Source organism: Liquorilactobacillus sp. (genome assembly GCF_047719775.1).
Classification (GTDB): Bacteria; Bacillota; Bacilli; order Lactobacillales; family Lactobacillaceae; genus Liquorilactobacillus.
In genome coordinates this window covers 1-41330 of the sequence record NZ_JBDNTS010000019.1, presented here as the reverse complement: position 1 = coordinate 41330, position 41330 = coordinate 1, and the positions used below count along the sequence as shown (strand labels likewise).

Sequence of the window (41330 nt, the reverse complement as noted above, 5' to 3'; positions counted from 1 at the left end):
TGATATTAACTGATTTTCACCAATTAATACCAGAACTAATCTTAGATTGTTTATTTATTCCGTATAAACGTGCGCCATAAGTCAAAATCCTCCGTCTAACTTCGATTTCCCGTATGGCACACTCCCCGCTTATTCATAACAAAACTATTATATACAATGTTTCAAATCTAATTTTTACTTAAAAACCAAGAACTACTGAATGGCTCATTTATTTTCATTCAAAAACTCTAAAGCAGCTTGGTAATCCGGCTCATTTGACTGTTCAACAATCAACTCGCGGTATGCTACTTCACCATTAGGATTGAGAATCCAGATACTACGGGCATCAATCTTTCCATCCTCTACGAAAATTCCTACTTTTTTCCCAAGAGAACCTTCTGAGTCCGAGAGTAATTTCATCTTTGCAACACCTTCAGCAGCACACCAATTTTGTTGTTGTTCACTAGTGTTAGTTGAAATAGTCAAAAAGTTAATATTTGGAAAATTATCTATATCTCCATTGAATTTTTTTGTCGAAAGACTGCACACACGGGTATTAATATCTGGAACAACACTGATTAGCGTATAGTTTCCGCTGAGATCTGCTTTTGTAACAGTCTCACCTTGTGTACTTCTTAATTCGAATTCTGGAAAACTACTTGCAATGCTTGTTGGTTCTCCATTAGTAGTTGCTGGTTTTTCATGTCTGGTTATCTTCATTTTGACCATTCCTTCCATAACTTAATTGTCTCAATTGTATGCTAGAAACTCCCTGATAGGCAAAATATTTGTTCTGCTAAAAATTACATTTATACAAAAAAATATCTCTACCCATCTTGTCTTATAAAACCGTTATATTTATACTTAGATTGCACTAAATAATTATCTTCTGAAGGGAGTCATTACTCATAAAAACAACTCGCAAATTATTTTATATCACTTTGGGTTCATTATTATATGCAATTTCAATAAATTATTTTCTTATTCCCACAAGATTGGGTGAGGGTGGAGTTACTGGCCTGACAACCATTGCTTTTTATACATTACAAATTCCTGCATACATAACGAATCTTGTTCTTAACAGCATCTTATTATTGATTGGATTGAAATATCTCAAGCGAAAAACAATTTTATTATCACTTTGGGCAATTATTTGGCTTTCTATTTTTCTAAAGCTTCCCGTTATCTATATTTATCATACACAACAAACTATTATTCCAACTATTGTCGGTGGTGCTTTAACCGGAATTTCTATGGGACTGATTTTAAACTCAGAAGGATCTATTGCAGGTAGTACTATTTTGGGAAGAATTCTTAATCAATATCTTGGAATACCTATAGGTTCAGCCACACTTTTCTTTGACTTGATTGTTGCGATTCCATCCGTATTCATTATCGGATTTGAAAATATGTTGCTAACAGTTCTTGAGCTATACATCTCTGCCAAAATAACAAACCTTGCTCTAGAAAGATTTGGTTCAAAAAAAGTAATTCAGATTATTTCATCTCACAACAATAGTATTGCCCAAGCTATCTCCGATTCACTAGGGCAAGGTGTCACTTTATTGCAAGCTACTGGCTTTTACAGTCAATCAGAAAAACCCATTATATATTTTATCTGTACTTCTAAAAGTCTTGTAAGAATTATCCCTCTCATAGCAGCCACTGACCCCTCTGCCCTAATCATCACTGAAAATGTTCGCAGTGTGCGTGCAGTTGACATATATCGTCTACTTTAGTTGTAATCTTATTGTAATAGTTTATCTTAGTAATTATAGTTCATATTATAATGTTCTTTTGCTATACTGTAATTATTCTTATATGTCAATATTGAAATTAAATTTTAAAAAAGAATTTATTTAAGGGGGGAATTTTTTGAAAAAACGTAGGGAACGAATTGCTCATCAAAAATATTTACAGCAAATCAAGCATATCAAAGGCATCAGCCGAACTGCTTCATACGTTGGAACGGGGTTTTTGCTTGGCTCAGCCGCTCTGCCAATTTTTAAAGTAAAAGCCAACACTACAACTTCTCAAAATGCTGTCACTTCTGCTGCTGGATCCATAAACACTGATGCATCAAGCAGCACTCTGACTTCGAATACAAGTTCTGCCAGTTCAACTAATTCAGTCGCTTCAAGCACTGAAAGTACATCTAGTTCTGCAGCAGAAAGCACTGCTAATTCAAGTAGTAGTGCTCAGAAGTCTTCCGTTGTATCTTCTAGCAGCTCAAGTTCGCAAGATTCTGCGGCCTCATCTTCTAGCAGTTCAGCTAATACGGCGATTTCATCTGCAAGTGCCATTACTTTAAATACGTCCTCTTTGACATCTGCTCCCGTAAAAGTATCTGCTTTTATCAATAGTATTGCTAGTGCGGCACAACAGGTTGCACAGCAGTATAATCTCTATGCATCTCTAATGATTGCGCAAGCTGCAACTGAAAGTGCTTGGGGTACTAGTTCTTTATCTACCAGAGCTCATAATCTCTTTGGTATTAAGTATTCTGGATCTGGCAGTTATATCACTATGAATACATCGGAATATTATAGTGGTACCTACCATACGGTTTCTGCCAAGTTTCAGTCATATAGCAGTTACAGTGACTCGTTAGTTGCATATGCAAAGCTAATATCTAATAATTTCAGCAATTCGACCAAAGCTAATGCAGCTTCAGTTTCAATTGCCGCATCTAACCTTGCCAAGGGTAAGTATGGTACATATGCAACTGACCCTACTTATGCTACGAAACTTTTGTCTATTATTAGCCAGTACAACTTAACAAAATACGATACTACTAATTCGAACAGTTCTAATACTAGTTCTTCTAATTCTTCATCAAGTTCTAGTAGCTCCAATGATAATAGCAGTTCCGGTTCCTCTACTTCAGACAGTTCGACCACCTCATATATCGTTAAGTCTGGTGATTCTCTCTGGGCTATTGCTAACAAGTACGGGATTTCTGTTGCTAACTTGAAAAGTTGGAATAGTCTTTCTTCAGACACTATCTACATTGGACAAGCTTTGAAAGTTTCAGCTTCTTCACAATCAAGCAGTAGCAGTTCTAGTTCAAGCAGTTCTAATTCAGATAATTCAAGTAGCTCTGCATCCTCTACTGCATCTACTTATACTGTTAAGTCTGGTGACTCGCTCTGGGCTATTGCTAACAAATATGGTGTTTCTGTTGCTAACTTGAAGAGCTGGAATAGTCTTTCGTCAAGCATCATCTATATTGGACAAGCTTTGAAAGTCTCTAATTCTTCACAGTCCAACAATAGCAGCTCTAGTTCAAGCAGTTCTAGCACGAATAATTCAAGTAATTCTACATCTTCTTCTACGTCTAATTATACTGTTAAGTCTGGTGACTCACTTTGGGCCATCGCTAACAAATATGGGATTTCTGTTGCTAACTTGAAGAGCTGGAATAGCCTTTCTTCAGACACTATCTACATCGGACAAGCTTTGAAGGTTTCAGCTCCTTCACAATCCAGCAGTAGTAGTTCTAGTTCAGGTACTTCGAATTCAGGAAATTCCTCGGCCTCCACAACAGCTAGTTACACTGTTAAGTCCGGCGACTCGCTCTGGGCTATCGCTAACAAATATGGTGTTTCTGTTGCTAACTTGAAGAGCTGGAATAGTCTTTCTTCAGACATTGTCTATATTGGACAAGCCTTAAAAGTTTCAAATACTGCTTCACAGTCCAGCAGTAACAGTTCTAGTTCGAACAACTCAAATAATTCAAATAAGTCGAGCTCAGAAACTTCCGCTACTTCGTCAACTTCTGCTTATACTGTTAAGTCTGGTGACTCACTCTGGGCTATCGCTAATAAGTATGGGCTCACAGTAACTAAGTTAAAAGAATTAAATTCTCTGAACACTAACACTATTTATATTGGACAAGCCTTAAAAGTCTCAAATACAGCCGCAACAACTAATAGCAGTTCTAGTTCATCTACTTCTGCAATGGAAAAAACTTATACAGTTAAATCTGGCGATTCCTTATGGCAGTTGGCTGTTAAATACAACACAACTGTTACACAAATCAAGTCCACGAATCACTTGAGTTCCGATACTATTTACGTTGGGCAATCATTAACAATAAAGTAACTGCTAAATACATGCGGGGCTGGGTCAAAGTTAAATTTAAACTTTGACCCAGCCCCGTTATTGATTTTCCATATAAACAAACATGTGCTATAAAATTGGTAAAATTTAATAATCTCTAACTCGTAACCTCCGCTTTCTTGAAGGCCTGCCTAATTTCAATCTGTTTTTCAACTTCAGCCAACATCTTACCCTTTGTTTCATCTGACCAGTTGTAGTAATTAGCCATTTCATCAATTATTCCTTTATAAACCAACTTCATGTGTTCAAATCCAAATAGCATTTGACTACTTCTACGTAAAAGATAATCAATTGGATGAACTACCATTTCATCTTCTAACCCATAATGCAGTTGAGCATAATCAAGCGGATCCAATTCTGTAGCTGCTTCCTTAGCTTCTGCTAAAAACTTGTAGACCTCATCAACATTTAGACCATAGCGATGAACTAGAGCTTCTGCTTGTGCTTCCTCTAAACCGTCATCAATACCTCGTTCAACTGCTTCTGGTAAGAACTCTTTAAATCCCTTACTTCCCTTATTATCTGCCCCTGACAATGGTAAGTTTTCTGTTTGTGTCTCTACATAGTGATAGTCGCCATATTCTTGTACAAAATCTTTAGCCAATTTATCAATAATCTTCTCTGCCATCTTGCGATATCCGGTTAACTTGCCCCCTGCAATTGAATATAGACCCGAATCCGAATGAAAAATTTCATCTTTACGCGAAATTTCGGAAGGACTCTTGCCTTCTTCTTGAATTAATGGTCTAACACCTGACCAAGCAGACTCAACATCTGCGAAAACCAGTGGCTCAATTGCAAACATCTGATTAACAGCACTCAAAATATAATGTACATCTTTACTTGTAATTGATGGCTCACTTGCATCTTTATCCCAACTAGTATCAGTTGTACCAAAATATGTCTTGCCTTCACGTGGAATGACAAACATCATCCTTTTATCATTGAACGGTGTATCAAAGAAAATCGCATTTTTAACTGGGAATTTTGCATTATCAACAACTAAATGAACACCCTTAGTAAGATGCAAATGCTTGCCTACATCGGAACCATCCATTTGTCTAATATTATCTACCCATGGTCCCGCTGCGTTAACAACACGTTTTGCATAAATTGTCCCTGTTTCACCGGAGACTTGGTCAACATATCTTGCCCCATTCACTTTTCCTTGGCCATTGTATGTCAGGTCGGTAACTTTTGTATAATTTGCCAACAAAACTCCTTGTTCATTTGCCTTTTTAGCTACCTCTAAAACAAGCCGTGCGTCATCTGTTCGATACTCAACATATACTCCGGTTCCTTTTAATCCATCAGCCTTTAGATATGGCTCGCGCTTAAGAGAGTCACTAGGATCAAGCATGAATTTTCGCTCACTTTTTTTCACTTTTGCTAAATAATCGTAAACGTCTAGAGCAAGTGCTGTTGTGAACTTACCAAAAGTTCCACCTGCATAAAATGGAAGCATCATCTTCACCGGTGTTGTCACATGTGGTGCGTTCTCGTAGACAATTGCCCGCTCAGATCCAACCTCTGCCACTTCATGAATCGCAAGTTGTTTAAGATAGCGCAACCCACCATGAACAAGTTTAGTTGATCTGCTGGAAGTTCCAGAAGCAAAGTCCCGCATTTCTATTAGACCAGTCTTCAATCCTCTCGTCTCAGCATCTAGGGCAATTCCGGCACCCGTTATCCCACCACCGATTACTAGCACATCAAGTTCTTCATCTTGCATTTTCTGTAAATTATTTTCTCTTGTCTGCATATTAAAAGTCGTCATCAATACCCCTCCTTATCATTGATGCTTGTTATACTTGAACTCCATCGTTGCTTTAACCGCATGCTTCCATCCTGTATATAAATCATTCCGTCTTTCTTCATCCATATTCGGTTCAAATTTCTTTCCCACAGCAAAGATTTTCTTCAAATCGTCAACACTATCCCAGAATCCAACTGCCAAGCCTGCCAAAAAAGCAGCTCCCATTGCTGTTGTTTCAACATTTGCAGCTCTTTCAATCGGAATATTCAAAATATCAGATTGAAATTGCATTAAGTAATTATTATTTGATGCCCCACCATCTACTCTTAAAACTGGTATTTTGATTTTTGTATCTTCATACATTGTGTCAACCACATCTTTTGATTGATATGCTAATGACTGTAGAACAGCCTTAATAAAGTCCTTGCGTGTCGTCCCACGGGTAATACCAAAAACTGCTCCACGAGCATCAGAATCCCAATATGGTGCGCCTAATCCTGTAAATGCTGGAACAACATAAACTTCATCCTGGCTTTCAGACTCGAGTGCAGCCTTTTCCGAATCTGGAGCACTGTCAACTAACTGCATTGAATCTCTTAACCACTGGATAGCTGAACCTGAAACGAAAACCGACCCTTCTAAAGCATAATTAACCTTGCCGTCAATTCCATATGCAATTGTTGTCAATAAATTATTTGCTGACATTATTGGCTCGGTTCCCGTATTCATCACAATAAATGATCCAGTACCATAAGTATTTTTAACCATCCCTGATTCTAGAGCTAGCTGCCCAAATAATGCACTTTGTTGGTCACCTGCCATTCCAGCAATTGGAACTGCACTCCCATAAAAATGATAGTTAGCAGTTGTTCCATACACCTCTGAATTACTTTTAACCTCTGGCAATATTGCTTCTGGAATATTTAATAATTGCAATATATCCTTGTCCCATTTAAGATCATGAATATTAAACAACATAGTACGGCTAGCATTGCTATAGTCTGTAACATGAATTTTCCCACCCGATAGTTTCCACGCAATCCATGTATCAATAGTTCCAAAAAGAAGCTCACCGTTTTCTGCCCTTTCTTGTGACCCTTCAACATGATCGAGTATCCAACGGACTTTTGTAGCAGAAAAGTACGGATCAATTACCAATCCAGTTTTCTCATGAATCATCTTTGCATATTTTTTCTTTTTTAAGTCCTGTGCAATCTCATTTGTCTGCCTAGATTGCCACACAATCGCGTTATAAATTGGTAACCCTGTCTCTTTATCCCAGATGACAGTCGTTTCACGCTGATTTGTAATTCCAACAGCCTTAATTTGTTTTGGCTGTATTCCTGAATTGATAAATGCATTCGCTATTGTTGAAAGAACCGCATTCCAAATCTCATTGGCATTATGTTCAACCCACCCAGGATGCGGAAAATATTGCGGAAATTCACGTTGAGCATCGGATACAATCTTACCTTTATGGTCAATAATCAAAGCTCTTGTGCTTGTTGTGCCTTCATCAATTGTTAAAATATAATTCTCTGTCATTTTATTCAGCCTCCATCTTTTGGCAGCGCTTTCTATAAAATTAGCATATACCATTTATATAAAATTGCAAGAAATTGAGCTTTTACTTTCTTAGTGAATAGCCTTTCCCCAGCTGCTCATCTTATCACAAAAATATCGTGTAAAATATCTTATTACACATTTCACAATCTTTTTAGATATACCAATTGTTTTTTCTATCTCCAAATATTAGTTGTATAATATCATTAATTAATCAATTTCCGAGAAAGGGGATTTTTATGAAAAAAATAGGTTTGATTGGCGGTATGGGACCAGTCTCAACCGTTGACTATTATCAACAACTGGTAACTAAATTCCAGCAAAGCCATCCCAATGCTTGTCCACCAATTGTGATCGACAGTCTAGATGTTTTCAAGCTTCTGACATTAGAGGAAATGAGAGATAGACACAGTCTTATACAGATATTATTAGCTAGTCTCAATAATCTGAAAAAAGCGGGGGCCAGTTTCGCCGCCTTAACTGCAAACACACCTCATATGGTTTTCGATGAATTAACTACTGTTTCTCCCTTGCCTCTGATAAGCATTATTGACTCAACACTTGCAGCTATCAAAAAAAATAGACAAAGAAATATTGGTCTCCTTGGTACAAAAATGACGATGGAACTTGGATTTTACCAAAAAAAATTACAATCTGCCGGCATAAATCTTGTAACTCCTTCTGCAGAACAAATCGATACTATTCACCAAATAATATCTGAAGAGTTAGAAGTTGGAATTGTAACTGCCCAAAGCAAACAAAAATTACTTGAAATAATTAAAAAAATGAGCTCAAAAAGCAATCTAGAGGGAATAATTCTAGGTTGCACTGAGCTTCCTTTAATACTAGGTCAAAAAGATATCTCTATAACTGTATACGATACTGTTTCAATTCATGTAAATGATATTCTCAACACTGCACTACAGGACTAAGTTAATACTTTATTCCAAATAAAATCATCCGAAAAAGGGACATTACCGTTTCTTTGAAGTTCAGTCTGTTTTCTTCAAGATAGTTTTCTCCTAGCAGGTGTACGAGCGTTTGTTGTATGAGCATTTGTAAAACTTTTTTCTCGGTATTAGTTAACTCCTTGATATTCTCATTCTCAACTAAAACCTTATATATTAATTCACTTAACTCATCTAGATTCGCTTGTAATTTGTTCCATTGTTCTGGATAATCAGTCCTTATTTTTACCGCAAACTTAATAAGCTTGTCTATATCATATGTATCCGGAAAAATATTCCATTGGCACTTCAATAACTCTGAGGGCGATATCCTCCTTCCCAGTGCCGCTTGCCAGCTATCTCTGAATTCGTAAAAAAAGAAATCAATTGTTTCATTTATAATAGCAACTTTGCTTGGGAAGAGTGTATACAAGGTTCTTTTACTAATCTTAAGTTCACTAGCAAGTTCCGCTGTAGTAAATTTTGTACCTTTTTTCTCCATTAGACCTATAATTTTTTCATATATTTCCCTTTTTTTATCCATAAACTTTTGCTCCTAAATCTTACTGAATAATATGTCATCCTCAATAGTAATTTTTTCACAAAGCTTGCAAAAAGTAGATAATTATTTTTTTCTCAAGATATTTACCTACCTTTTTACATTTTTTCTCTCCATAGTGTACAATCAGTATTGTGCTTTAAAACAAATATACCATGGGAGTGATTCGTTTGACTGTCGACTATACCAAAAAAACCACCATTGTAAATATTAGAGATATCGGTGGTATCCCTGTTACACATGGTCAATTAAAAGAAAAAACTTTTTTCAGAAGTGGTGAACTATGCAACATTTCTACCTATGATATCTCTTTTCTTGAAGATAAACTACATCTTAAAAAAATATATGATTTTAGACGACCAGAAGAAATAGAAAATCGCCCAGATTCTCTATTTGAAAAAATTAAATACGAAAACATCAATTTGATGTCCACCGCTGGTCAAGCCAATCCCAGCCTAAAAAATATGACTATTTCTGATAACATCGAGTCACACATGCTTGATGCATATACAGAACTTGTCTTGGGCAACTCCGCCCAAACCGGCTATCATACTTTTCTTATGGAGTTGGTTAAAACACCCCAGCCCGTAATCTTTCACTGCTTTGCTGGCAAAGATCGGACTGGTTTTGCTGCAGCTTTGATTCTAAAAATTGCAGGTGCTACTTCAAATGAAATCTATAAAGATTACTTGCAGACAAATGAAGCCCGTAAGAATGCTAACAAAGAAATTTTAGCCACTTTCTCCAATAGACTGTCTCCTAAAAAATTGGCAGGACTAGAGGTATCATTAAATGTCAAAAGTGACTACTTAGCACATGCATTTGATTTAATAGACCACCATTTTGGAAACTTTAACAGCTACCTTCTTGATGGACTTGGTCTTCCAGAAAATTATACTTCAGCTTTCCAAAAAATTTATGTTGACTAGTACTATAGACATAAATCGGTATTATTCAAAGTTAGATGAAAAATTTTGACTTATGAAACATGTCTATCCTGAATGCATAGTAAAATCAAATTAAAAAACTGTAATCTTTTTTTTAGATTGCAAAGAGGCTAGTGAAAATTATTTAAAAATTTTCACTAGCCTCTTTCTGTTAATTATCTTGTTCATCTGCAAGATTATCCATCTTTTACAAATAACTGACTTCTTAAAATAAAAATTAGTCTCCGATTACAAGGACACGTTCTTCATCATCCATGTAAACTTTTTCTTCACGTGTTGCTTCGATTGATCCAAATGGCATCTCTGCACGTAAAACCCAACCTTCAGGAACATTGAATGCTTCTTTGAAAGCATCATCTATAAGTGGGTTATAGTGTTGTAAACTTGCTCCCAGTTTATTTTCTGCAAAGGCAACCCAAACATTCTGCTGAGCTCCACCAAGACCTTGTTCTGACCAATCTTGGAAGTTATCAGCATACAAAGTAAACTGTGCTTTATTATCATCAATTGTTGTTTGATTTGTAAAGAACAAGACCGTTCCAAACCCAGCTTTGAATGAATTTATTTTTTCTTTTGTCTTAGCATATGCTTCCTCTGTTGGTACTTCAGACTTCAATCTTTCAATTACCAAGTCCCAAGCCTTATCCGATGCATCTCCAAAAAGGACGATTGCACGGGTTGATTGGTTATTAAAAGCTGTGGGTGACTCTTTGATAGCATTTTTTACTAATTTAACAATTTCCTCTTTTGATTCAGTAACATTTTTACCTAAAGCATAAATTGAGCGTCTATTTTTTAATAATTCGATTAGTTTTTGTTCCATTAAAAATTCTCCTGACATGAATTTATTTGTTATCTTTTATATAACAACTATAATTGTAGTGACTTTTTTATCATTTGTCAACACTTACTTTTTAAAAGCTTATCTTTTATTGCATGTCTTATCACAATTTGCTACTATTTATGAATACTACCTTGAAAGTTGGTACATTCATGAATACATATAGTTTATTAAAAAATAAAATGCCACCATCCATCAAGAAGGCTTGGATCATAAAAGATTTGATAACTTTTTTTGTTTCAATTATTGTCATTGAAGCAGTTGGCTTTCTTGCTAATCATTTTTGGCATTCTACCTGGATAAATCAATCCGTAATAATACTTATAAGCATTGCAACATTGATAACTCTGTTTTCTTTAATTTCAATTCCATACAGATATTTTTTTCATCGTTATGAAATCAATCAAACAGAGGTTGCAATTCAAACTGGTTTTTTCTTCCGAAAAACAACATATATCCCGCTTATTCGGATACAGCACATTGAAACTTCTCAAGGCCCAATTCTTCGTTTTGTACATCTGACTGAGCTATCTATTCATACCGCTGCCAATACACATTCCTTGAGTGGATTGGATATTAAAATAGCTGCTGACTTGCGGACACAAATATTAGAGTTAGTTGAGGTGATTCGTGAAGATGTCTAATTATCAGCGACTTCATCCACTTGTAATATTGAAGAAAAGCATTTCGTGGGCATTTTCTTTCGTACTCATACTCATATTTGATACTTTACGTAATACTAGCAACAAATCTGATTGGGTTTTTAGTATCACAATTTTTGGGGGATTAATTGTGCTGGCAGTCATCTTCAATACTTACCGCTGGTTTACCTTTAAGTACGCAATCAATCCTACAACCTTATCAATTAAATCTGGTATTTTTTTTAAACATGAACAAACTATTCCTTTTTCGAGAATCCAGTCAGTTCATCAAGAATCATGGCTTTTATTTCGACCTTTTAGAGTCGTTAAACTTACTATTGAAACTGCTAGCTCAAGCAGCAAAGTCGAAAGTACCATATTAGAAGTCGTGTCCCAATCAACGTACGCTTTGCTTGAGAAGTTACGGCTTGGAAAGAATGTTCCCGCTGATATAGAGCTCAAGCCAATTAATAAACAACATTACAAGTCGCAATACTCGGTCTCAATGAATGATATCATTGTCTTTTCATTAGTTGATTTCAATATTATTTCCGGAATCTTAGGATTAACCGCAGTATTTTATCATTTTAGCGACTTTGCAGATAAATATCTAAATCCATTTTTGAATAAGATAGTTGCTAGTGGATTATTGCTGCTGACTTCTTTTGTAATCATAATTGTTATACTCGATATTTTAGGATCTATTACAAAAAATATTTTCAAATATTACAAGTTTAACGCACAGAGGGAACTCAACCATATAATTATAGAACGAGGTTTCTTTACACGTTCAACTCTAAGTATTCCAATTGAACGAATTCAAGCTATTCGCATAAAAGGTTCTTTATTGCAAATACTCCTGCACATTAAGACAGTTGAGCTTTTACTAGCATCAGGTAAAGAAAGCGAAGACAAAGAAAATGCTGAAGACACTACTTTCTTTCTTTTTCCCATCATAAATAGCCGCTTATTGTCTGAAAAACTTGCACAAATTCTGCCTGAATTTACTGAAACGATTGCCCCAAAAACCTCCCAATCATTCCCATGTCTGCCACACTATTTTTTGTTCAGTCGTTTCCAGTTTTTAGGCCTCTTATTACTGGTTCCATTATTTTTTTGGAATAACAACTGGAGCTTCTTACTTGGCATAGCGATACTTCTTTTTACCTTATTGTTTGTTATTAATTCTCTTTGGAAAACTAAAAGTCAATCTAGCACATACTACGAAAAACAGTTGCTCATAATTAGAACCGTTCATTTTTTCACACTGACTGAATATCTCTGCCCTTTGAATAAGATTCAGTCAATTTCAATATCCACCACACCTTTTCTCTATCAGCAGCAGCTCGGACATACGACTTTCTCACTTAAAACAGGAGAAACTGCTCTAGAGATAAAATTAAAATATCTATCATGGTCAATCTGTAAGGATATCAAAGAAGCTTGTAGTCCTAAAATCAGAAAATATACTTTTAAAAAAACAAAGAAGTATATACCATAATGATGATAAAAACTTGTGTGATAACACGAACTGTAATTATAATTTATCCTTTATTATAAATAACTTACGATTAAACCAAAACTTTGGATTACAAAGTCAAGAGCTTGACTAACCGTAAAAAATGGGGCAGGGTCAAAAGTTAAATTTTGACCCTGCCCTCATACTTATTACTAATAAGCGTATTTCATAAGTCAAAATTTTCCGCCTAATTTCACAGCAGGATTACCAGCCTTTTTCGCCGCTACTCCTCTCTTTGTTGTCTCAAAAGAGAGTAATCTTTCTTTTAATTCATTATATTTTAAGTTTGCACCAAACACTGGGCTTCCAGGTTCCATCCGAATTCCTTGCATAAGACTGCCCTCATCCAGAGGATCAAATCCAAAATCATCGACTATGACAGCAACTTTTTGAACTGCTTTCTTATCATTACCAACTATTGCAATTGCCTTTCGACTACTTTGTCCTTTAGGCTTAGCTTCATCATACAAATCATGATATCCCATGTGATTGAAAGCCTTTATAATAACACTTTTTTTTAGATAGTTCTGAACTAGTTCACTTGATGAACTACTGACATCAGTTAGTTCTGGACGCTGACCATCTACTTCCCACCAATAATTCATCGCATCTATTACAAGCTTTCCGGCTAGTTGCTCAACTGAAAGTGACTTATACTTTCCTAATGGAAGGGCTAAAATAACAGTATCTGTTTTTGCCAGAACTTCTTTTGCAGTGAGCGCTTGGGCTTCTGGTAACAATATTTCAGTTGTTAATGCAATTTTTTCAGCACTGCCTGAACCAGCAATATATACTTGGTATCCAGCCTTTAGCGCAAGTTGTCCCAATACTGTTCCTAACTTCCCAGCTCCTAAGATTCCAATTTTTTTTGCCATTTTTATTCCTCTCTTAATAACTCACGTACTCTTGGAATCACCTTGGTAGCATACAGCTCAATTGTTCGTTCCCGAGCACTTGCCGAAAGCTCGCCAGCACCATACACTAGTTCAAATCTTCCTGCATCCAAAGTCTTAAGCATTCTAGCAATTCTTTTTGCTACAGTTTCAGGCGCCCCGACATAGAATGAACCATTTCGGACCTCACTTTCATACTGTTCTCGAGACATCGGCGTCCAACCACGATCTTGTCCAATTCTCACGAAACTTGCCCTGATATGATTCCATCCTAATTCAATTGCTTCTTCATCTGTATCAGCAATCACCCCGTGTGAATGAACTGCAACAGGATATGCCTTCTGTCCATATTTCACCGTGGCTTTTTTATATAATTCAATATATGCTTTGAACCTCTCAGGTGAACCTCCAATAATGGCCAGTGTCAATGGAAAGCCATATTTTGCCGTCCTCACAACCGATTCAGGCGAACCTCCAACTGCAATTCTTGTTGCTATCTTACCATTATCTGTTTTTGGAAAAACATCGGCATCTTTTAATGCAGCCCTAGTTGATCCCTTCCATGTCACTGGCCTCTCTTCTAATAACTTAGAATACAGGTCGAGCTTCTCTTCAAAGAGAACATCATAATCTTGTAAATCATATCCAAACAATGGGAATGATTCCGTAAATGAACCTCTGCCTAACACAGCTTCTGCACGCCCATTCGAGATTGCTTCAAGTGTTGCAAAGCGCTCATATACTCTTACCGGATCATCCGAACTCAACACTGTAACTCCAGTGGCTAACGTAATTTTCTTCGTAATAGATGCTATGGCAGCTAAAACTGTATCTGGACTTGAAATAGCGTAATCCGCGCGATGATGTTCACCCAGTGCTATGACATTAATTCCCAACTCATCAGCCATTTTTGCTTCCTTGATTACTTGCCTGATAGCCTCTGCCTGTGTGAAGACTTTATCCGCATTTTCACGCGGAATATCTCCAAATGAATCAAGACCAAATATTATTTTTCCTGGGTTTATCATTTCATTACCGCCTTTTTTTAAATTATATTCTTATTTTTTGTAAGCATATTAAAATACTAGTATGCCTTGCCTTGAGTGTCAAGAAAAATAACTATTATCTCAAATCCTTCTTTATCTTAATATTAGCTTAACAAAAAGCACTATTATTCATTAACTATTATTCATAGTTTTTTCAAAATTTCACCCTATACTATGAATATAGTCTTGATACAAAAACATCCCGCTCCCCCAAAACGAGATGCTACAGACTACTAAAATTCGTTTTTTCTCTACTCCCTTTCTCCGTGGTTAACCCCAAGACCACGGAGTTTTTTTATACACTAAATAACTTATGATATCAGTTTTGTTGGCAAAGTAACTAGCATTCATAGAGGCTGTACTTACTAATTTTCAAAATAATATTTTATCATCGAATTTTCTTTACTTATCATGTTAAATTTATGCTTATAAATAATCTCTCAAATATTATTATCTTGATTTAAATTAAAAGTTGTTGCTTTTTTTATTACAGGTTGTTATAGTTAGCTTGTTAACAACATTATAAAAATTAAGGAGTGGTTTTTAATGACAAAAAAAGTTGGTTTAATCGTTGGCAGTTTAAGAAAGGGTTCTTTCACTCAGGCTGTCGCTGAACAAATGGCCGCACAATTACCTAGCGGATTTGAAATTAAGAATATTGATATTAGTAATCTTGATTTATACAATCAAGATTTGGACGATGAGGATAGGGTTCCTGCCAGCTGGACTAAATTCCGTGAAGAAATGGAAACTGTTGATGCAGTAATTTTCGCAACACCCGAATTTAATCGTTCGGTTCCTGGAGCATTAAAAAATGCACTTGATGTTGGGTCACGTCCCTATGGAGCAAGTATTTGGGATAAGAAGCCTGCAATTATCTTGAGTGTATCGCCAGGTGCAATTAGTGGATTTGGTGCTAATCATCACCTTCGTCAATCATTAGTATTCCTCAACATGCCTACTATTCAACAACCTGAATTATATATTGGAAATGTTACAGAATTACTTAATGAAGATTTGAAGATTACTAATGAAGGTACGCTTAAGTTTCTCGGTAATGCAATGACTATTTTTGCCGATTTTATCAATCGCCTAGCTTAAGGGCTTCTAATTAATTTTATTTAAATAATCAAAAAGTCATCTTAATTCATAGCTATCGCCTTTTTGAAAGTTATTTTCTTGATACTCACAATTATTTTCAAGGAATAGTTTTATTAATTTAAAAAAAGGTGGAGACCATCTTTTTTAATACAGTAATGCTCTTTCCTTGATTGTGAATAACGTTCAATATAGAATTAAGTTGTGTTAAAATTAATGAAAGGCGGTAAATCAAGAATGACTAAAACTATTGCTTCTTCCAAAACACAGTTGCAGTTAAACCAACTACTAGCTGATTTAACTCAACTGCAAAATAATATCCAACAAACTCACTGGTATATGCGTGGTAAGAACTTCTTCCATCTGCATCCTCTGATGGATGAGTACAAGGATCAATTAGGTGAACAACTTGATGAGTTAGCGGAACGACTTATTGCATTAGGCGGAAGCCCCTATGCTACGGTTAAAGAGTTCATTTCTAACACTGGATTACCTGACGAAAAAATAGAGTTTGATCAGTTTACCTTACCAGAATTAATGGACAGATTACTAACCGAATTTAAATATCTACGTGATCAATATCAGATTGGGATAGAAGTTACTGATGAAGAGAAAGATTTCCCAACTCAGGATATTTTGAATGGCTACAAAAGTGATACTGAAAAAACAATTTGGATGATCAGTGCGTATTTAGATGAAAGTCCAACTGACTAATATTGGCGAACAGAATTTTGAAACAATCTATAGTGCCCCAAAAAATTGGATTAAAAGCTAATTTTTAGGAGTGCTATTTTTATGACAAAATACAATAATAACCGTTATGATGAACTTAATTCCCTAAGTTGAAAGAAAAATGGCTCAACAGCATTTACAGTACAGTTTCCAAATAAACATTTATAACTTTAAGCATAATTTTGATAATACGATGATAGACATCTCTTTATAGTTTTAAAATATTTGGTCTCTAGTTACACCTTAGGCCTAATAAGCAATTCAAACCACTTTCTTATTTTTCACATGCAATACCTTAGGAGTAGATTCTGATTGTTCAGAATGATAGTATTAATTAATAATATTAATTTTTGGTGGAGGCTGTCAGAGTGGAGTTTTGTTATGTCTTTTATTGGAACACTTGCCGTTATCTTGGTAGCTACTACAGTTTTTGGTCATTTATCTGTTAGATTGGGAATGCCCGCCGTCATTGGTCAATTAATTAGTGGCATCATTATTGGCCCAGCCATTTTGGGAATTATCCAACCTGGTGAGTTGGTTGCTAACTTTGCAGAAATCGGTATTATCTTATTGATGTTTATCGCTGGAATAGAGAGTGATCTGCAGCAGCTTCGTAAGTTTTTAAAACCCGCTCTTTTAGTTGCAACTTGTGGAGTAATATTTCCTATCTTTGTAATGGGGACTTTTAGCCTTTTTTTTAGCTATCATTTTCAAGAAGCTCTCTTTATTGGCGCTGTTTTCTCTGCAACATCAGTGAGTATTTCAATTGTTGGCTTGCGCGAATTTAGATCACTCAATACCAAGGAAGGAACAACGATTTTAGGGGCAGCCGTTGCAGATGACATTATGGGTGTCATCATTCTCAGTCTCTTAATCTCATTAGAAAACAGTTCTGCTGTAGATATTAATAATCTAATTATTCAACTAACATTCCAATGTGTGTTTTTTATCGGTGTATTCTTCCTTGTTCGCTGGATAGCCCCAATACTAATGCATTTCAGTGAGAAGTTATTAATTCCTACCAACCGAACTATCTCTGCTATGATTATCTGTTTATTAATGGCATATATTGCCGAAACGGTTGGTTTATCAGGGGCGATTGGTGCTTTCTTTGCTGGAATTGCTGTTGGTCAAACAAATAGCAAAAAAGTTGTTGTTATGTATATTGAACCAATCGGCAATGCCATCTTTATTCCTGTTTTTTTCGTGAATATTGGACTTGGTATCTCATTTAGTAATTCTCTCACCTCACTAATATTTATTATTACAATGACACTTCTTGCAATCTTAACTAAATGGTTTGGCGGCTACTTGGGTTCAATACTATCTGGATTCACTAAACAAAGTAGTAACATTGTAGGTGCAGGTATGGTTGCACGTGGCGAAATGGCCTTGATTACTGCACAAATAGGATATAATGCTCACTTTATTCAAAAAGAGCTTTATATCGATCTTATTTTTATCATTGTACTTGCTACAATTATTGCTCCCTTATTACTACGCTGGAGTTTACGACAAAAAGTTGATTAAACAATAAACATGCTGGATTTAAAAATATTTTCTCTACTGCAAACTAATTTAACTTTGAATTCACATGTATATTTGGTCATAAAAAAGTGCTCTATAATAATTAGACTTTTGTCTAACTATTATAGAGCACTTCAGTTTGGCGTAACCTCCCTATTTATTCCGGATAAACGTGTTTCATAAGTCAAAATTCTCCGTCCAACTTGTGTAACACTGCCTTGACTCCAATTTGTCTACCTATTACGAGGCACTTTAGTCCCTTATTTAACTAATATTCACCCAAGAATTAAGAACCAAATTTTTTGAAGCTTTAATATCACTGCTTATCAATTATTTTTAACCAACTACTACATGTTTCTTGTACTTATCAACCAAATGAACTTCATTCAAAATCCCCCTAGCCTCTTGTGTTCCTTCATAGATTCGACGAGCACGCTTGGAGTCTCCAATATTCAACAATGTTATTCCTTCATTTTGTGCAAATTGTTGTAAATCGTTAAAATCTGGAATATAACTTCTCATCCCTAAGCATACAAAAGCTTTATCGAATTGTAATGTTCTCTCTTCGTCCGCACAGCTCACAACTGCTGCTGTATTTGAAATTGATAACAACTTAGTACCGACAAACTGTTCAACATTATATTTATTTAATAACTCTTTCATACCAAGTTTAGTAATTATATCCAAGTCTTTGCCTATTTCAGGTAACATCTCTACCATTGCTACTTTAGAATTCTGATGTTCCGTAAAGTATTCCATTACGTCTAGCCCAACAGCACCTCCACCAATGACTAAGATCTTTTCTTCTTTTTGATTAAAGTTCTCTAAGTCATTTAATAAATCAAAAATATCAAACACATGAGAATCATTCTCCATACGTGCTTCTTGTAATCCTTCGATTGGTGGTAAAAACGGATGAGCACCAGTTGCATTAATAATGATATCTGGTTTCTGCTTCTTAATTATATCCAAGTCTGCATATTCATTTAGATGGATCTCAAGATTACTCAACTTTTCTGCTCTTACTCGCAAATAATTTACATAATCATCTATTCTTCGCTTGTCAGGTAAACGTGCAATCTCATGGGCCAATCCACCTAAATAACTTTTTTTCTCATAAAGGCATACTTCCGCGCCTATTTCTGCAGCAGAACAAGCTGCTTCAAGGGCTGTTGTCCCTCCACCAATTACAACTATTTTAATTTTGTTTTTTAATTTATCCAGTTTAAAATCATCTTCACCAATTACGTCAGGATTTACTGTGCAACGGATTGGAAGCCCCTTCCCGATTCGATGATCTGCACACCCAATATTACATGAAATACATTTTCTCAGCAGCTCTTCATTTCCGAATTTCACCTTATTGACCCAATTAGGCTCTGCAATCAAACCTCGGCCCATTGCAATCAGATCTGCTTGCCCTGATTCCAATACTCTTTCAGTTACTTGAGGGGATCTAAAATTCCCAGAAGTAACAGTAATCTTATTAAATTTATTTTTTACTTTCTGTGCCATGAACGAACGCCAACCATCTGGTAGATTCATCTTATCAATCTGATATTGTAAATTATCATTGATTCCGGCAGAAACATTCAGAATATCAGCTTCTTTACTGAAGTAACTTAATAATTCTAGAACGTCATCAATCGTATTTCCATCCTTAACAAATTCGTCAGCACTAACTCTTACAGAAATTGGGAAACGCGGCCCGACAGCTTTTCGAACAGCTCCCAAAACCTCATTTGCAAATCTTGCTCGGTTTTTCGCAGAACCACCATATTGATCAGTCCTATGATTATAATGTGGTGAAAGAAATTGATCAAGTAAGTAGCTATGACCAGCATGAATTTCAATACAATCAAACCCTGCTCTTTTTGCACGATCTGCGGCAATTGCATACTTACTGACTATCATCCTTATCTCCTCGATTGTTAAAGGCCGAGGGGAATTCATTCCTTTTTTAGAAGCAACATCTGATGCAGATACTGGCTGAAGACCATTTAACCTCAATGTAGTTGCAGATGCTCCAGCATGGTTAATCTGAACAGAAGTACATGCACCATAGGCATGCATCCTTTCGTTAAACTTCCAAAGACCTGGTAAAAATTGATCATTATCCATCCTTAATTGAGTCGTTCCATTAGTCCCCATTGGATAATCAAAACATACATTTTCCAAAGTAATTAAGGCTGTGCCACCTTTTGCCCTTTGTTCATAGTATTTAATATGATCATCATTAATTGTACCATCATAGTTAGCAAAATTAGATCCCATTGGTGGCATAACAATCCTGTTCTTTAATGTCATCCCGTTAATTGTAATAGGCTCAAAAATATACGGATATCTATTCATTATCATTATTCTCCTTCTTAAAAATTTTATTTCATCTTCTGTAAAACTTTAATTGAGGTTGGGTCAAAAGTTAAATTTTGACTCATTCTCTATTTATTACAAATAAACGAACTTCATAAGCCAAAACTTTCCGTCTAACTTCGAATTACTCATAGCAGAGTTTTCACTATGTTCGTAATTTCTAGTTGTTACTCAAATTTCCTCGAATTATGGCACACTCCCAAAGTTTTCTCGTTGCTTGTGATATCAAAATCAATCTTTAAAATGCTAATATATTTTACAACTCAGCAAATTTTTTTTTGAATCACTAAAAAGTCTGTTAAATTAGTAATCCAAGCTCAAAAAAGCCAAAACTTATACTATCTAAAATAGAATAAAGGTATATCCTATTCTCATTCTTTATTTTTTGTTACCTTATTCACATATTATAATCAAAAAATTCAATATAATAAATAAATAAAATTTCAATAATTCATAAAGAAAATCTATTGAATTGTCTTTATGAAACTTATTTCATACTTAAACAAGTTATAAAAAGCTGTAACTAACTCTCTCGATTCGAACTAATTCGAGAAAGCCAGTTACAGCTGTTCTTTATTTAATATTATTTTTATATCTGATGCTCGTAGTCAACTGCTGCTTTTCCTGCCGCAAAGCCAGAAGAAAAACTCCAACTATTCATCATACTTGGCATTGAATCACGTCCGTTCGCTCCACCAATAATTTCCCCTGTACCAAATAAATTCTTAACTGGGCGATTCGTGCTATTAAGCAAGTTCATTTTTTCGTCAACCATATATCCACCTAAAGTAGTGGCAAATCTATCTCTTTGTTCTATTGCATAGAACGTATTTCCTTCGAATAAATGCATACAATCATTAGTTCTACCAAATTCAAGATCTTCTCCATTCACTACATATTCGCGATATTTCTTCAGTGTTGTAATTAGCTCATTCCCGTCTATCTTTGCTTTAGTAGCAATTTCTTCAAGTGAACCCTTTACAAAAATTGGATTCTTACTTCCATCATTTTTCAAATATTCCTTTATTTCATTTTCAGAGAAATCATGTAACAACAACAGTTTGTAAAACTCCTTCCATGTCCGTTCATCCATAATTAAATATGCAACTCTCCCTGATTGTTTCAAAATTGCATCTCGGAATTTTGTGTAGACCTCGGATTCATTAACTATTCTTTTACCTTCCTTATTTACATAGATAGCTCCCATATCCGTTGCTAACTTAGAGGCATAGGTCGTTAACTTAGCAATTCCTGGCTCTACTTCAACACCATGTGGATAAATTTTGAGCCAATCCGAATCATGAACTTTCAATGATAATGCATGCGTAAATTGATACGAATCTCCAGTAGAAGTCATAGGTCCGTAGTAATCGATGCCCTTCCCATTTCCTTCCTTTAATACCTTAGCTCCATATCCGCCAGCGGCTAATATTATGCTCTTAGCTTCAATGTAGTAAGAAGCATGTTTACTTTCTGCAATGACCCCTTTGACCATATTTCCTTCAACCACAATATCTTCAACTCGGACATCTAGCAGTATCTCTCCGCCTTTTTTTTGAAATGATTCAGACATCTTACTAATAAACTCGTAACTACTTGAACTAGGTAATTCAATCTGGCGCTCCACACTATGTTCAGGTGTCTGCGTTTGTGCCTTCTTATAATCCAAATTTGCAAACTCGCTAACAAAATCAATTGCATCCCCAATATTATCTACCATAATTCTTGTTAAGTTAGTATAATTTGTTTGTCTTGATTCTTTAAAAACATCATTAGCAAGAAGCTCAGGAGAGTCCTTGTAATCTGACCCAAATATCTTCTTACTTGTTTTTGAACCCGTACCTACAATATTTGATCCATTTAAAATGGTTGCTCCACCCATATACCCATTCTTCTCTAATAGAATAACTTTAGATCCTAAAGACAATGCCTTACTAGCTGCTACTAAACCTGCGCCCCCTCCGCCTACAACAAGAGTGTCTGTAATTATTTGTTTTCTTGCCTGGCTTTGTTCATCCTCAATTTTTCTACCATTTAACTCTATTTTACTGTCAACCATGGCCTCCTTTGCTGTATCTAAAATTGCTTTAGTCATTATTGTTGCACCACTAACTGTATCAACATCAAAGCTTTGATTAGAGAGTACATCACCCTTCAGCTTACTAAAAACCTGATTGAATATTCCTGGTGTTTCCGTGTGCTTGATGACTTTTAAATCTTTAATTTCATTTTTATCAATATTAATTTCAAATTCTATTTTTCCATTACGACCTTGAGCCTTTAAATTTATTTTTTCCATAATTCATTTCTCCTCTAAAATCTTCAAAAAATATTATTAATTTAACCGCTGTAATATATTCATTACACTTGCGCCCTTTTTCGTTGCTTTACTATTCAAAAATCTAATTTTTACATTTCTTCCAGTCATTAGCCAGTTACATTTACCTATTATTTCAGCATTATTATTTAACATTCTTATTTGCACTGGAAATTTCTCTCCAGACAGCTCCACTTCTCCATCATATATTCCATCAGCTGGACGAACTTGAAATTCATTTTTCTGAACAAATTTATCAAAACTTTGTTTACCTTTCCTCACGATAATACTGCCTTCAATTTCATAAATATGCCCCAATAATTCATTTGCAGAATTTATTTCACCTAATTTAATTAATTGTCGAATTAAAGTTGATCCTATCTTTTCACCTTGGTATGTTTCTTCAGGTATCATAATGACATCGAATCGTCCTTCACTATACACTTGCATTTTTTTCATGTTTGCAATCCCATACTTCCCAAATGTATAGTCAAATCCTGCTACCACAGTATCGCTATTTAATTTAATAATAAAACTCTCAACAAATTCATATGGCGATAAAGATGCAAACTCCATTGTAAACTCTACAACATATAAAATATCCACTCCAATGTCTTCTAAAAGTCGTTCTTTTTGAGATAAATTGCATAGGTATCTTATTTTAAAAGGTGCCTTCGGGCCACTAAACACCTCTGAAGCATGTTTATCAAATGTCATAACAGCAAGAGGTAATCCCTTTCTTAATGCTATTTTTTTAGCCTCACTAATAACTTTTTGATGTCCTAAATGAACACCATCAAAAAAGCCTAAAGCAAGTACAATCTTATGCGGGTCAACAAGCTTTTTTAAATTATATGGATATTTCAAATCAATGATTTTCATATTAGCACCTCTTTTAGTTGCCCCTTAAAAATATACGAAAAAACTGTGAATGACCTAAGACTGCCACACACAGTAAGTTTTTTACCTTGCTACTTTAAATACGTCAATTCAGATTCGTCAATTGCCTTATTCAATTCTTCAGTTCTTATAGAAAGTTCTTCCGTATCCCACTCTAAATAATTAGCCATATTTTTAAGTACTGCTTTTTTTACCTCATTCAAAGTATTCGCCTTAAATAACATATGATATGTTCTGCGCAATAAGTAATCTACTGGATCAAGAACCAATTCTTCATCAAGAGAGTATCTGAGTGTTGCTGCTTCAGCTTTTGAAAGTCCTTCAATATTCTCAACACTATTTAATAAATTAAATATTTTAGTAGCATTAGATCCAAACATCTTTGCGATTGAAAGTGCTTCTTCGTGATTGAGCCCCTTATCTTCACCAATCTTTGCAAATTCAGCTAATACTTCTTCCACATTCTCTGAATCAAAATTGCCACCTGAAACTATGGTTTCCTTAGAATCAGCTAATATAAATTCTTTATTGAAATCATTTTCTAATTTTTTTACAATCATTTCGAGAGCTGCCTGTGCCATTAAACGATAATCTGTCAATTTTCCTCCAGCCAGAGTGATTAATCCATCTTCACCAACAGCTAAAGAGCTCCCCCTCGAAACTGTTGATGGAGCTTTAGAATTGCTTACAGATTGACTAGCTCCTGAAACCACATCCGTCGTGTTGTCTTTTATAATTAATGGTCGTAGTCCAGCCCAACTAGACTCAATATCATCTATTGTTAAATTAGCTGTTGGATATTTTCTATTGATTATCTTAAGCAGATAATCTACATCCTCCATATCTACTGTTGGATTTTCAAAGTCACCATGATAATCAGTATCAGTCGTTCCAAAATACGTCTTACCTTCCCGAGGTATTGTAAAAATCATGCGGCCGTCATCTGTACCAGAACCAAAATAAGTTGGCTGTGGTACTTGCAATTTTGAGCTATCTACAACGAGATGTATTCCCTTTGTAGGCCGCATTTGTGGTCTATCCGTATTTGTATTATCAATTGACTTCACTAAATCTGACCATGGACCGCCTGCATTAATGATAACTTTTGCTTTAATTTCAAATTTCTCACCTGTCAGCATATCCTTAACTGTGCATCCTACAGCCCGATTGTTTACATCATGTAATATTTCAACCGCTTTTATACGATTCAACATAATTCCGCCGTCATCGTGAGCCTTTTTCACTGCTTCAATTACCAATCGTGAATCATTATTTTGATAGTCCAAGTATACCCCGGCCCCAACTAATTTATCTGGATTTAATTGTGGTTCTCTTTTTAGAACCTCTTCTTTAGTCAGCGTATAGTTTGCATATTTCCTAAGCTGCTTAGATTTGTTGATTTCTGCTAAATGATCATATAAGTCCATTGCAACTTTGACAGAAAACATTGTAAATGTAGTTCCCGGTTCATCATAAATAGGTAAAATCATCGGATCAGGATAAACTAAATGTGGAGCAATATGTTGTACAACAGCTCGTTCTTTAACTGTGTCAGAGACAACCTGTACATCAAAAGTTTTTAAATATCTAATTCCACCATGAACTAATCTTGTAGATCTTGATGATGTTCCACCGCCAAAGTCTTGCATATCGATCAGAGCCATCTTTATTCCTGAAGCTGCTGCTTGTAAGGCAACTCCTGCACCTGTAATACCTCCACCAATGACTAATAAATCAACTTCTTCACCATTTTTTAATAACTCAATTTCTTTTTGTCTTGTTTTTTTTGAAAAACCCATTATAATTCCTCCTTTGATCTCAACCTCATTCGCAAAAAGGTAACGCTTTCAAAACGTAAAAAAATAACAACTTACGGGGGTGGGCCAAAAGTTAAATTTTGATTCAGTTCCTCTACTTATGGCACACTCCCGATATCCTACTATATTATTCATTGCAGAACCGAATCTGCTTCAAGAAAATAATCCTGATTAGTTATTTTAAAACTTTCAGCAATATTTCTCGTAATATACACCTTTTTACTCTTTGTAGTAAAAATCATTCCAATATCGTCTTTCCTATTAAATAGATTCATCGTTCCTCTGATTCCATTATAGAACCCTATACTAGCCCAGATTTCACCATCAATCGATTTTTTGGTGATAACAGTTACACTCGCTAAGTCATTAGCTACAGGATAGCCAGTCTTGGGATTAAAAATATGATGATATTCTTTCCCATCTATTTTTAAAAAGCGTTCATATATCCCTGATGTAACAACAGAGTAGTCTCCCGTTTTCAGAATACCTAACGGCTCATTACGTTGGCTGAAAGGAGATTGGATACCCACATTCCATAAACGACTTTCTCGCGCTGGGTCTCCTACTAATAAAACATTACCACCTAAATTTATTATTCCTCTTTCTATATGCTGTTTAATCCAATAATCTTTTATGGCATCAGCAATATATCCCTTCGCAATCCCTCCTAAATCAAGTTCCATTCCTTTTTTTTGTAAAAAGACTGTTCTTTTTTTGTCATTCAAAACTACACTAAATGGATTAGTTAACGCTAACCTTTGCGCAACTTCCATAGTTTGCGGCACCTCTGCATCTGCAAAACCTATATGCCATAGCTTAACAACTGGTCCAATTAAAGCATTAAAACCTAATTCTTTTTGACTAATCTCAATAGCCCTTTTAACAATCTTGTAGCTTATCTCAGAAACAGAAACTTCATCCCTTCCAGAAGCATGATTGATATTCATTATTTCTGAAGAAGTTCTATTCACTGTTAACTTATCTTCATATTCTTTTATTAATTCATATGCTTCATCTAATAGTTTTTCATCCACTGAATTATAGACTGTTAAGTCTATAATGGTTCCAAGTGCTCGATACTTTTTATTTATTACCATAACAATTAACACTTACCTTCTTGGTTTACTTTAGGATAAATTATAATCCTCTTGTTATAATACCACCTAAGATATCCTGCAAGAAGAAAGCTAGGTATCTACTCAACTTACTAACCTTTATTGTTACTGAAAGTCAGGGTTGCTTCTACCGCTTTTTTCCACCCATAATATAAATAGGAGCGCTCGTCATCTTCCATTTCAGGATTAAATTTCGTTCCTTCTTGCACCATCGACTTTAATTCATCCAAGTCTTTCCAATATCCGACTTTTAATCCTGCAAGAAAGGCTGCACCTAACGCTGTTGTTTCTAAATTTGCGGCTCTAATAATGGGTGTATTCAAAATGTCCGCTTGAAATTGCATCAACATATTATTTCTGGCTGCACCGCCGTCAACTTTCAATGTTGGTATGTCTATTCCGGAATCTTTTTTCATTGTTTCTATAAGATCTTTAGTCTGATATGCTAACGACTGCAAAGTTGCTTTAACAAAGTCTGACTTTGTAGTCCCTCTTGTCAGTCCAAAAACTGAACCTCTGGCATTAGAGTCCCAGTATGGAGCACCTAAACCTGTGAATGCAGGTACAACATAAATCTCATTACTGCTTTTAGACTCATTTGCTAAATCTTCTGTTTCTGATGCAGACTTAATCATATTCAATCCATCCCGTAACCATTGAATTGCTGAACCAGCAACAAAAATTGATCCTTCCAACGCATAATATACTTTACCATCTATTCCATATGCCACACTGGTCAACAAATTGTTATGTGATAATTTAAGCTTCTCACCAATATTCATTAGCACAAAAGCACCAGTCCCATAGGTATTCTTTACCATTCCAGGTTCAAATGCCAATTGTCCGAATAACGCAGCTTGTTGATCTCCTGCCATACCAGCAATCGGAACTCTTGATCCATAAAAATGATATTCTTTGGTACTTCCAAAGATTTCTGAATTCGAACATATTTTGGGAAGCATTATTTCAGGAATATTCAATAATTCAAGAATATTCTTTTCCCATGATAAAGTATGAATATTAAAAAGCATTGTTCTGCTTGCATTGGTATAGTCAGTCACATGCGATTCACCACCAGTTAATTTCCACACTAACCAAGTATCAATAGTCCCAAAAAGTAATTCTCCTTTTTCAGCTCTTTCTTGAGCACCTTCCACATGGTCCAGAATCCAGCGAATTTTGGTCGCAGAAAAGTAAGGATCTACTAGTAATCCTGTTCTTTCATGAATCATTTTTCCATTACCATCTTTAATGAGCATATTAGATATATCTTCTGTCTGTCTTGATTGCCACACAATTGCATGATATATCGGTAATCCGGTCTGCTTATCCCAAACCACTGTCGTTTCTCTTTGATTAGTTATACCTATACCCACTATTTGCCTCGGTTTGATTTCTGACTCAATAAATGCATTAGCAATTGTCGATAGAACCGCGTTCCATATTTCATTTGCATCATGTTCTACCCACCCTGGCTGCGGAAAATATTGCCTAAACTCTTTTTGTGCATCAGCAACTTTGTTTCCATTCTTGTCAAAAATAATTGTTCTTGTACTTGTAGTTCCTTCATCAATAGATAAAATATATTTCTTTTCTTCCAAGACCTCATCTCCTAATCTATTTAATAGGGATTGCTATTCTTTTTAAATAATAGCGCTTGCATTAAACAGATTAAACCTCTTTTTATTTCTTAATTAATAGAATATTTCTATCTTTAAAAACGTTTTAAATATATCTGTGTTCGTTCATGAAATACCTATCACAATAATTAATAGCAAATGATTTAAACTTTGCTGTGGATGGTGGCAAAAAATGGTCTGCTTTAGAAATTAAATAAATTGTATTAAATGCTTCGGGTTCTTTTATGTGAGCAATATGGACTAAATCTGGATTTAATTGTGATAAATGAGGGATTAAAGCAATTCCATAACCATGCTGAACAAACCCTACAATTGCATGATCCTCTTCTATTTCAGCCTTAACATTCGGATGAATATTATTATTTTGGAATAATTTATCTATCAAAGGACGAATTCCGCTATTCCTTGAGAAATTAATAAATGGATAGTTTCCTAACTGATTTAAGAAAATAGAACTGTATTTCGCTAACGGATGATTTCTAGGTGTTACAAGGACTAACTCCTGTTTAGCCACTGGTACATATGCTAACTTTGTTTTAATACTTTCATTGTTTAGTTGCTCGATATATGATGAAAAAACCATATCGTATTTTTCTGCAATTAACTTTTTTACCAATTCTTCAGTATTATTTTGATAAAAATTAAACGAAATACTTTTATTTGCCATATCTTTTTGAAACACTGTCACTAGTTCTGGAACAAGTTCTTGACCCAGAGTGTACGTGAATCCTACATCAACATGTCCTTGTCTCACATCCAGCAACTGTGAAACCATCTTTTTTCCTTCATTCAAAGTCGTGAGACTACTTTCAACATAGTTTAAATAGATTTTGCCTATTGCTGTCAATCTAATATTTCTTCCATCTTTTTCAAATAGTGGAACACCTAGGTCACTTTCTAAATGTTCTATTGCGTAACTCAGTGAAGGTTGAGAAATTGATAGATTTTCTGCGGCTTTTGCCATATGTTCTGTGTACGCCAATTCTCTGAAAAAATAAAGATGCTTTAAATTCATAGACTCCATCTCCAATCATGTTAACAATAAATAATATCTATGTATAAATCAATTTTACATTATTTATTCCAAATAATGTGAGCACTGCTCTTTTTAACATAGGTTTCTTCCTACATCTTTTTATAGCATGTTTAATTAAACATTCCTACCGTAATCATAGAAATATTGTGTATTATTGTATATATTTTAAATACTAAACTTTTTCAATAGAATTTTTTTATGAATTAATAGATTTTTATTTATTTATTATTCTGAATTAATTATTTATAATATGTGAATAGAATAACAAAGTTAGTGAAAAATTGAAGGGAGTTTTTTTATAATGACAGAACGTATTGATGGACACACAATTTTAATTGGATTAATGGCTTATCCTATCAGGCATTCCATGTCTCCTACCATGCATAATAACGCTTTTGCAAAACTTGGATTAAACTATGCTTATCTTGCTTTTGATATCACAAACGAGAAACTTAAAGGGGCTGTTGATGCTATTCGTACACTCGATATGCGTGGCTCAAATGTTTCTATGCCAAACAAGCAGAAAGTTATTCCCTATCTCGATACTCTAGATTCTGCTGCCGAATTATGCGGAGCTGTAAATACAATTGTCAACGATAACGGTATTTTAACTGGTTATACAACTGATGGTACAGGTTTTATGAAATCACTAGCTGATGAAGGATTAAATATTCACGGTGAAAAAATGACTTTGGCTGGGGCTGGTGGAGCTGGAACTGCAATTGCAATCCAAGCTGCATTGGACGGTGTTGCTGAAATTTCATTATTTAATATAAAAGATGCTACCTGGGATAATGCTGTCAGAAATGTTGCGATTATCAATGAAAAAACAACTTGCAAAGCAACACTCCATTCGCTGGAAAATAAAGATGATTTTAAAGCAGAAATCGCCTCGAGTGCCATTTATTGTGATTCTACCGGAGTAGGAATGAAGCCCCTTGAAGACATGACGCTTGTCGAAGACCCTACATGGTTCCATAAGGATATGATCGTTTACGACACTGTTTATTCTCCAAGAACAACAAAATTAATGGAAGTTGCAAAAGAAGCTGGTGTAAACCACGTATTTAACGGATTAGGAATGATGCTCGAACAAGGTGCGGAAGCCTTCAAACTCTGGACAAATGAAGAAATGCCCATCGACTATATCAAGAGTTTATTGTTTGATGATGTAAAAAAATAGGGGGAAGCATAGATGAAAAACAAATATATTCCAACTGCTTTTAGCCTTTATTTAAATTATTTCATTCATGGCTTTGGGGTTATAATTTTGGCTCAAAATATGAATTCCTTAGCTAATCAATGGAATACTACAACAGCTGGTGTAGCAATTGTCATTTCTTCATTAGGTATTGGCCGACTAATCGTTTTACTGATATCTGGTGCTTTATCTGATAAATTCGGTAGGAAGCCTTTCGTCGTCTTAGGTGCTTGTACCTATCTAATTTTCTTCATTGGTATCATTTTAAGTAAAAATATAACCGTTGCATATATATTTGGTATTTTAGCTGGAATTGCCAATTCATTTCTGGACTCAGGAACCTATCCCGCTTTGATGGAAATGTTTCCTAATTCCAAAGGTACCGCTAATGTTGTCATAAAGGCCTTTATTTCTGCAGGGCAATTCATTCTTCCTCTAATGGTTAGTTTCTTCATTGCCAATAATTTATGGTTTGGTTGGAGCTTTGTATTTTGTATTGCTATATTGATACTAAATGGAATTTTTATGATAACTTCTAGCAAATTTCCTAAAATATCTTCGGTAGACGAAAAAAATTCTTCAGTAAAAATTGAAGAAGAAAAGCCTGTCAATGTAAAAGCAAATTTATGGATTGATGGTACACTTTTTATACTTTATGGATACATTTCGCAGTCTACATTCTATTTAGTTAGCCAATGGCTGAGCGAATATGGGCAAAAAGTTGCTAATATGAATGCTACTGGTGCTCATACATTAATTAGTTATTACAGCATCGGCTCATTAGCATGTGTCTTCTTCACTGCAGCATTAGCAAAAAAAGCTGTCAAAGAAATAAGCTTTTTGAGTGTATACACACTAATATCATTCTTATCATTATTAGTAATGTATCTTGTTCCTAATTCTATAATCTGCACTATCATGGCTTTTGTTGTTGGTTTCTCCGCTGCTGGTGGCGTCATGCAGCTTGGCTTAACTGTAATGTCTGACTTTTTCCCACAAGGTAAGGGAACAATTACTGGCGCTTTTTACACCGCTGGCTCAATTGCTTCATTTACCATCCCTCTAATTACAGGGATGATGGCTTCCAACTTAGCACATATAATTTTATTCGATGTCTTTATTGCTTTAGCTGGTTTTGTTATTACAGTTCTAATTACAATTCGTTACCATCAACTTTTTAAAAAAGCAAAAAAGGAGTTGCTAAAATGAAAAGCACTAAAATAAAAAACGTCATTCTAGGTACGGGACGTCCCAAAGTTGCTGTGCCCATGACAGGAATAACCGAGCAAAAAATTTTGGAAGAAGCAAAAGAAATTGTTGCAAAAAAACCTGATATTATTGAGTGGAGGATAGATTTTTTTCAAGACGTAACAGATATTGTAAAATTAAAGGGTGTCACCGCAAAATTAAGAAAGATCATCAAGGATACTGCCCTTTTAATCACATTTAGAACATATCGAGAAGGTGGTAATCTAAAGTTATCTGATGAAAAATATTTTAGCATTGTTCGAGCACTTATTGAAAATAATCTCGGTGATGCTGTTGACTTGGAAAGATATCATGATGAAGCGGAGTTAACTGCATTGTTAACTTTATCAAAAGCTAATCATGTGATTGTTATTATGAGCAATCACGATTTTCATAAAACTCCGTCAAAAAATAATATTATTGAACGTCTTCAAAGTATGGAGCAACTTGGTGCGGATATAGCCAAAATTGCAGTGATGCCAACAAACAGGAAGGATGTATTGGAGCTGTTGGCTGCAACTCAAGAAGCTAATGAGAACATAGACATCCCTATCATCACAATGTCTATGGGTGATTTAGGAAAAATATCTAGAATTTGTGGTGAAGCTTTTGGCTCTTGCTTAACTTTTGCATCTGTAACTGCAGCTTCAGCACCAGGTCAAATAGAGTTGAATCATTTAAGACAAGAATTAGACGACTTAAAAATTGCAGATCTTTAAATAACCTAAACAGGCTGTTTTTATAAATTAATGACATTAAAGGTGACTAGATGAAAAGACAAAATACTTTTTTTACCGTTTTCTTTCTGTATCTAAATTATCTAGTCCATGGCATGGCAATTGTAATTTTAGCTCAAAACATGCTTCCACTTAGATTGCAACTAGGCGCAAGTATTGCACAGATTTCATATATCATTTCTTCGTTGGGTATTGGAAGATTATTAGTTCTATACATTTCAGGATGGCTATCTGATTGTTACGGTAGAAAGCCATTTATAATCATTGGTATTTTAACCTACATTCCATTTTTTGTAGGTATACTTTTAAGTAAAAATATATTTGAAGCTTATATTTGTGGCATATTAGCTGGCATGGCAAACTCTTTCTTAGATGCCGGAACCTATCCTGCTCTTATGGAATTTTTTCCAAAGTCTCAAGCAACGGTCAATATTTTGATTAAGGCATTTGCCTCCATTGGAGAACTCATACTACCCTTATTGGTAACCTTTTTAGAATTACATTTTCTTTGGTATGGCTGGTCTTTTATACTATGTGCTATAATTTTAACATTAAATTTATTTGTTATTTTGACAAGAAAGTTTCCCTCCATTCCGATGAAGAGACGAATAACCATAACCAAGGACTCGCGTAAAAAGTTGCATATCGATATTCCTCATATTGCCGCCGGAATTTTATTGACAATTTATGGATACATTTCTATGTCAACTTTTTACTTAATCAGTCAATGGCTGACAGACTATGGTATGAATGTTGCAAATTTGAGTATGATACATGCTCGTTCTTTAGTTAGCATATATAGTATCGGCTCAATTGTTGGTGTTCTCATTAACACTTTGCTAGTTAGCTTTTTATTAAAAGAGTCATTTCTAATGATCTTTCACACATCTCTATCATTCTTGACATTACTGCTTATATCAATGATCCCTGAACCATCTATACTGTTTATAGGATCCTTTGTCATCGGTTTTTCAGCTGCTGGTGGTGTTATGCAGTTAGGTCTAACACTAATGTGTAATCTTTTCCCAGCACATAAAGGCCTCGTAACAGGGATATATTATACCGCCAGTGGTCTAGCTTCCTTTTCTATTCCGCTGATAACGGGTTTAATTTCACAGACAAATATTCACAATATTCTCTGGTTAGATGTATTCATTGCTATTATTGGGCTTATCTGTAGCCTATTAATTACAATAATCGATAAAATAATTTTTAAACAAAAAAATACAAGAAATTTAATCAAACGATAACAATTGGTACCATCCAATTGTTTTTTTAGTATCTTCGTAAAGAATTATTGACCTCAACCTTTTTTTGGATTACTCTCTATTTGTAAGTTGTTTATAAACTAATCAGTTTATGATAACTTTTATGGTCGTGTTTTCAACTTTTTTGAAAATTTTATCCATAACACTACATGAATCAATAATCTGAAGGAGGAAATAAAATTGGCTTACAAAACTGTTAACCCTTATACAAACGAATTAGTCAAAGAATTCCCAAATGCAAATGCTACTCAAATCGAAGAGGCTCTTACAACGACTCACAGTCTCTACCAGACATGGAAAAAAGAAAACGTTTCTGATCGTGCACAAAAGTTGCATGATGTTGCACAAACATTTCGTGATAATTCAGAAGAACTTGCAAAAGTGTTAGTTACAGAAATGGGTAAATTAATTGGCGAAGCACGTGGTGAAGTTGAATTATGTGCTATGATTGCTGATTATTTTGCTGATAATAGTGCCACTATGTTATCTTCTATCCCCTTGAAATCAACTGCTGGTAATGCTCGGATTGAAAAAGAATCAGTTGGTGTCTTATTGATGGTCGAACCATGGAATTTTCCATATTATCAGATTATGCGTGTCTACGCACCAAATTATATGGTTGGCAATCCTATGATTTTGAAGCATTCTTCAAATACACCTTGGGCTGGAGCAATCTTCCAAGAAATGATTGAAAAAGCCGGTGCACCAAAGGGAAGTTTGATTAACCTCTTCCTGACTCATGATCAAGTTGATGAAGTCATTGCCGATAGCCGCATTCAAGGCGTTGCTTTAACAGGTTCCGAGCGTGGCGGTAGTTCAGTCGCTCAAACAGCTGGTAAATATTTGAAGAAATCTTCAATGGAACTCGGTGGTAATGATGCCTTTATCGTTCTTGAAGATGCTAACATCGATGAAGTTATCTCGGTCGCGAGCCGGGCCCGTACTTACAACGCAGGTCAAGTATGTACTTCCTCAAAACGCTTCATTGTTGCTGATAAACTATACGATGAATTTGTAGCACGCTTAGCTGATAGTTATAAACATTTTGTTCCTGGAGACCCAATGGATGAAAAGACAACTCTTGCTCCTTTATCATCTGCAAAGGCAAAACAAACTCTGCAAAAGCAGTTGGATGATGCACTTGCTGCTGGTGCAAAATTATACTTTGGAAATACACCGATTGATCTCCCAGGCCAATTTTTCCAACCTTCAATTATCACGGATGTTACTCCCGATAATCCCGCATACTACCAGGAGATGTTTGGTCCAGTTGCACAAGTTTATCGTGCATCTAGTGAACAAGAAGCAATTGATATTGCCAATGATTCACACTACGGTTTAGGTGGTATTGTGTTCGCTGGTGACAGCAAACATGGTGAAGAAGTTGCACAACAAATTGATACAGGTATGGTGTTCGTTAATACATTTTTGTACACATTACCTGAAATTCCATTTGGTGGAGTCAAGCGTTCTGGATATGGGCGTGAAATGAGCAGCTTGGGACTAAATGCATTTGTTAACGATAAATTAATTGTTTCTGTTACAAAACCTGATTTAAACAATTTAGGTGGAGCTTTATTCTAGAAAAATTTGTTAATCTAATTTAAAAATATCTACACTCATTAAGTATGAGGGGGAGGTTCAAAATTTAACTTTTGAATCTCCCCCTCTATTTGTTTCATATAAACATGTTCCATAAGTCAAAATTCTCCCGACTTATGGAACAACTCCCTCATTTCTTTTTGACTCTTTGAACTAACAATTTCACTAAGTTATTTAAAGGCTGCTTACAACTTGACATATCCGTAAGCAATATATTTACCATCAACTTGTTTCACATAAACACCTTGTATTTCTGGATCAAAACCGGGGAACTTAGACATCGCACCTAATAGTGTCTGAAAGTAATCAATATCGACCTGCTTCCACTTTTCTCCAGGAGCAACAACAAAGACTCCTGGGGGATAAGGTAGAGCACCTTCAAGCGCTATTTGATCTTTAATTTGTGATAATTCGACCAATTTTCCTTTATTGCGTACAAATTCTAAGTCTGCTTCACTAGGAAGTTCTTCGTATGATTGAAAAGAATGTTTAGCGAAGAGTTTCTTTTGTAAGACAAAGGTTTGATGATCCTTGTAATAATTATGCATTTCTTTACACAATTGTCTCAATGTATAGCCATTATATCTGCCCTGACTTTTCGCAACTATCTTGGGTAACACATCAACTAACGCCGCATCTTCTTCATACTTTTGTTCAAATACAAGCAACTTTGCCAATAATTGCTCTAATTCATAGTCTCCATCTCCTGGTGTCAACAGGAATAGCAATGAATTCAGGTCTGCCTTCGCTGACATAACACGTTGTTCCGTCAAAAACGCGTTGACAACAGGTGCGGGTATGCCCGTTCGCTCGTAAACACCCTGTTCGACATCGATTCCAGGAGTTTTAATTATCAACTTGAATGGATCCTGCATGGCTTGTCCATTGTTTATCCGAGTAAAGCCATGCCATAAGTCTTCAGAATTAAGCATCCAAGCATTTTTATCAGTAGCAAGTTTTTCAGTTGTAATCTCATTCCAATTTACGGCATCAACCTTTTGGGGAACGAATGGAGCAAACAACTTTGAACTATTCAATAATTGTTTACGCCATTCAATTCCCCTTATCAAAGTCTTACCCCATTCATTTGCAGCAAAATTTTTTTCTGCCATATAAGCATTGACGACAAGTGACGCATAGACTGGATACGAATAACTTGTCGTTACATACTTCAAATACGTGTGATTGAAGTGTTTGTGATCTATATATCTAGCTTGTCCCTTTATATGGCTGTCTTTCTTCAATATCTGCGATGCCTGTGCAATCCCTGCTTGCTGCTTGTGAATTGATTGTGTCACCAAGATTCCAGGATCTTCTTGACCAAGATGACCTGTAAATGCAGAGAGTGATTCCATCAATGGAACAAATTGTTCATAACCACCCCATGCACAGTCAAATAAAATGTAGTCACATAAGGGACCTAATTTTTTTATAATCCTCTGAGCATCATAAATAATTCCATCATAGGTTTCTAACTGTATAACTGCCATCCTAAATGGACGTCTTTTTTTTGCCTTATCAGGAGCAACTTTCATAATTTCTGCTCTCAGTTTCTTTTCACTAAGATATTCTTCATCCAATGGACCAATTGCACCCAATGGATTACGATCTGTTGGTATGTATACCGGAATTGCACCTGTCATAATCAGCGCGCTATTATAAAGTGATTTATGATTGTTCCTATCAAATAAGACTAAATCTCCAGCAGTGAGTGCTGCCAATGAACAAATTGTATTTGCAGTTGTCGTTCCATTTGTTACAAAATATACCTTGTCAGCATGATAGGCTTTAGCTGCTTGCTTCTGGACATCAAGTGGTGTTCCTATATGGGTCAATGTATCGCCCAATTCTGTCACAGTATCACTGACATCTGCTTGAAAAAAGTTGTCACCCATAAATTTCTTAAACAATAATCCTGCTGGGTGTAGTGTGTAAAATTTACCGCCATGGTGCCCAGGTGTAGTAAAACTAACCGGTTTTTCCTTAGCGTAACTTATCAAGTCTGTAATAAATCTTGGAATACTTTGACTTTCATATTTTTTAGCAATTTTTTCAATCTGTTGTATTTGCTGTTTATTTTTCATATCCATGTCAACTACTGGGATTTTCAATCCGCTTTGATCCAAATTCTGTCTTATATCTTCCGCGATAGTCTCGCCTTTTAGCTTCACAATCACTGCTATCTCTGCCATATCTGTCTCGGAACTCAATAAGGTTACCTTTCTATCTTGGCTTCCTAAAAAAAAGATTATGTTTTGTGTTGCAGCAATCTTTAAAAGCTTCATCTGTTTTTCCCTTTCCTTTTTTAATTTATTTTAATTCAACTACATAATTACACAAGAAACAAGTTCAGGTTAACATGTTCCCTCCAAAAAGCCTTAAATTTGTTGCTCCAGAATTTATTTTTTTGCTAACATGATGAAAATAAGATTATAATAAACTTACTTTTAACAATTCGATGGAGATGACATATATGCTTGCAAAACTAGAAAAATGGCAACGTAATCTGATAGTCTTATGGATTGGTTGTTTTATTGCAGGCATTGGCTTTAGTGAAATTGCACCTTTTCTTTCCCTTTATGTTGGTGAACTTGGTAACTTCAGCAAAGGTCAGCTAACTATCTACAGTGGTTTAACTTACGCAATTACTTTCCTCGTTGTTGCTGTTGTTTCACCTATCTGGGGACACCTTGCCGATCGGCGCGGGCGCAAGTTAATGTTACTTCGCTCATCACTGGGAATGGCAATAATTATCGCAGCTTGCGGCTTTGTCCACAATATCTGGTCATTATTACTTTTACGCTTCCTACAAGGACTGTGTGCAGGTTATATTCCAAATGCCTCTGCACTAATCGCAACCGAATCTCCAAAGGACAAAAGTGGCTCTGTTTTAGGTATCTTAACCACAAGTTATGTCTCTGGTAACTTGATTGGCCCCGTCTTAGGAGGATTTCTCGCCCAGGTATTTTCAATCAGAATTACCTTTGTTTTAACTGGGATTCTCTTATTAATTGTCTTTTTTTTAAGCTTGTTTTTTGTACACGAGAATTTTATTCCTGTACCTAAACCTAAGAAAAAAGAAAAGCATAGCTCGACACTTGCGCAGCTAAAAAATCCTAGGATAATCATTGTGCTTCTTTTCTCAACAATGATTATCCAAATGGGAAATAATTCAATCACACCAATCATCAGTCTCTATGTCAAGGAACTCATGCATGGGATTGGACCCATTACAGTTGTTGCTGGAATAATTGCCGCCTTGCCTGGACTATCAACACTAATTGCTGCGCCAAGACTTGGTGAGTTAGGTGATCGCAAAGGAAATGGTAAAATTCTCATGTTTGGCTTTTTATTCGCCATCGTTATGTATTTCCCTCAGGGATTAGTAACCAGTGTTTGGCTGCTTGGGATTTTGCGATTCATGATTGGTATTTCAGATGGTGCTCTTTTTCCAACAATCCAGACCATTCTATCGAAAGAATCTCCCTCAAGATTAACCGGGACTGTGTTTAGCTGGAATCAGTCTTTTCAAGCACTTGGTAGTATGTTTGGGTCCCTTTTCGGAGGCATTATTCCCAATTTTTTTGACTATAATGGTGTCTTCATCTTTACTGCCTTATCTTTATTAGTAAATTTCCTTATTGTCATTATTTTTCTGCCCGAGCTTAGACCTCAATCCAATAAAAATTAATAAAAAACCAGCCCCCAAAAGTTAGCCTAAAAAAGCTAACTTCTGGAGGCTGGTTTATGCATCAAATCGCCTTTTTAATTGAAAATAACTTGATATAAAGTTGTAGCTATAATTGCGCCACAAATTGGTGCTACTACAGGAACCCAACTATAATAAAATTGTGAACTTCCTTTATATTTAAATGGCCATATAGCATGTAACAGCCTTGGCCCTATATCTCTTGCTGGATTTAAGGCAGGACCTGTTGGCCCACCGAATGAGACAACCAGACACATCACCAAGAAACCTAATCCAATAAAATCTGCACGAGAATCAACCTTATCAGCCGTAATGCATAGTGCACCAAAAACCAACATAAATGTACCAATGAGTTCGTTAATGAAGCCATTTAGCCTGCTATTTGCAGCATCAATTGTCGAAAATGTTCCAAGAATTGCTTCTGGATTCTCGGTTTCATTATAGTATGGACTATAAGCTAAAATAATCATTAGTTGTCCGAAAATCGCGCCTAACAATTGTGCAATAATATAAGGTATCACCTCTTGCCAAGGAAAACTTCCTGTGACTGCCAAAGCAATCGTCATTGCTGGATTAATCTGTGCGCCTGAGACCGTGGCAAACATCAATGCAGGAATCATAACACCAATTCCATAACCAAAGCCGATTAAGACCCAACCACCGTGAAATCCTTTTGTACCTTTTAGTTCAACGTTAGCTACAGAACCATTACCTAAAGCAACCATGATAGCTGTTCCGATAAATTCTGCTATACAGCGTATAAATAAAGAATAATGCATTAAATTCTACCCCACTAAAATATTTAATTTTTCTGCTTCTGAAAGTTCTTGGTTCATACGTCCACTGACAAAGCCTTGTAAGTCGACCGTAACATATTTATAACCTATTTGATTAAGCTTTGCAGTGATGGTTGTTTTCTTAGCAATTATGTTCATAATTTCTGCTTCAGGTACTTCAATTCTTGCCATATCTTCATGAACCCTAACCCTAACAGTCATAAACCCTTGTTCTCTTAAATATTTTTCGGCAGTTAAAACTTGCTGCAATTTTGTGCTTGTTAATTCAGTATTATATGGGAAACGTGATGAAACAGAACATGAGGGAATCTTGTTCCAATTCTTCAATCCAAGTTTTTGTGAAAGTTGACGAACTTCATCTTTATATATATTAGCTTGTTGCAAGATAGAAACAGCTCCAGCTTCATCTCTTGCACGAAGACCTGGGCGAAAATCAGATGCATCATCCATAATCATTCCATCTAACACTGTATCAGTACCAAATTTTTCAGCAATTCCCATTAACTTTGCATAAAAAATCTGCTTCATATAATACCATGAATTTGGTTTATTATTTTTTACATGTTCATCTGCTAAGTAATCTAATTCCACGCCTTTTACCTGTGCACCTAATTCTCCTGCCAACTTAATTGCCTTTTCATACTCATCATCTGAAAAAAGTTCAGAATTAGCTACCACCGCTAGAACATTCTCCTTACCAAGTGCATTGATTGCTTCCTTCAATACAAGGGTTGAATCAATTCCACCTGAAAAGCCAATCACAACTCGCTTGTAACTTGCCAAAATCGACTGTAGCTTCTTTTCTTTTTCTGTTAATATACTCATTTAAAAAAACTCCTTCTATAATTAATTGTTTTGTAGAAACTCTGTAATTCTATCTCTCAACTCACTTACTGCCACTCTATTTTTTCTTGCTAAGTCTACCAATTCATCATGCTCCAATGAAATTTTTGAAAAGCCATCATAAGCCAAATACTTAACATGGATATTTCCAAATTTTGTTCGCACAACTTTAACACTACGCTGCATTATTTTTCTATCCATCAGCTGTTGTCTAACACCGATTGATGTTGTCTTCTCAAATAATACTTTCACCAACTCATCACTTTTTGCTGGCGCTGCTAATAAACACAACTTGTACGCTGGACGTCCCTTCTTCATAATGATTGGTTCCGTCCAAACATCCTTGGCTCCTTTTTCAAGAAGAACCTGCATTACATCAGCTAGCTCTTCGCCAGTGATGTCATCTAGATTGGTTTCTATCAATATTATTTGATCCTGCTCTTGTGTGACCCTTTGATTGCTCAACAGAGAATTGCAAAGGCATCCCCGCAATGCATTCAAGCTACCAGTTTCTCGTGTCCCAAAGCCATATCCGACTTGTTCAACTATCAAATTAT

33 protein-coding genes are annotated in these 41330 nt (G+C 35.4%); 15 read left to right on the top strand and 18 right to left on the bottom strand.

Annotated features, from left to right (window positions below; genetic code table 11):
* Positions 1–204 precede the first annotated feature (204 nt).
* On the bottom strand, positions 205–699 hold the full coding sequence (locus ABF682_RS09820; RefSeq protein ID WP_289980566.1) for a peroxiredoxin: 495 nt from the start codon (positions 697–699) through the stop codon (positions 205–207).
* 188 nt (positions 700–887) lie between these two features.
* On the opposite strand from ABF682_RS09820, the gene ABF682_RS09815 reads away from it, so the two are divergent.
* Together ABF682_RS09815 and ABF682_RS09810 are read left to right on the top strand one after the other, a co-directional pair.
* A complete protein-coding gene (locus ABF682_RS09815; RefSeq protein WP_415619697.1) occupies positions 888–1718 on the top strand; it encodes a YitT family protein in 831 nt (276 codons plus the stop codon).
* 136 nt (positions 1719–1854) lie between these two features.
* Positions 1855–4083: a LysM peptidoglycan-binding domain-containing protein gene (locus ABF682_RS09810; protein ID WP_415619693.1), complete on the top strand. Its 2229-nt coding sequence runs from the start codon at positions 1855–1857 to the stop codon at positions 4081–4083.
* Between the two features lie 115 nt (positions 4084–4198).
* Here the strand turns inward: ABF682_RS09810 and ABF682_RS09805 are convergent, their stop codons facing one another.
* Both ABF682_RS09805 and glpK (ABF682_RS09800) read right to left on the bottom strand, forming a co-directional pair.
* On the bottom strand, positions 4199–5878 hold the full coding sequence (locus tag ABF682_RS09805; RefSeq protein WP_415619692.1) for a glycerol-3-phosphate dehydrogenase/oxidase: 1680 nt from the start codon (positions 5876–5878) through the stop codon (positions 4199–4201).
* Positions 5879–5893: 15 nt separating this feature from the next.
* Positions 5894–7402 carry a glycerol kinase GlpK gene (glpK, locus tag ABF682_RS09800; protein WP_289980571.1) on the bottom strand — a complete coding sequence of 503 codons (1509 nt, stop codon included), beginning with the start codon at positions 7400–7402 and terminating at the stop codon, positions 5894–5896.
* Between the two features lie 257 nt (positions 7403–7659).
* Here glpK (ABF682_RS09800) and ABF682_RS09795 point away from each other — a divergent pair, with 257 nt between their 5' ends.
* A complete protein-coding gene (locus ABF682_RS09795) occupies positions 7660–8352 on the top strand; it encodes an aspartate/glutamate racemase family protein (RefSeq protein ID WP_415619691.1) in 693 nt (230 codons plus the stop codon).
* 1 nt (position 8353) lies between these two features.
* On the opposite strand, the gene ABF682_RS09790 is transcribed toward ABF682_RS09795, so the two are convergent.
* Positions 8354–8911, bottom strand: a complete 558-nt coding sequence (locus tag ABF682_RS09790) for a TetR/AcrR family transcriptional regulator (RefSeq protein WP_415619690.1) — start codon at positions 8909–8911, stop codon at positions 8354–8356.
* Between the two features lie 185 nt (positions 8912–9096).
* On the opposite strand from ABF682_RS09790, the gene ABF682_RS09785 reads away from it, so the two are divergent.
* On the top strand, positions 9097–9855 hold the full coding sequence (locus ABF682_RS09785; RefSeq protein WP_289980581.1) for a tyrosine-protein phosphatase: 759 nt from the start codon (positions 9097–9099) through the stop codon (positions 9853–9855).
* Positions 9856–10090: 235 nt separating this feature from the next.
* Here ABF682_RS09785 and ABF682_RS09780 read toward each other — a convergent pair whose 3' ends face one another.
* Positions 10091–10696, bottom strand: coding sequence for a nitroreductase family protein (locus ABF682_RS09780; RefSeq protein ID WP_289980585.1), 606 nt, complete (start codon positions 10694–10696; stop codon positions 10091–10093).
* A 170-nt stretch (positions 10697–10866) separates the two neighbouring features.
* On the opposite strand from ABF682_RS09780, the gene ABF682_RS09775 reads away from it, so the two are divergent.
* Positions 10867–11358 carry a PH domain-containing protein gene (locus ABF682_RS09775; RefSeq protein WP_415619689.1) on the top strand — a complete coding sequence of 164 codons (492 nt, stop codon included), beginning with the start codon at positions 10867–10869 and terminating at the stop codon, positions 11356–11358.
* Positions 11351–12856 (top strand): PH domain-containing protein, encoded by a 1506-nt coding sequence (locus ABF682_RS09770; RefSeq protein WP_415619696.1) that lies wholly within the window; start codon positions 11351–11353, stop codon positions 12854–12856. Before ABF682_RS09775 ends, ABF682_RS09770 begins: the two co-directional genes overlap by 8 nt.
* Positions 12857–13047: 191 nt before the next feature.
* Here ABF682_RS09770 and ABF682_RS09765 read toward each other — a convergent pair whose 3' ends face one another.
* Both ABF682_RS09765 and ABF682_RS09760 read right to left on the bottom strand, forming a co-directional pair.
* Positions 13048–13755 carry an NADPH-dependent F420 reductase gene (locus ABF682_RS09765; protein WP_415619695.1) on the bottom strand — a complete coding sequence of 236 codons (708 nt, stop codon included), beginning with the start codon at positions 13753–13755 and terminating at the stop codon, positions 13048–13050.
* Positions 13752–14795, bottom strand: coding sequence for an Atu2307/SP_0267 family LLM class monooxygenase (locus ABF682_RS09760; RefSeq protein ID WP_415619688.1), 1044 nt, complete (start codon positions 14793–14795; stop codon positions 13752–13754). The genes ABF682_RS09765 and ABF682_RS09760 overlap by 4 nt, the downstream gene beginning before the upstream one ends.
* Positions 14796–15359: 564 nt before the next feature.
* Between ABF682_RS09760 and ABF682_RS09755 the strand changes: the two genes are divergently transcribed.
* The 3 genes from ABF682_RS09755 to ABF682_RS09745 all read left to right on the top strand — a co-directional run bounded on the left by ABF682_RS09755 (position 15360) and on the right by ABF682_RS09745 (position 18173).
* Entirely contained in the window at positions 15360–15914 is a 555-nt protein-coding gene (locus ABF682_RS09755) for an NADPH-dependent FMN reductase (RefSeq protein WP_415619687.1), read from the top strand.
* Positions 15915–16148: 234 nt separating this feature from the next.
* Positions 16149–16625 carry a Dps family protein gene (locus ABF682_RS09750; protein ID WP_289980597.1) on the top strand — a complete coding sequence of 159 codons (477 nt, stop codon included), beginning with the start codon at positions 16149–16151 and terminating at the stop codon, positions 16623–16625.
* Positions 16626–17024: 399 nt separating this feature from the next.
* A complete protein-coding gene (locus ABF682_RS09745; RefSeq protein WP_415619686.1) occupies positions 17025–18173 on the top strand; it encodes a cation:proton antiporter in 1149 nt (382 codons plus the stop codon).
* A 333-nt stretch (positions 18174–18506) separates the two neighbouring features.
* On the opposite strand, the gene ABF682_RS09740 is transcribed toward ABF682_RS09745, so the two are convergent.
* From ABF682_RS09740 to ABF682_RS09710, 7 genes are all read right to left on the bottom strand, one after another.
* Entirely contained in the window at positions 18507–20522 is a 2016-nt protein-coding gene (locus ABF682_RS09740; RefSeq protein WP_415619694.1) for an FAD-dependent oxidoreductase, read from the bottom strand.
* Between the two features lie 610 nt (positions 20523–21132).
* Entirely contained in the window at positions 21133–22842 is a 1710-nt protein-coding gene (locus tag ABF682_RS09735; RefSeq protein WP_415619685.1) for an FAD-dependent oxidoreductase, read from the bottom strand.
* Positions 22843–22878: 36 nt separating this feature from the next.
* The gene (locus ABF682_RS09730) at positions 22879–23742 is read right to left on the bottom strand and encodes a riboflavin biosynthesis protein RibF (RefSeq protein WP_415619684.1); all 864 of its coding nucleotides are present in this window, start codon (positions 23740–23742) and stop codon (positions 22879–22881) included.
* 89 nt (positions 23743–23831) lie between these two features.
* The gene (locus ABF682_RS09725) at positions 23832–25559 is read right to left on the bottom strand and encodes an FAD-dependent oxidoreductase (RefSeq protein ID WP_415619683.1); all 1728 of its coding nucleotides are present in this window, start codon (positions 25557–25559) and stop codon (positions 23832–23834) included.
* A gap of 149 nt (positions 25560–25708) precedes the next feature.
* On the bottom strand, positions 25709–26674 hold the full coding sequence (locus ABF682_RS09720) for an FAD:protein FMN transferase (RefSeq protein ID WP_415619682.1): 966 nt from the start codon (positions 26672–26674) through the stop codon (positions 25709–25711).
* Positions 26675–26784: 110 nt separating this feature from the next.
* Complete coding sequence (glpK, locus tag ABF682_RS09715; protein ID WP_415619681.1) at positions 26785–28293, bottom strand: glycerol kinase GlpK; 1509 nt, start codon at positions 28291–28293, stop codon at positions 26785–26787.
* Positions 28294–28417: 124 nt separating this feature from the next.
* A complete protein-coding gene (locus ABF682_RS09710; protein ID WP_289981436.1) occupies positions 28418–29347 on the bottom strand; it encodes a LysR family transcriptional regulator in 930 nt (309 codons plus the stop codon).
* Positions 29348–29669: 322 nt separating this feature from the next.
* On the opposite strand from ABF682_RS09710, the gene ABF682_RS09705 reads away from it, so the two are divergent.
* The 5 genes from ABF682_RS09705 (at position 29670) to ABF682_RS09685 (ending at position 35406) form a co-directional block, all read left to right on the top strand.
* Positions 29670–30551 (top strand): shikimate dehydrogenase, encoded by an 882-nt coding sequence (locus ABF682_RS09705; protein WP_415619680.1) that lies wholly within the window; start codon positions 29670–29672, stop codon positions 30549–30551.
* Positions 30552–30563: 12 nt separating this feature from the next.
* Entirely contained in the window at positions 30564–31778 is a 1215-nt protein-coding gene (locus tag ABF682_RS09700; RefSeq protein ID WP_415619679.1) for an MFS transporter, read from the top strand.
* Positions 31775–32536, top strand: a complete 762-nt coding sequence (gene aroD, locus ABF682_RS09695; RefSeq protein WP_415619678.1) for a type I 3-dehydroquinate dehydratase — start codon at positions 31775–31777, stop codon at positions 32534–32536. Before ABF682_RS09700 ends, aroD begins: the two co-directional genes overlap by 4 nt.
* 50 nt (positions 32537–32586) lie before the next feature.
* Complete coding sequence (locus tag ABF682_RS09690; RefSeq protein ID WP_415619677.1) at positions 32587–33804, top strand: MFS transporter; 1218 nt, start codon at positions 32587–32589, stop codon at positions 33802–33804.
* A gap of 198 nt (positions 33805–34002) precedes the next feature.
* The gene (locus ABF682_RS09685; RefSeq protein WP_289981454.1) at positions 34003–35406 is read left to right on the top strand and encodes an NAD-dependent succinate-semialdehyde dehydrogenase; all 1404 of its coding nucleotides are present in this window, start codon (positions 34003–34005) and stop codon (positions 35404–35406) included.
* 203 nt (positions 35407–35609) lie between these two features.
* Here ABF682_RS09685 and ABF682_RS09680 read toward each other — a convergent pair whose 3' ends face one another.
* Positions 35610–37709: a putative ornithine decarboxylase gene (locus ABF682_RS09680; RefSeq protein ID WP_415619676.1), complete on the bottom strand. Its 2100-nt coding sequence runs from the start codon at positions 37707–37709 to the stop codon at positions 35610–35612.
* Between the two features lie 179 nt (positions 37710–37888).
* Between ABF682_RS09680 and ABF682_RS09675 the strand changes: the two genes are divergently transcribed.
* Complete coding sequence (locus tag ABF682_RS09675) at positions 37889–39115, top strand: MFS transporter (RefSeq protein WP_415619675.1); 1227 nt, start codon at positions 37889–37891, stop codon at positions 39113–39115.
* A gap of 74 nt (positions 39116–39189) precedes the next feature.
* On the opposite strand, the gene ABF682_RS09670 is transcribed toward ABF682_RS09675, so the two are convergent.
* The 3 genes from ABF682_RS09670 to larC form a co-directional block, all read right to left on the bottom strand.
* Positions 39190–39912, bottom strand: a complete 723-nt coding sequence (locus tag ABF682_RS09670; RefSeq protein WP_289981458.1) for an MIP/aquaporin family protein — start codon at positions 39910–39912, stop codon at positions 39190–39192.
* A gap of 6 nt (positions 39913–39918) precedes the next feature.
* Positions 39919–40755 carry an ATP-dependent sacrificial sulfur transferase LarE gene (gene larE, locus ABF682_RS09665; RefSeq protein WP_415619674.1) on the bottom strand — a complete coding sequence of 279 codons (837 nt, stop codon included), beginning with the start codon at positions 40753–40755 and terminating at the stop codon, positions 39919–39921.
* 21 nt (positions 40756–40776) lie between these two features.
* Positions 40777–41330 (bottom strand): nickel insertion protein (gene larC / locus ABF682_RS09660; protein ID WP_415619673.1); only part of this gene is annotated, 554 nt, incomplete at its 5' end.

Coding starts and splice junctions, on each gene's coding strand:
- ABF682_RS09795 (WP_415619691.1), top strand. CDS start 7,660: ATGAAAAAAATAGGTTTGATTGGCGGTATGGGACCAGTCTCAACCGTT.
- aroD (WP_415619678.1), top strand. CDS start 31,775: ATGAAAAGCACTAAAATAAAAAACGTCATTCTAGGTACGGGACGTCCC.
- larE (WP_415619674.1), bottom strand. CDS start 40,755: ATGAGTATATTAACAGAAAAAGAAAAGAAGCTACAGTCGATTTTGGCA.
- ABF682_RS09755 (WP_415619687.1), top strand. CDS start 15,360: ATGACAAAAAAAGTTGGTTTAATCGTTGGCAGTTTAAGAAAGGGTTCT.
- ABF682_RS09720 (WP_415619682.1), bottom strand. CDS start 26,674: ATGGTAATAAATAAAAAGTATCGAGCACTTGGAACCATTATAGACTTA.
- ABF682_RS09735 (WP_415619685.1), bottom strand. CDS start 22,842: ATGGAAAAAATAAATTTAAAGGCTCAAGGTCGTAATGGAAAAATAGAA.
- ABF682_RS09745 (WP_415619686.1), top strand. CDS start 17,025: ATGTCTTTTATTGGAACACTTGCCGTTATCTTGGTAGCTACTACAGTT.
- ABF682_RS09740 (WP_415619694.1), bottom strand. CDS start 20,522: ATGAATAGATATCCGTATATTTTTGAGCCTATTACAATTAACGGGATG.
- ABF682_RS09705 (WP_415619680.1), top strand. CDS start 29,670: ATGACAGAACGTATTGATGGACACACAATTTTAATTGGATTAATGGCT.
- ABF682_RS09690 (WP_415619677.1), top strand. CDS start 32,587: ATGAAAAGACAAAATACTTTTTTTACCGTTTTCTTTCTGTATCTAAAT.
- ABF682_RS09670 (WP_289981458.1), bottom strand. CDS start 39,912: ATGCATTATTCTTTATTTATACGCTGTATAGCAGAATTTATCGGAACA.
- ABF682_RS09805 (WP_415619692.1), bottom strand. CDS start 5,878: ATGACGACTTTTAATATGCAGACAAGAGAAAATAATTTACAGAAAATG.
- ABF682_RS09760 (WP_415619688.1), bottom strand. CDS start 14,795: ATGATAAACCCAGGAAAAATAATATTTGGTCTTGATTCATTTGGAGAT.
- ABF682_RS09725 (WP_415619683.1), bottom strand. CDS start 25,559: ATGGGTTTTTCAAAAAAAACAAGACAAAAAGAAATTGAGTTATTAAAA.
- ABF682_RS09820 (WP_289980566.1), bottom strand. CDS start 699: ATGAAGATAACCAGACATGAAAAACCAGCAACTACTAATGGAGAACCA.
- ABF682_RS09750 (WP_289980597.1), top strand. CDS start 16,149: ATGACTAAAACTATTGCTTCTTCCAAAACACAGTTGCAGTTAAACCAA.
- ABF682_RS09700 (WP_415619679.1), top strand. CDS start 30,564: ATGAAAAACAAATATATTCCAACTGCTTTTAGCCTTTATTTAAATTAT.
- ABF682_RS09710 (WP_289981436.1), bottom strand. CDS start 29,347: ATGAATTTAAAGCATCTTTATTTTTTCAGAGAATTGGCGTACACAGAA.
- ABF682_RS09775 (WP_415619689.1), top strand. CDS start 10,867: ATGAATACATATAGTTTATTAAAAAATAAAATGCCACCATCCATCAAG.
- ABF682_RS09790 (WP_415619690.1), bottom strand. CDS start 8,911: ATGGATAAAAAAAGGGAAATATATGAAAAAATTATAGGTCTAATGGAG.
- glpK (WP_289980571.1), bottom strand. CDS start 7,402: ATGACAGAGAATTATATTTTAACAATTGATGAAGGCACAACAAGCACA.
- ABF682_RS09730 (WP_415619684.1), bottom strand. CDS start 23,742: ATGAAAATCATTGATTTGAAATATCCATATAATTTAAAAAAGCTTGTT.
- ABF682_RS09770 (WP_415619696.1), top strand. CDS start 11,351: ATGTCTAATTATCAGCGACTTCATCCACTTGTAATATTGAAGAAAAGC.
- ABF682_RS09780 (WP_289980585.1), bottom strand. CDS start 10,696: ATGGAACAAAAACTAATCGAATTATTAAAAAATAGACGCTCAATTTAT.
- ABF682_RS09680 (WP_415619676.1), bottom strand. CDS start 37,709: ATGAAGCTTTTAAAGATTGCTGCAACACAAAACATAATCTTTTTTTTA.
- ABF682_RS09675 (WP_415619675.1), top strand. CDS start 37,889: ATGACATATATGCTTGCAAAACTAGAAAAATGGCAACGTAATCTGATA.